Origin of the sequence: Bacillus kalamii (genome assembly GCF_047238185.1) — a bacterium.
Taxonomy (GTDB): domain Bacteria; phylum Bacillota; class Bacilli; order Bacillales; family DSM-1321; genus Bacillus_AD.
Genome location: NZ_JBDFMI010000006.1, coordinates 914738 through 972408 on the forward strand (window position 1 = coordinate 914738; position 57671 = coordinate 972408).

Sequence of the window (57671 nt, forward strand, 5' to 3'; positions counted from 1 at the left end):
TATATATCCGCGTCCAGGAACTCTCGGTTTATTGGGACAGGCAGAAGCAGAAGAGGATGTACATTCTTTTGTCCCTAATTATGTACGGCTTGCAGAAGCAGAAGCGAACTGGATAAAGGAACAAAAAAAAGAAAGTGCACAGTAAAGGATTGAGGCAGATGAATCAAACAACTAGTTTCCGTCCAATGACAGTAGGGGATTTAGATGAGATTATTCTATTGGAGCATGCCTGCTTTACTCTTCCTTGGAGTAGAGAGGCTTTTTATAATGAATTGAATCAAAATCAATTTGCCCACTATACGGTGTTGGTAGATAGCGGAAAAATAGTAGGGTATTGCGGAGCATGGCTTGTGATTGATGAAGCGCATATAACGAATATAGCCATTTTGCCGGAATACAGAGGAAGAGGTTTGGGCGAGGAATTGCTTCGTTATATGATGGATGCCTGCCGGGCGCGCCAGATAGAGCGTATGACATTGGAAGTGCGTGTCAGCAATACGCCGGCTAAGTCGTTGTACCGGAAGCTGGGATTCATTGAAGGCGCCATTCGAAAAAATTACTATAGTGATAATCAAGAGGATGCGATTGTAATGTGGGTGAATTTAGCATGAAGGATCAATATATAATGGGAATTGAAACTAGCTGTGATGAAACGGCTGTTTCAATCGTTAAGAACGGAAGAGAAATAGTATCAAATATAGTTGCCTCGCAAATAGAAAGCCATAAACGATTCGGCGGAGTGGTGCCTGAAATAGCTTCCCGCCATCATGTGGAGGCGATTACAGTGGTACTTGAGGAAGCTTTGGAACAGGCTCAATTATCTTATGAGGATATTGATGCCATCGCGGTAACAGAAGGGCCTGGGCTTGTGGGCGCATTGCTTATCGGTGTGAATGCAGCTAAAGCCGTTTCCTATGCACATGGAATACCGTTAATTGGGGTTCATCACATTGCCGGGCACATATATGCGAACAGATTACTGAAAGAAATGAAGTTTCCTTTGTTAGCATTGGTTGTTTCTGGCGGACATACTGAACTTGTATATATGAAAGAGCACGGTTCTTTTCAAGTATTGGGTGAAACGAGAGATGATGCAGCAGGAGAGGCATATGATAAGGTGGCAAGAACATTGAACCTGCCATACCCTGGAGGCCCTCATATAGACAGGCTTGCTCATGAAGGGGAACCCTCTATCAAGCTGCCGCGTGCATGGCTCGAAGAAGGCTCATATGATTTCAGCTTTAGCGGTTTAAAATCGGCTGTCATCAACACAGTGCATAATGCCGAGCAAAGAGGGGAAACAATCAAACCAGAAGATTTGGCTGCGAGCTTCCAAAGCAGTGTAATCGAAGTGTTGGTTACAAAAACGTTGAAAGCATGTGAGCAATATAAAGTGAAACAAGTGTTGCTGGCTGGCGGAGTGGCGGCCAATAAGGGATTAAGAGCTGAATTGGAAAGTGCATTTAAAGAAATCGAGGATGTAGAATTAATTATCCCTCCTTTATCGCTATGCACGGACAATGCAGCAATGATTGCCGCAGTGGGCAGTGTCATGTTTGAAAAAGGAAAGCGTTCAGGATATGATTTGAATGCAAATCCAGGTTTGGATCTTGAACAACTATAATAATCGGCGATAGGCTTTTAGGCCTATCGCCTTTTTTGTTTTTAAGAAAAAGTTATTCACGTTTCATCCACAAAAGACAAAAGTTATCACCATTATTGTCCACAAATAAAATACGTTTAAAATGACTTATTTTAGACTTTTCCACATTATTCACACTTATTCGTACATTTATCCACAATAAAATCGAGTTGTTCACAGTTAGTTGTGTATATATATTATTTATCCACAGAATTCTGAATATTTATGCCGAAAGAAATATCCAGAGCGATTTGCTCTGGATAAATAGTTCTCTGTTACTATAAAGAATTTTGTTCTTCCTCGAGTTGTCCCCATTCCTCCATCAGCTGGTCAAGTTCTTTATTGGATTGATCGAGCACTTCGTTAATAGTAAGAACTTGCTCATGGTCCTGATAAACAGCCGGATCGCATAATAACTCATTCTGTTTGGCTATCTTCAGCTCCAACTCTTCCATTTGCCCTTCGATTTCCTCGATTCTCCGGGAAATTTGCCGTTGTCTCTTTTTCACTTCTTTATCTTGCTGATAACTGCCTTTATCATCTTGGGGAACTGAAGCAGTGGTAGCTGCCTGTGCTTGATCATATAGTTCATGCGCTGCTTTTTCTGCTTTCTTTTCCACAAAGTAATCATAGTCACCAAGGAATTCTTCACTGCCATCTGTGGATAACTCAATCACCTTAGAAGCAATGCGATTAATAAAATAACGGTCATGGGATACAAATAAGATAGTGCCCGGAAATTCAACTAGCGCATTTTCCAAGACGATTTTGCTATCGAGATCCAAATGGTTGGTAGGCTCGTCCAATATTAAGAAATTTGCGCCCTGCATCATAAGCTTGGATAAGGCTAAGCGGGCTTTTTCTCCTCCGCTGAGCGTAGAAACAGGTTTTAGAACATCATCACCTGAAAATAGGAAATTTCCAAGCACTGTGCGGATGTCTTTTTCATTGGTTGTCGGATATTCATCCCACAGTTCGTTCAATACTCGTTTATTTGAAGTAAGGTTTGCTTGCTCCTGGTCATAATAGCCGATAACGACATTCGATCCGAAATCAACATGCCCTTTCAATAAAGGAAGCTTATTCAGCACGGTTTTTAATAAAGTGGTTTTACCGACGCCGTTCGGTCCGACGAGGGCGATACTGTCGCCCTTTGAAATGGCAATGTTGATATTGCGCGAGATAGGCTGTCCTTCATATCCAACGCTCGCATCAGTGATGTTTGCGACAATGTTGCCGCTTTGCTTTGTCATCCGGAAGGTAAAAGAAGCCGACTTTTCGTCTCCTAATGGACGATCCATTACCTCCATACGGTCCAGTTGCTTCCTGCGGCTTTGGGCCCGCTTCGTTGTCGTCGCACGGGCAATATTTTTTTGGATAAAATCATTCAGTTTCGCAATTTCATCCTGTTGTTTCTCATACAGCTTCATTTCTCGCTCATAATTAGCTGCTTTTTCTTCCAGATAGTAGCTGTAATTGCCATGGTATTTCTTGCTTGTAGTACGTGAAATTTCATAAATAACAGATACTACTTTATCCATGAAGTAGCGGTCATGGGAAACAATCAAAACAGCACCCTTGTAACCAAGAAGGTATTGTTCCAGCCATGTCAGCGTTTCGATATCCAGATGGTTCGTAGGTTCGTCCAGAATCAACAAATCGGGCTGCGAAAGCAGGAGCTTCCCTAACGCCAATCTTGTCCTTTGCCCGCCGCTTAAAGAAGAGACGGGTGTTTCGTAATCGAATTGCTGGAATTGAAGGCCATGCAGGACGGAGCGGATATCTGCTTCATACTGATAGCCCCCTTTTTCCTTAAAGGCAATTTGTAACTCATCGTATTCACGCATGATTTGCTGGTAGAGCACTTCATTATTATATGTTTCCGGTAGAGTCATTTTTTCCTCAAGCGAACGGAGCTTTCTTTCCAGATCAATCAGATGGGCAAAGACAGTCAGCATCTCCTCCCATATGGTCTTATCCGATTCAAGGCCTGTATTTTGAGCTAAATAACCGAACGTTAAGTCTTTTGGTTTGATTATTTCTCCTCCATCATAGGATAATTGCCCTGCGATGATTTTCAGGAGAGTTGATTTTCCGGCTCCGTTTCTTCCGACCAAGCCGATGCGGTCCCTTTGCTGGACTTCCAGTTTTATATCAGAAAGGACTTTTTCAGCCCCAAAGTATTTAGAGATTCTATTAACTTGTAGAACGATCATAATTTTTTCACCTCGGTTGTCATAGTTGTAGTGTAAACGATAAAAGGGTCAATGGGCAATTATGTAAAGCTTCTTTTGTGAAATGCAATACAAACTTTTGCACAAAGAAAGGAAAATAGTGTATGATTTAACGTAGGGGCTAATCTGCACGTTCAGATCAGTCCGGCAACTATCAATAGACATTCACATCAGTAAGAGTGCACATACAAACATTCCATCCGTGTACTGTTTGGTTATACAGCAAGTTACGTGCTATTATGTTGCTATCCTGTTATGTCCATGGATAAACCATGCACCTATTAGTTGTTGAAAAATCAAAATTTTTGATTATGTTTGACAATAACGGATAAAAAGGCGATAGGGGACAGTACGGGAATGAAAGCGTTAACAGGGATGCGCATTTGCGCAGTGAGCTTTACTTACTCCGAACGGTCAATTACTTCCTAATCAAAAGGTTAAGCCTTTTATTTAGGAAAAAAAGGAGTATCATCAGACCCTGATTATTATAGACAAAAATTAGTAAGAATGAGCAGAATATATTGGGGGGAGTTATTTATGCCGCATGATACATTAAAAATCCCGCAAGCAACGGCGAAGCGTTTACCGTTGTATTATCGGTTCTTAAAGAATTTGCATTCATCAGGAAAACAAAGAGTTTCTTCCGCAGAATTAAGTGAAGCGGTAAAAGTGGATTCAGCAACTATCCGCAGGGATTTTTCGTACTTTGGAGCGCTTGGCAAGAAAGGCTATGGCTATAATGTCAATTATTTATTATCTTTTTTCCGTAAAACACTTGACCAGGATGAGCTGACCAAAGTTGCGTTGATCGGGGTAGGGAATTTAGGGACCGCTTTTTTGCACTATAATTTCTTGAAAAATAATAATACGAAAATCGAAATGGCTTTTGATGTTTCGGAGGATAAAGTGGGTACGAAGATAGGGGAAGTAGAAATTTATCATATGGATGAAATGGAGGAACGCCTTCAGAAAGAGGGAGTTTCTGTTGCGATTTTGACAGTGCCTGCTAAAGTGGCACAGCCAATTACAGATCGTCTTGTCCATTCCAATGTGCAGGGAATCCTGAATTTTACGCCTGCGCGATTAAATGTGCCTGCTTCCATTCGTGTGCACCATATCGATCTTGCCGTTGAATTGCAGTCGCTTGTCTATTTTCTGAAGCATTATCCGATGGAGGATACTCATCATACCGATGATGAAACACCATTGTTCGAGAATTGAACATGAAAAAACCGATCATGCTAGGATCGGTTTTTTTGTATACTTTTTTATTTCTTTTTCATACGCATCAGACGGAAATGGAGCATAAGCAGCCGGATGCCTGTCCCAAAATCGATTGTGGCAAGAAAGACGATTAAAAAAGAAAATAAGTTCCAGCCATCCTGTGATACGTAGTTGATGGCCAGGAACGTGAAGACGATGCCAAGAACTATATACAGCAAGCCAGAGGCTAAAGGTGATTGACGTCTCATAATATTCCTCCAATAATGCTTTGTACGGTTTCAATAGATTGCATGATATCATCGTACTTCAATTGGACGATGACAACCAGCGTGTTCATCATGACATGGGCGAAGATGGGGACCAATATGCGATTCGTCCGTACATAGAGAAAGGCAAATGTGAACCCAATGGCTGAATAAAGCAGGATATGCGGCAGCTCCCTGTGCGCCAATCCAAAAATGACCGAGCTGACCAAAGCAGAAATGAAGAAGTTATACTTTTTGTATATGGTTCCGAAAATGATTTTCCGAAACACAATCTCTTCAAGAATTGGGCCAATTATGCTGGTTAAGATAACGAAAAGAGGGATGCTCTTAATCATTTGCATAATGAATGACGTGTTTTCCGATACGGTATTTATGCCAACCAATTGTTCAATTCGGACGGCGATATTCTGAGCGAATATCGCGATGAAAATTCCGCCGATCGCCCAGGCGATGGAAATGCCAACGGATGCTTTCGGTTTGTCGCGGAGGTTGCCTTCACCGGCAGAGCGTTCTTTCCGAAGCAGCCACAGGATGATGAACAAAGTTGCCAGGAAAGCGAAAATGGACCAATACGCATAACCATTAAGGATTGCCTTCTGTTCAGGCACCCCGGCCATCTTCCATATGAACGTAAAGAGCGGTGTCCCGAAAAATGGCGATAAAAGCATACACACATAAGTGATTAAAATCAATATATATTCTTTTTTCACTGAGTTAACTCCTTTAAAAAAGCACTTATGAGTATTGTACTTCTTTTTAGGGAAAGGTTACAAACGATTCCGGTTAATTGCTTGCTTAGGATTGTAATAGTAATGCCTTTTATGGCCCATACTGTAGAAGGTTACATCAATTTGTTGAGGCAAATGGCAAATCATGTAGAAAAAACGGGGATTTTTTTTAAAGTGAAATACTTGAAAAAAAGAGCAAATTTCATTATGATAATAATTGTGTTAGCACTCATTAGTGTTGAGTGCTAATAGATAATCTATCGTGAGTTAAAATTGAGGAGGGTGTTTTTCTTGTTAAAACCATTAGGAGATCGCGTTATTATTGAACTAGTTCAATCTGAAGAAAAAACTGCAAGCGGTATCGTACTGCCTGATACTGCAAAGGAAAAGCCTCAAGAAGGTAAAGTAATTGCTGTAGGCGCAGGAAATGTACTTGATAATGGCGAGCGGGTTGCTCCAGAGGTTGCTGTTGGCGATCGTATCATCTTCTCAAAATATGCAGGTACTGAAGTGAAATATGAAGGTACTGAATACTTAATTTTACGCGAAAGCGACATATTGGCAATTATCGGTTAATCAAAACCATACTTATACGAAACGTTTAAAAATTTAGGGAGGTAATGGAAACATGGCTAAAGATATTAAGTTCAGTGAAGAAGCACGCCGTTCAATGCTTCGTGGTGTAGATGCTCTTGCAAATGCAGTAAAAGTAACTCTTGGACCAAAAGGACGCAACGTGGTTCTTGAAAAGAAATTCGGTTCACCGCTTATCACAAATGACGGTGTAACGATCGCTAAAGAAATCGAGCTTGAAGATGCATTCGAAAACATGGGTGCTAAATTGGTTGCTGAAGTAGCAAGCAAAACAAACGATATCGCTGGTGACGGTACGACAACTGCAACAGTCCTTGCACAAGCAATGATCCGTGAAGGCTTGAAAAACGTTACTGCTGGCGCTAACCCAATGGGCATCCGCAAAGGGATCGAAAAAGCGGTTAAAGCTGCTGTTGAAGAGTTGAAAGAAATCTCACGCCCAATCGAAAGCAAAGAATCAATCGCTCAAGTAGCGGCTATCTCTGCTGCTGATGACGAAGTCGGCCAATTGATTGCGGAAGCGATGGAACGCGTTGGAAACGACGGCGTTATCACAATTGAAGAATCTAAAGGATTCGCAACTGAATTGGACGTAGTAGAAGGTATGCAATTCGACCGTGGATATGCATCTCCATACATGGTAACTGACAGCGACAAAATGGAAGCTGTTCTTGAAAACCCATATATCCTGATCACTGACAAGAAAATCGGCAGCATCCAAGAAATCCTGCCAGTGCTTGAACAAGTGGTACAACAAGGCAAGCCATTGTTGATGATCGCTGAAGACGTGGAAGGTGAAGCTCTAGCTACTCTTGTAGTGAACAAGCTTCGCGGAACATTCAACGCAGTAGCTGTCAAAGCTCCTGGCTTCGGTGACCGCCGTAAAGCAATGCTTGAAGACATCGCTGCCTTGACTGGCGGAGAAGTGATTACAGAAGAACTAGGCCGCGACCTTAAATCTGCAACAATCGATTCTTTAGGACGCGCTGCTAAAGTCGTTGTTACAAAAGAAAACACGACAGTTGTTGAAGGTGCTGGAGACAAAGCAGGCATCGATGCCCGCATCAACCAAATCCGCATGCAATTGGAAGAAACAACTTCTGAATTCGACCGTGAAAAACTGCAAGAACGCCTTGCTAAATTGGCTGGCGGCGTAGCAGTCATCAAAGTCGGCGCTGCAACAGAAACGGAGTTGAAAGAACGCAAACTTCGCATCGAAGACGCTCTAAACTCAACGCGTGCAGCTGTTGAAGAAGGTATCGTATCCGGTGGTGGTACTGCATTCCTTAACGTCTACAACAAAATCGCTGAAATCGAAGCTGAAGGCGACGAAGCTACTGGCGTAAACATCGTCCTTCGCGCAATCGAAGAGCCAGTTCGCCAAATCGCACACAATGCAGGACTTGAAGGTTCTGTCATCGTTGAACGCCTAAAACGCGAAGAAGTAGGAACTGGATTCAACGCAGCTACTGGCCAATGGGTAAACATGATCGAAGCTGGTATCGTTGACCCAACTAAGGTTTCACGTTCAGCTCTACAAAACGCGGCTTCTGTAGCGGCTATGTTCCTAACAACTGAAGCAGTTGTTGCTGACAAGCCAGAAGAAAACGCAGCACCAATGATGCCTGACATGGGCGGCATGGGTGGAATGGGCGGCATGATGTAATAACTCCCTGTAACCTTGATTTTACAAGGTTTGTAAGAGAATTATTCATCTGTTAGTCAAAAAAGTAAATTAATGAGACCTTTCATCAATTCTGATGAGAGGTCTCTTTTTTTGTTCAATGTTGGAGCAGGAACGAAATGAATATCAGGATTTTAAGATATTCCACACGAAAAATGGCCAGTTGAATATAACCAAGAGAGGTAAGAGAAACGGCAACTAGGAGTTCTCTAGTCCTAATCAGATTCCACTTTTTTTAATATCATATTCATTCATTACACTTTGCTGATAAGCAGGGTGTTTTTTGTTTGTTAGAGTCGGAAAATATTTTTACGAAATGTAAAAATATTTTCCGATAATAGAGTGTTATCGGAGAGAACAGGCAGGTTCATACGAATAATGAAAAAATTGCTAAATAAGTTAAGGATGGCAAAAACCGCTTTAAATTCCCTTTTAATCTTCCTGAATGAGATAAATATTAAAATTTTTAAACAATTTGTTCAAAAAATGTACAAAAGGCACAAAAATTGCATCTAAATCTAGAGAGGCATTTGAGTAAGGAAAAATGATGCTCATGGGGAATTTGTTTTATGTTTATTTTTCATCATAACCATTGGTTATACGTGGCTATGATTGTGTATGCGAAAGGATGATGTACATATGGGCCTTACATTAAATCCGAGAGTTTTAAATATTGAACCATCCGGGATTAGAAAAGTATATAACGAGCTTGTGAAGTATCCAGACGCTATTGATTTGACGGTCGGCCAGCCGGATTTTTTCACTCCGGAGCATATTAAAGAAGCAGCTATTGCTTCAATCACAGCCAATCAGAACGGATATTCCGTCAATAGCGGGTTGTTGCCGCTGCGCCAAGAAGTCCAATCCTTTTTTGAAGATCGCTACGGGCTATCATATCGCGCTGAAGATGAAATCATCATTACGTGCGGGGCCAGTGAAGCGCTGGACATTACACTCAGAACGATTCTTGAAGAGGGAGATGAGGTTGTCCTATTTGAGCCTGTTTATTCGGGTTATATTCCGTTGATTGAACTGAACGGAGCTGTACCGGTGTTGGTAGACACAACCATAAACGGTTTCAAGCCTTCCGTTGATCAGTTGAAAAAAGCAGTGACTGCCAAAACAAAAGCAATCTTATTCAATTACCCTTCTAATCCTACTGGAGGAATCCTTACTAGAGAAGAACTCGAACCTTTGGCGGAGTGGCTTCGCACACAGGAGCTATATGTCATTTCCGATGAGATTTATAGTGAGAATACATTTACTGGACAACACACATCGATTGCTTCTATGGAAGGCTTGCATGACAAGACGATCGTTGTCCATGGGTTGTCAAAGTCGCATTCTATGACAGGCTGGCGAATCGGATTTACCTTGGCGCCCACCTTCCTTACAGAACAAATGACGAAGGTCCATTTATTCAGCAATGTTTGCGCCCCGATCACCAGCCAGTTTGCTGCCATTGAAGCATTGAAATGTGGTCGAGAAGATTCAGCGCCTATGAATATCGAATATATTAAACGGCGTGATATGGTATATAGACGACTAATCGGAATGGGGCTTGAAGTAGAAAAGCCGGAAGGTGCCTTTTATATTTTTCCTAGAATTCCGGCAGGATTTGAGGATTCACTTGATTTCTCAACGAAGCTTCTTCGGGAAGGAAGGGTTGCTGTTGTTCCGGGAAGCGCTTTCTCTCAGGCGGGTGAAGGGTATGTACGAATTACTTATGCCTATTCAATGGAAATGCTGGAGGAAGCCATGAATAGATTGGAAGCGTTTTTAAGCAATAGTCCAATCGTTCCATGATTATTAATCAGCTGGAAAAGATTTGCCGCTTTGTTTGCTGGAAATGGTGCGAATATCATCCGGCAATCCGATCTTTAATGTTCTAATTATCAGAAGAAATAATAGCGCTTACATTAATTAGGAAAAGGATGTTGATATATGAATACAAAAGGCAAGATGTTTTATGGATGGTGGATTGTGGTGGCAACCTTCCTCATCATGACGTTTATTTATGCCCCTATTGCAAATTTGGTTTCATTGTTTACATTGCCTGTAACAGAGGATCTTGGATTCGGACGCTCCCAGTTCATGACGTACTATACGATTATGGCTGTTTCGGCTATGATTTTTGGCCCTTTGGCAGGAAAGCTCATGAAGAAAATGGACATCCGTCTATTTTTGACGATCTTTATTTTATTGGGCGCCATTTCGTATATTGGATTCTCTTTTTCTACTAAATTAATTCACTTCTATTTATTTGCCATTCCTATGGGAGCTGCCTTGACTGGCGGTGCAATGATCCCGACATCCGTTCTTATTACAAATTGGTTTAATGAAAAACGCGGCCTATGCCTCGGTATCGCTTTATCAGGAAGCGGTTTTGGAGGCGTAATCCTTAGCCCTGTTACAAACTGGCTTATTTTAAGCTATGGGTGGAGAGCCGGCTATTTGACCATTGGCATTTTAATCGCAGTCATATTAGTGCCATTAGCTTTATTCGTTATAAAACAACACCCTTCCGATAAAGGGCTTTTAGCGCTCGGAGAAGAAAAGAAGACAGCAGAAATGATCCAAAATACGGTATTGGAGGGGACAACTCAGCGAGAAGCATTCAAATCTGTCTCTTTCTGGGCCCTTTGTGCAGCTATTATAGTGGGAGGCATTGTTGTAAATAGTATGCTGATCAACCTTGCCCCTTATTTAAGCGATATTGGCGCATCCGCCAAAACAGCGGCATTGCTTCTATCATTAGGTTCAGCGATGGTGCTGCTCGGAAAATTAGTTATCGGCCGCTTGTTTGATAAGTTGGGCTTAATATCAGCTGTCTTCATTATAAGTGCTGGAAGCCTCATCAGCTTTTTCTTCTTGATGAAAGCCGATATTCTGCCTCTAGCTATCTTGTATACGATATTCTCCGGCATAGGAGCAACAGCTGTAACGGTTACACCAGCTTATGTTACAGGTGTCCTTTTCGGTGAAAAAGAATACGGTGGAATTTACGGTGTCGTTTCCATCTTCGTTTCCATGGGGGCAGCCGTCACTCCAGTCGTAGCAGGGGCCATCTATAATATCAACCACTCATACAGCCTTCTGTTGGAGATATTGATTGCTCTAGCCGTCGTGCAATTTGTACTATTCTTTATCGCTGCCAAAACAAAGCCGAAGCATACATCACAGCCTAATGCCGCGGCCGAGGAAGTGATCGATGCTATTTGAGCCGTTTTCGGCCGCACATGAATAAACAGATTGAATAGATACCTGAAAAGGTGCTTTCGGAGTTATTCTCTGGAAGTGCCTTTTATGTTAGTTAATAGATAAGGAGAAATGATATTCTAGTTGAAAGGTCTACAGGAGGGGGGAAAGAGTGAGAAACATCACTTTGTTGAATGGGAATAGGATTGAGGTTGATTCTTAAACGCTGCGTTGACGGGCGGTTGGATCATAGCGGATAGTGGAGTGGTAGTTGAAACGGACTATTTCCAATGTAGTTTACCCGATTAAAGGATAAATCATTTTAACTTTCAAACGCCATATCAAAAATCGGGGGAGCGCTGGGCATGTGAAAAAGGTGTTGTCTGCCATAAAGGCATTAAACGCTGAATCAAATGAATGAATAGCCATCTATATGAAAACGCCCCGACTCATTTGAGAAGGGGCGTCCATTCATTTTATAATAGCTTTAATTCAGTTCATCTATAGGAATTTTCACAATATCGATTGTTCCGTCAGGCAACACAAATTTTCTGAAGGCGTGTTCTTCGCAACAGCAATCTTCCCCTTCGCAAGGCTCGATCCACGTATTCAAAATTTGTTTCTTACCAGTTTTCTGTGCTAATTTCATTAGTCTCTCTTCTCGTGACTGCATGCGGAAAACAAGGACCGTTTTTTTACCATCCATAAAGTACAACTCCTTATTAATTAGCCTCATTAAAATTAAACCATGTTGAGAGATCCATTTTCTAAAAATATTTTACAATACCGTGAAATTCCGGCCCCTACATCTTTTTCATAGGACGGGAATGGGCTTTTTACTGATAGATATCGTTGGAAAATGTTGAAACGTAATATTTCCTAGGGAATGATGTTGCTAAATGGCTATAATTCTCTCTATCCAGCCACATAATCATATGATAACTTGACATATATCTGTAAAGGATAGTGTGAAAAATGACCATAGAGGGAATAGACATCTATCGGTAGAGTAGAGGAGTTGGCAGGTGTGAAGGATCAAAGAACGAAACAAGGAAAGATAATAGAAAACAGTCTTTGGGGTGTAGTGACAGTCATCATTGCCGGTTGGACTGTGATGAAGTTTATCGATGGCAATGGAACGAAAGGCTTCATGGGGATATTGACTGTATTGGCACTGTTCGGCATTGCGGCATATCAATGGAAAGCGGCTTCTGCTTTTCCATCTATTTTTGCTGGAATGACATACTTGTTTATTTTTATTTCGGTAGGTTTAGGTACATTCGGAGGGATGTACAGCATCCACCATTTTGACGATTTTCTGCATCTGACTTCAGGCATTTGGCTTGGATATGGTGCGTGGCTTGTGATGAATTATATGATTGGACATGAGAAAGCAGAATCCATGCCGAAGCCATTCATCGCTTTTTACATAATAGTCTGTGGGCTGGCCATAGCAGGCGCATGGGAGCTGATGGAATTTGCCGGGGATAAGTTATTTAGCTTCACGGCACAGGGCCGCGATCCGGATGATACAATGTTCGATATGATTGACGGACTAATTGGCGCCACCGTCATGGCCTGCTTCTTGATTAGCAAGCATGGAAAGTCGAAAAAGGCGGCATAACATACATGTAGAAGGGCATCTTTCATAGATGCTCTTTTTCTATGGATGGGCAGTGATATGATAAAATGAGGAAAGATAAGGAAAATAGATGCAGGGAAGGAGTTATACAGGATGGAAAGAACGATTTTTACAAATGGATTGATTCATACGCTGGATTCTCGGTTTCCGGTTTGTGAAGCTTTGGTTGTAGAGAATGGCAGAATCTTGGATGCGGGCTCCCATAAAGAGATGGATGTGCAGTGGGGGCGAAGCGGATGTACGTACGTCGACCTTCAGGGAAGGATGGCTTCACCAGGACTGATCGACAGTCATTTGCATATGTCAGGCGTTGCTTTGTTTTATTTGGATTTAGATTTGGCAGGGGTCACCTCGAAGGCTAAAATGCTCGATATGATCCGAGAAAAAGCGAAAACGCTTTCTAAAGGGGAATGGCTGCTAGGCATGGGCTGGGATGAGAATTTGTTCGACGATGGCGGCATCCCGTCTATTGAAGAGCTTGATGCTGTGGCACCCCATTGCCCAGTGTATTTGAAGCGCACTTGCCATCATGCTTTCCTGGTCAATTCAAAAGCCATTGACATAAGCGGCTGCGGCCAATCAGATAATCCGAATGTGGTAAAAGACCCCTATACGAATAAACCGACAGGGCTTTTGCTTGAAGGAGCCGCCAAACTTGTTACACCATTCATTCCGGAACGTACATATGAGGAATTGAAGGGAGCGCTTGACCAAGCAATGAAATTTGCTGTCAGCAAGGGGCTGACAAGCGTCCATAGCAATGATCCCCTTTATTTGGGCGGTCTTCAGCAAACGTACCGCATGTATGATGAGCTATTGAATGGGGGCAACAACGACCTTCGCTGCAATCTATTGATCAATTATCCATTTTTAAAGGACATGATTGCGAGCGGTATGACTACAGGCTACGGAAACGAGACACTTCGGATCGGCGCCATTAAAATGTTTGCGGATGGCGCGTTTGGAAGACGGACAGCCCTGCTGTCGTCGCCTTATTCCGATGCACCCGGCCAATACGGGGAAGCCATACAGGATATGGATACATTGACGGCCATGATAAAGGATGTCAGGGAAGCCGGAATGCCGATCGCTGTCCATACAATCGGCGACCAGGCATTGGATATGGTTCTGTCAGCACGGAGCCAATTTCCTGAATCATCCTACCGCGACCGGATTATCCACGCATCTTTGGTTAGGGAAGACTTGGTGAAGAAATTAACCGTACCAAGCATAGTGGCTGATATTCAGCCAAGGTTTATTGTCGGCGATTATCCATGGATACAGGAGCGGCTCGGCGAATCCCGACTAAAGGATTTATATGCGTGGAAAACACTCCTGTCAGCAGGGGTCATCTGCGCAGGCGGATCGGATTCCCCTGTAGAGCCTGTAGATCCGCTTCTAGGCATTCATGCAGCAGTTACCCGCAGGGCGCCAAATGAAAAACATGGCGGCTGGAATGAAAGTGAAAAGCTATCCGTCGAAGAAGCACTTAAGCTTTTCACAATCGGCGGCGCGTATGCGACTAATGAAGAAGATAGCAAAGGAACCCTTTCCCCAGGCAAGCTGGCCGATATGACCGTTTACTCAAAAGATATGACATCTATTGAACATCCTGATGAACTGCTCGATACCAATATTGAAATGACTGTTATCGGCGGAAGAGTTCAAAATATATAAGTAGGAAGGATGCACTTTAACCCGCCATCATGCAGTGGCGGTTTTTTTGTAGGTTAGCAAGAGAGATGGATATCCTTTAATCCATTAAATAAGTAGAAAATAATCGTTTAGTATTAAATTATTTTTTTTGGCAAAGTTAATTGATTCTAAAGTCGTTTTTTAGAAAAAGGAAAAACGAGGAAGTCAGGACTTTTTCAATAAATGAATCAATGATACTACTAAATTTCGACATAGGTTTGACGTTTTGTGCAGGAGGTGGTAAAAAGATATGTATATTAAGTGCATAAATGTAAAAAAGTATAAAAATGTTTATTTGTTTTAGGTAGGAGGTAATAAATGAAAAAAATTATTTCATAATTTTATAGTTTAGGAGGTATGACAAAGATATATATATATATCAAATGGTGATATACCAGCAGTGAAATTGGTACAAAAAATCAATTAACAACGAGGAAAGTGCCTGATAAATATGTTAATTCATCTTATGTGACTCTAAAGAAGACCTCTTGTGCTTGGTAGTAGTTGTTCTATAGAATAAAACCGACGGACGTTATAATTCAAAATATGATAAAACCATATTCAAATCTTCGTTAAAATAATCACCGGTTAGTTTCGATGTACCCTTCAGAAAAATACAATTCCATTAAGTGATCGAGGCGTTAGATAGAGTAAGCATTATTATCGAGCCTTAAACCGAAATGTTTATGAGAGATATTCCTGTTGCTTATGCCTACGTATAAACGAAATAATTTGCAGGCATAGCTAGAGAAGTCAGCATAGATAAGGTCTCTAAACTGATACACATATTCAAAATTATGGTAACAAGGTAAGAGTTTTAAAAGCAAATGTAGGAAAAGAAGACGGCAACAATCCCAGTTCGGAGATAAACATAACTAACCATCTACGAATATACCTCCCAAGACAAATCCAACCCAAAACCCAAATACGCAAAAAGGCTAAAGACCAGAAATTTCCCAAGACTCCACAACATAATGTTACTGCTCGACGTGACAATATAAATTATTGAAATGCGTTTAGTGATCTTTATAATTTAGACTTATTTCACCTATGAACTAATAGGAGAAGTTAATAAACATAATCGGGATATTGTAATTTATGTACAACCCGAAAGCGATGTGTTAGGAATTGTGTCTACCGCAGTAAGTAAACAGGAAAATAGGAATACCTGGTATCATTGATAAAATTATAAAAACTTAAAACTAACAAATAATAGAAAAGTAAGAGGTTATTATGAGGAAAACAATTGTTGTAACTTTAATGGCTCTACTCCTGTTAGTAACGGCTGGTTGCAGTCACGATCAAGACAATCAAACAAAAGGTGAACCGAAAACGAAAATAGCTCATCAGAAAAAAAACAAAAACAAAGAAATTCAAGAGGATTCTGATCATGCAGAAATGCTTACTTTGCCAACTTCCTATTCTGAATTAGAGCAAAGGCCGGTAGGCGTTTATTACGATATACCAACTAATTTTAACAAAGAAGATGAAGAACATGTTATTCAATCTTTTCGGAATTTGCCGGATATCTCCAAAAATATTTCTGATGAGAAAATAGATCAATTTTATCGTAAATTGCTAAAGATGGTCCAAAATGAATATAAAGGACCTGAGGAAATGATCCGTAAGCTGCGCTTTCAATCGATAGGCGATCCATCTATCAGCAATCCAAGGTATCAATTTAAAGAAAACTTAAACGTAGAAATTCTTTTAGATGCCTCTGGAAGCATGGCGCAGTATGCGGGTGGTTCAAACAAAATGGCTGCAGCGAAAGACGCTATTCGATCATTTGTGCAAGAACTGCCAAAGGAAGCTAGAGTAGGCATTCGTGTATACGGCAATAAAGGAAGCAATGCTGAATCCGACAAAAAAATTTCATGCGGCAGCACAGAATTGGCGTATCCGCTATCTGCTTACGATCCAACCAGTTTTGAATCAGCCTTGGGCAATATTAAACCTACGGGATGGACTCCTACAGGTTTGGCTTTAAAAGAAGCTTTAAAGGATTTGGCTTCTTTTGATGGGAAGACAAATATGAATATAGTCTATTTAATCAGCGACGGCGTTTCCACTTGTGGAGATCAACCTATAGAGGCGGCCAAAAAGTTATTTGCGTCCGATACTATTCCGATTGTCAATGTAATTGGCTTTGACGTAGACAGTAAAGGACAAAATGAATTGAAGGAGATTGCAAGAGCAACGGATGGACTTTATTCAAATGTTACCGATGCAGCACAACTGAATGAAGAGCTCTCTCAATTAAAAGAGGTTACGGAAAGCTGGAATGAATGGAGAAAACTAGGGAAACAAAATCTTGATAGTAAACACGTACAAAATAAAATAGATATTTTTGCGTATATAGCCCATGAAGAAGCAACATCTACGTTTGAAGAAACGAAAATAAGTTTGATTATGGGTGTTCTTCAACGTTACGGGAAATTAAGTAAAGAGACCCGGAATGTTTTGGAACAAAAAAACAAGGAATACCATCAATGGATTGATAATGAAATTAGTCGTTTTGAAAAAGAATTAAAAGTCCTTAATGATCAGGGATATGAAGAGGCGTTAAATGCTTTGGAACAAAAATATAAGCAAAATATTGAGTAGAAAAGGAGAGATTTTGAACTGAATGCGTCTATAGTGCTTAGACATTAAGGAGAAGGGATAGACAATCATGAATAAATCGAACAATTGGCAGAGAAACATAAGAAATTTTTGGAAAGGTATCGTTTGTTTCCCTTGGTATTTCATTATCAAGAAGACCACATCCAATTTATTTCTTACTATCGCGTTGTCAATGAGATATATTCCGGTCTATTGTTTTATCCGGTAGATTTGCCTGCAGAGACAATGAGAGAATGCTTTTATTACTTCTATAGAATGGACATGCATTTATATGACGGTATGAAAATTCACAATGATTTTGCTTCGAAGGATTATTCAGCAGGCTATTACCGTTATAGGGATTTGCTTGATCAACAACTAAAAGCTGATGGAGAGTTGGAAAGCATTCGTCCTGATCTCCAATTTTGCGTATATGCTATTAATAGAATCGAAGAATATCTTTCGGAAATACGCGATATTTACCAGCATTATAAACATTTGCTTAAGTTATTGAAAGAAAGAGGCAATTTTTCTGTTGAGGATCTAAATCAGTTGAACGATTACGGCGCAGAGATTTTATACAGGGTTTATAAACAAGGCGAAGAACAATTAAGTTTACTAGATCCTATTGAGACGATTATAGAGAAAAGCGCTAGAGTAAAATCGGTGAATGGGGATTTAAAAGATATATTTGAAATTTCTCGTCTGATGTTAGAACCAAAGTCAGTCGCAACTCTAAAAAATTCTCAATATGGTTTTACAAAAGATATAACCTCACATTTAAGTAAAGAAGAAATAAAACATCTGTTGATTGAACGTGAAATAAAGAAAATCAAAAAGGCATATAATACCGGCTGTTTAAATCGCAAAATTCGTAATTTTATTAAGGAGTAACGCAATGGATAGAAATACTCTTGAGAAGTTGGCGGAAAAAAATAAAAAGTTTCTTGAAAAATACAATATATTTCCTTTGGCATTATCTTATAAAAAAGAAAAAATACACTTCATTACGTACTATCGTTTAGCCAAAGACTTTTATTCAGGCATGTTATTTGTCCCGCTGGATTTGCCGATTAGTGATATAAAGAAGGTGTTCTTTTACTTCTATGAAATGAACATTCACATGAATGATGCTATGAAAGACCATAATACATTCGCTTCTAAAGACTATTCGAATGGTTATTATAAATATCGAGATTTGCTCATCGAACAATTAGAAAAAACAGGAGAGCTTGAAGCGGTTCGTTCTCAGATGCAATATTGTGTGGATACTATCAACCGTTTTGAGCAATACCTACAAGAAATTAGGGAAGAATATATTAAATATATGGATTGTTTAAAAAAGATAAAAATATCACCATATTTTTCTACAGAAGACCTAGATCTATTAAATGACTATGGTTCTAATATTCTTTATAGGATGTATAAGCAAGGTGAAGAGCAAGTCAGCTTATTGGAGCCAGTTGAAGCTATTCATAAAAAAAGTTCCAAACTGCAATCTATTCGTGAAGTTAAAGAAATATTTAATATATCAGGCTTTATGTTAGATCCAAAATCGGTGGCTCTTTTGAAGCACTCAACTTATGGGTCGCATAAGCGTAACATCTCAAACTTATCCATAAAGGATTTAAAAGCATATTTTATAGAAAGGGAACATCAAGATCTTCAAAAGTCCTTTGGTGATTATTTCTTTGAAAAAATACTGAGAAATAAAGGGGAAGGGCTAGAGTAATTTATTGAAAAGTATTAGAATTTCTGATTAATCGTGAACTGAAGGCAACAAGAAAAGCATTTAGTGATGATTATTTGAACTGTAAGTTACGCAATTAACCAAAGGAGGGCAGCCATCATGCTTCATTCCCTGAAAGAAGCGCTCCGTTTATATACAGGGCAGTTTGAGAGAGTGGCCATCCTTTCTTTGACTATTCTTCTTCCCCTGTTGGCAGTGGATCAATTTTTGTTTAATATTATTAGTTTTTTTGTCATAGATGAGCTGACTTCTTTTATAGCAGACTTCTATTATATGATTGTTACGCTCTTGACACTGGTACTTGCGCAAGTTCCTTTTATAGCACTGGTGAAAATGGAGGAAGGCGATCGCGACTATCGGATAGGGGCGATTTACTCTGCCTTTATTCTTTCTGCTTTTTCTATCTTTGTTTTCGGTGTGATTCTTTCGTTATTCACAGCCATTGCTTCTATGTTTTTTGTGGTTCCCGGCCTGCTGCTTCTCCTCTTTTTTTCGCGGCTCCCTATGAATCGGTGTTCGAGGAAAAATCGGTCTGGAAATGCATTCGTACATCTTTTGTTTTTGCCCGCAAGAGGTTCTTTCCTTTATTTTTTATCATCCTCAGTATCAGCTTCCTGGAAATCGTGTTTGGCTGGATTGGCATGTTTGCCATTTATTCAGTGACTTCCTCCTTGCTTGCACAGGTGATCACTCAAATGCTGCTCAATTTGCTCATTTTTCCTTTCCTTTGTATATGGGTGGCGTTCTACTTTAATTCATGGAAAGTAGGGAATCAATTTGCTAAAGAAGCTGCCTGATTTTATAACCTGCAACGAATGGAATGCCCGAATCCGAAGTGAAAAAGGCTCAGCTACCATTGAATTCCTGGGTATCCTGCCATTGGCCATTCTTGCCTTGCTGATTGTTTGGCAGCTGATTGTCGGTATTCACGGGGTTATCGTTGCCCAGTCGGCAGCCAACGAAGCGGCAAAGGTCTATTCGGTGACAGAAGAAAATGGCGAAGCCTATAATGCGGCCAATAAAATTGTCTCCTCTGCCAGCGGTTATTTGCAGATGACGAGCGGTTCGCCAATCAATGCTGATTCGTCCAGGGACTTTACCTCAAAGGTGTCTGTGGATATTCAATTGGTATTTCTGCCGAAGAAGCTGTTCAGTGGAGCGGCTCCCTCTGTTCCGTTTACGGCAGAGGTGAGCGGAAGGGTCATCAAATGAGCCGGGTAGCACAGCTTTTGAAAAGGGAAGATGGCAATATTGCTTTATTTGTATTAGGTATGCTGAGTATTATGATGGTCTTATTTGTCTTTGTATTTAACCTATCTAAGGTTTTTGCTGTCAAAGAGCAATCTTCTTCCGCTGCCCAGCAAGCTAGCTTGGCGGCGACATCTGCCTTTTATGATTCTTTATGGGACAGGGTGAAAGACTATAGTTCTCCGGCCGCACCGGAAAAGACGATTGCCGATTTGGTTGCTGAACGGGAAGGACAGCTAGAAGGGGGCTTGTTTTCGGATGACAGTGCGAATGAAAGGCATATTCAAGCAATAGATGACGTGATAGCTGATCAAATGCAGAGTGATCTTGATTTTTATGCACTGATGAATGAGAGTCTGCCGTTTATCCTGGAGGATGCCATGCAAGCGGCTGGCAGCAACCTATCTAAAAACGGCGGGAATTCCGTTGATGCACAATGGTGGATAAAGGATGGGCAAATGTATATGAAGAGCTCCATGGATGTAAAAGGGACGCCTTATAAAGGGTTCATGCAATTTAAAGAGCAGCTGTTCCAGCAGTCCGGGGGGCCGAAAATCACTTTCCTGGATCAATTGCCCCACTATTATAATACCGATCCAAGAAGCATTTCTTCTTATTAAGATTTTGGATGTAGGTTTTGTGACCAGCTATTCTGTTGGGTAAGGATTTAACATACATGCATGAATAGAAGGGAATGGGGCAGCCGATCTGCTTAATCGAGGCAAAGCATTTAAAGAAAGCAATGTGATTGATCTTATTCTTGTAAATTGAATGTTTTGTGGATTGACTAGTTTACTACCAAATCCATCTGGAATGTATTTTACCTTCGTGGCCATTATAGTGGTCATTGAAATAGGCATTTGCCGATATTGGTGTAACTGTAAAACGGATGGCGATAAGAAGTACAATGACATAATTGTGTTTTTAATGCTTTCAATGACAGAGTTGATGTCTGCCATGCCTTTGTTCCGTCTGACATTTCATTCATCCCTCTTTATCATTGGCTTTGTTATATACGCAGGTGTTTTGGTATTTTCTTTTTATAAGAGACGAACATTATTGCACTCATTCGTTAGTCATCAAGGCTCTAAGTTAATGCTTGGTCTAGTTCTTTTTATAAGTGTTCTTATTGTCATCGGTAACCTGAGTTTTAGCCATGGACAAAAACAGATTCTGGCTTTATTGATGGGTGAGGATACCGGGTTATTATGGGGATGTTTTTACTAGGTTTATTTTTTACATTCTAGGCACCGCCTTTCTTGGTGGCCGAGGGCATTTATTAAGGAAAAAAATCTGAATAGGATTTCAGTATACGGAATGAGAGTCTATTTTCTATCTGCAGGGCCAGATGGAAGTCAGACTCTCTTTTGTTGTTGTATAATACTATTAATTGTTTTATAACAATATTGTAATATGTATAAAAATGCCTTAATTTTACGGTTTTAAGCATTTAGTTGGTATTCTTGTGAAATAGAAGAATAGTAAACTGATATATAGTATAAAGAAAAATAATATATTGAAAAAGGGGTAAACGGGATGATTCAATTATTGCCTTTAATGCTTGAAAGAGTTGGGTTGTTGGTCATCGTAGCCTTTTTGCTTTCCAGGCTGAAGTCGTTTCGGCAAATCATCCACAATGAGCACGGTAAGAAAGAGAAGGCTATCTTGATTGCTATTTTCGGTGTGTTTGGTGTGATCAGTAATTATACGGGCGTTCAGATCGAGGGAGGAATTATCAACTCGGAGTCCTGGCATACCAACGTAAATCCTGCTGAAGCCATTGCAAATACGCGTATTATGGGCGTAGCAATCGGCGGTTTATTGGGCGGTCCGATCGTAGGGGCCGGTGTCGGGATGATCGCAGGCCTGCACCGTTTTGGTTTGGGAGGATTTACAGCTATTGCCTGCGGAACATCGACCATTATTGCCGGTGTGATTACAGGATGGCTAGGGAAGAAATGGGGCATTCAAAAGAGTCTTTCCTATCCCCGGGCCGTCGGTATTGGTTTTGTTATGGAAGCTTTCCAAATGGGCTTTATCCTGCTCGTTGCCCGCCCGTTTTCTGCGGCTCTCCATTTGGTGGAAACTATTGCGATCCCGATGATCTTAATGAACGGCTTAGGGACATTTATCTTTTTGCTGATTGTGAAATTAATGATCCAGGAAGAGGAACGCACCCAAGCGCTGCAGACTCATAAGGCGCTGCGTATTGCCCAGATGACGCTTCCCCATTTTCGCCAGGGGCTGAATACCCGTTCCTGCCAGGAGGTTGCGGATATCATTTGGCATGCCACACAGGCAGATGCCGTTTCGATTACGAATACACAGCTTGTGTTGGCTCATGTTGGTGCAGGGTCTGACCATCATCTCCGAAAACAGAATATTGGAACAAAATTGACGAGAAGGGTGCTTGATGAAGAAAGAGTCATTACTGCACACGACCGCCGTGAAATCGGGTGTGAACATATTTCCTGTCCCTTACAGGCAGCTGTCGTCCTGCCATTGATCGCCCATAATCAGACAGTGGGTACATTAAAAATTTATTTTACTGATCAGGCACGTTTAACAAGTGTCGATCAGGAGCTTGCGGAAGGGCTCAGCAAACTATTTTCAACCCAGCTGGAGTTGGCTGATGCGGAACTGCAGCGTAAATTATTGAAGGATGCGGAAATCAAGGCGCTCCAGGCGCAGGTGCACCCGCATTTCTTGTTTAACAGCATCAATACAATATCCAGCTTGATTCGGTCGGATGCAGACGAAGCGCGCAGGCTATTGATCCAGCTCAGCACTTTTTTCAGAAGCAATCTGCAGGGCGCCCGCCAAATACTCATTCCTTTGGAAAAAGAAATGGAGCATGTGAAAGCTTATTTAGCGATTGAACAAGCGCGGTTCCCAGATAAATATAAGGTCTATTTCAATATCGACCCTTCACTTGAAAAAGTGCTAGTACCTCCATTCACCCTTCAGCCGCTAGTGGAAAACGCAATCCATCATGCGTTTACGGGCGGCCGGAAAGGAACGGTCACCATTACAGCTAAGATGGAAGGGGACATGATGTCTCTCATGACTGAGGATGATGGGGCTGGCATTTCGGACGAGCAATTGGCGCATGTCGGCAAAAGGACAGTAGAATCGCACAGCGGCACAGGAACCGCATTATGGAATATTAAAAAGAGGATAGAAGAAATATACGGCGGCACAGTCCGTTTTGACATTAAAAGCATGGCGGGAAAAGGGACAGCTATCAAAATAGGCTTGCCAGTCAAGCAAGGAGAGTGGGGGGAAGAATATGTTGAAAGCTTTTATCGTTGATGATGAGCCTCTTGCACGGGATGAGCTGGCGTATTTATTGAAGCGCAGCAATGTGGTCGAAGTGGTAGGCGAGGCAGAGCATTTGGAAGAAGCAATCGAAAAACTGGACGATCGGGATGTGGATGTATTATTCCTCGATATACAGCTTGCGGAAAGCAGCGGGCTGGAACTCGCCCGGCGCATCCAGGAGCTTCCCGACTGTCCGGAAATTGTGTTTGCCACAGCCTATGACATGTATGCACTCCATGCATTTGAGCTTAGTGCGGCGGATTATTTGCTCAAGCCCTTCGATGAGGAGAGGATTCAAAAAACAATCGCTAAATTACTGAAAGCAAGAGAGAGTTCTGCACAACGGGAAGTAAGTGATGGCGTATCAGAGCCATTGGAAAAATTGGCGATCAATCTCGATGGGCGGATTGTCCTTGTGAACGTGAAGGATATTTTGTATCTTGTTTCCGCCGAGGGCCGTACAATGATTGTCACTAATCAGGGCAAATATGAAAGCAATGATTCGCTTGTGACGTTTGAACGCAAGCTGCAAGCCACGCCGGTTATGAGGGTGCATCGGTCATATCTTGTGCATCTGGACCATATTAAAGAAATACAGCCATGGTTCCATTCAACCTATAACCTGATCATGATGGACAAGGAATCGATTCCTGTTAGCCGGACCTATACGAAAGAGTTGAAGAAAAAAATCGGACTGTAAAAGCTATTGCATTTCAGCCTCCATTCTTTGCATTTCATTCCGGAATTCATGCGCTTTAAATTGAAATCGCGGTTTTTCGACTTTTTTCAGTTATCCTAACGGTAACGAATAGTAAAGGAGCTGAAAGAAATGAATGCGATTACAATTGTCATAGCTTCCATCTGTATTCTATTGATCGCGTACAGATTATATGGAACATTCATGATGGCCAAGGTGTTGAAAATTGATGAATCCACTCCTACTCCAGCGCACGAACTGGAAGACGGAAAAGACTATGTACCAACGAATAAATGGGTTACGTTCGGACACCATTTCGCTGCGATTGCGGCAGCTGGCCCGCTGGTAGGCCCTATCCTGGCGGCGCAATTCGGTTATCTGCCCGGATTGCTGTGGCTCTTGATCGGTGCGGTTATCGGCGGTGCGGTCCACGATGCAGTCGTCCTGTTCGCTTCGATGAAGAAGAAAGGGAAGTCGCTTTCAGAAGTGGCTAAGGATGAGTTAGGCCCTGTGGCCGGTTTTTGTACAGGACTTGCGATGCTGTTCATCATTACGATCACGATGGCCGGTTTATCTATGGTTGTGTTGAATGCGTTGACGAACAATCCTTGGGGAACCTTCTCTGTCGGCATTACCATTCCGATCGCTATGGGTGTCGGGATTGCCTATAAAAAGACAGGAAACTTGAAGCTTACGACTACAATCGGATTCATTCTTTTGATGCTGGGCGTCTTCTTCGGCCCGTATATAAAAGATACTGTGTTAGGGGATTGGTTGACTCTCGATTACCAGACACTTGCCATTATTTTGCCTATATATGCTTTCTTTGCTGCAGCGCTGCCAGTTTGGCTATTGTTGGCACCGCGTGATTATTTGAGCAGCTTTATGAAAATCGGCGTTTTCGCCGCATTGATTGTCGGTGTGTTCATCATTAATCCTAAGATGCATATGCCGGCACTTACTGAGTTCATACATGGCGGAGGCCCTACCATCGCCGGTCCTGTCTGGCCGTTTATTTCGATTACGATTGCCTGTGGGGCCATATCCGGTTTCCATGCATTCGTTGGATCGGGGACGACTCCGAAAATGCTTGACCGCTGGAGTGATATCAAGCCTGTAGCATTTGGAGCCATGCTGGTCGAATGCCTAGTCGGAATTATGGCGCTGATTGCCGCTTCTGCTCTGCAGCCGGCCGATTATTTCGCCATCAACTCTGCACCGGAAGTCTTTAAGACGTTAGGAATGAATGTTGTCCATTTGCCTGACCTGGCCAGGGAGATTGGAATGGATCTGGAAGGAAGAACAGGAGGGGCCGTTACTTTGGCGGTCGGCATGACCTATATTTTCACCAAGATTCCTTGGTTTGACCAATTGGCCTCTTATTTCTATCAATTTGTTATCATGTTCGAAGCCGTGTTTATTTTAACGGCGATTGATTCAGGTACTCGTGTGTCACGTTATTTAATCCAAGACTTCCTTGGCGATATTTATAAGCCTTTGAAAAAAACAGATTGGCTGCCGGGATCGATCTTTGCCAGTGCGGTTGCCTGCTTCCTATGGGGGTACCTGCTCTTCTCCGGAGATATCGGATCTGTATGGGCACTGTTCGGCGTATCGAATCAACTGATGGCATCCATCGGATTGATTATAGGGGCAACAGTGATTTTAAAAATTGCCGATAAGCGAAGATATATGCTGACGGCGCTCATCCCGCTTGCTTATCTGTATGTAACCGTCAACTATGCCGGTTATTGGATGATCAAAAATGTATACTTGAATTCAGAGGCGACAGGCTACAGCGTATTGAATGGCGTATTATCCATCATCATGCTTGTACTAGGATTCATCATCATCGTTGCCGCATTCAAGAAATGGCTGCAGCTATGGAACTCGCCGGAATTACGGGTTGAAAAGCCGGCTGCCTAAAGGAATGAGGATGAATGCCTGCAAGGTTGATACGAAAATAATTGGGTGCAAAGACCGAAAAGAAGCTGATTTCAGCTTCTTTTTTTTCGCTAAAAATGCTAACTAGAAGAACGGAAGGAAATGAAATGTATTTTTCACTATAATAACATAATATTTTAAAATATTAGAAAATTCTCTTTATTAATTAGCTGTTTTATATTACTATAATAAAATCACATCTATAAAAAGGGGAGGGGATCAAATGTCACAAATGCTCGCACTCGTGATTGTCGTAGGCATTCTCTATATAGGCGACATCATATCCACAAAAACCAAGGCATGGGTACCTTCTGTTTTTGTCAGCGCTGTTCTATTTTTGGCCGGCTATTGGACGTTCTTCCCGCAAAATATTATTGAAACTGCGGGGGTAGGTCCGGTTATCGCTACGATGTTTATGTATTTATTAATTACAAACATGGGGACTTTATTATCCTTGAAGGAATTGAAAAATCAATGGAAGACCATCGTGATTGCTCTAACTGGCATATTGGGTATCATCGTTATTCTTTTTACTATCGGAGCCGCGATTTTTGATATGGAAACGATGATTGTCGCTATTCCGCCATTGGTTGGCGGCCTTGTTTCTTCCCTTATTATGTCCGAAGGGGCTGCGAATGCTGGATTTCAGGACTTAGCTGTTTTTGCCATTGTCATCTATGTGATGCAGGGCTTCGCCGGATATCCACTGACGTCCATTATGTTGAAGAGAGAGGGAAAAAGACTCCTTGGTTTATACCGTAAAGGAGAGATTAGCTATATTCCGCCCAACGATGAACAAAGTGAAATGCAGGAAAAGCCGAAGTTATTCAAGGGACTTTCGGATAAATACAATACGGATTATTTTAAGTTTTTCCGATTGGCGATTGTTGGTTTTGTAGCCTATAGCGTATCTACGTTATTGGCGCCCATTGTGACAGTGAATGCTATGGTGCTTTGTCTGTTATTTGGGGTCATCGCTTCTTCAATTGGTTTTTTGGAGCGCCAGCCGCTCCAAAAAGCAAATGGATTCGGAATATCGATTATGGTGTTGATGCTATTTGTGTTTGATGGATTAAAAAATGCCACACCCCAAATGATGATGAGAATTATAGTCCCTCTCATTGTGTCGATTATATTAGCTGTAATCGGGATGTACATCTTCTCATTCATCGCCGGAAAAATATTGAAGGTGAGCCCTAATCTAGCATTTGCTGTATCGCTTACGGCTCTTTATGGATTTCCAGCCGATTACATCATTACAAATGAAGTGGTCAAATCGATTGCGAAAGATGAAAAGGAGAAAGAAATACTTCTTAGCCACATGCTGCCTCCGATGCTTGTTGGGGGATTTATTACAGTTACTATTGTTTCAGTTGTCCTCGCCGGCGTATTTGTTGCATGGCTATAATCACTAAAGGAGATGTCGGAAATGAACAAAGTAAAAGAAATGATCGCTGAATTAAATGAAGAATTGATAGCTATCCGCCAGAAGCTGCATAGTGAGCCTGAACTATCTTGGGAAGAGTACGAAACAACAAACTATGTCTGCCAATTTCTTGATGGATTGAATATCCCTTATCGCCGAACAGAACCGACGGGTGTCATCGCTGAGATCCAAGGTGAAAAACCAGGGAAAACAGTAGCGCTTCGTGCTGATATGGATGCCCTTTCTGTCCAGGAAATCAATCAGGAGCTTCCTTATTGCTCTAAGGAAGAGGGGAAAATGCATGCTTGCGGACATGATACGCATACGGCAATGCTTCTGATAGCTGCAAAAGCATTGCAGCAAATGAAGGAGGAGATAGCGGGGACTGTCCGCCTCATTTTCCAACCGGCAGAAGAGGTTGCCAATGGTGCAAAAGAAATGGTAAAGCAAGGCGCAGTAGAAGGGGTAGACAATGTATTTGGAATCCATATCTGGACGCCAGTCGATACGAATAAAATTCAATGTGCGAAAGGGCCGCAATTTGCTTCAGCGGACATTTTCCAAGTGACATTCACTGGCCGCGGCGGGCATGCTGCACTTCCCCATAACGCTGTGGATGCAGTCATGATCGCATCCACATTTGCCTTAAATGCACAAACCGTTGTGTCAAGGATGGTAGATCCTTTGAAGCCTGCTGTCTTAACTATCGGAAGAATGGATGTCGGCACCCGTTTTAATGTCATTGCGGAAAATGCTGTTTTGGATGGGACTGTCCGTTGCTTCGATAAGGATGTCCGTCAGTTAATTGAAAAACAAATCCGCCATTATGCCGACCAGGTGGCAGCCCTTTATGGCGGGAAAGCGGAAGTATCCTATTCGTATGGCACACAAGCAGTCATCAATGATGAATATAGCGCTGCACTGGCCGAAAAAACGATTAAGGAATGCTTCGGCGAGGATGCTTACCATATGGATGACCCGACAATGGGCGGCGAGGATTTCAGCTTCTATTTGGATGAAGTTCCAGGCTGCTTTGCCCTTGTAGGCTGCGGAAATACCGAGAAGGATACACGCTGGGCGCACCATAATGGCCATTTCAATATCGACGAGGATGCATTAAAGGTAGGAGCGGAACTCTATGTTCAATATGCTCTTGCTTATTTGAATGACCAGCAATAATCAAAGGTTTCTATTATTAAACTGCCATTAGAAGAGGGCTAGATTGGCTGCCCCCAAAAAGTAAGAGAAATGACAAACTTTTAGGGGGCGTTGCCATTCAGCCCTTTTTTGCTTTCATGATGATAGGCAACACTTCCAGCATCCAAGCTTTCCATTCTACTGCGAACGAAAGAAAGTGTCTATCAAAGTGAAGTGCTAATTTGAAGAAACATGCATTTTAAAAGGGAAACCAGCAGAAATAGGAAGAAAGTGTAATTTGTCCTCCTGTTATCGGCGGAAATGTGAGATAATTGTGGCAAATAGCGAGATTTTCAGGAGGTACGAATGAACAAAGAATTGAAACACCCATTAATTGAAAAAATTTTACGTAATATAGATCAAGTTATGATAGGCAAACGGGAAGTGGCGGAATTAAGCTTAATCGCTCTTCTTGCGGAAGGGCATGTACTGCTTGAGGATGTGCCGGGCGTCGGGAAGACTATGATGGTCCGTGCGCTGGCAACCAGCATAGGCGCCAGCTTCAAACGGATTCAATTCACGCCTGATTTGCTTCCGTCAGATGTCACAGGGACGTCTATTTTCAGCCAAAAGGATCAGGAGTTTGTTTTTTTGCCGGGACCGATCATGGGCAATATCATTCTTGCCGATGAAATCAATAGGACATCGCCGAAAACGCAGTCTTCTTTGCTGGAGGGCATGGAGGAGGCGAGCGTAACGGTCGATGGCGTCACACGCAGGCTGGAGCAGCCGTTTTTCGTCATGGCCACACAGAATCCGATCGAGTATGAAGGGACTTATCCGCTGCCGGAAGCGCAATTGGACCGTTTCCTGCTGAAAATGAAGATGGGATATCCGGATCCGGAAGAGGAGATTGATGTATTGAGCAGTACGCAATTCAATCAGCCGATCGACCAGCTGCAATCAGTCGTTTCACTCGAAGAAATAAAGAGCCTGCAGGAACAAGCGAAGCAGGTTCATGTCGATTACATTATGAAACGTTACATCGTGGAGCTGTCCAACCGGACAAGGATGCATCCTTCTATCTATCTAGGCGTCAGCCCAAGGGGGTCTATCGCGCTGATGAAGGGAGCTCAAGCCTATGCCTTAATGAATGGAAGGGATTATGTCATCCCGGATGATATTCATTATTTGGCCCCGTATATTTTTGCACATCGCCTTATACTGAATCCGGAGGCGAAATATAGCGGAACAAATCCCGAAGATCTTGTGAGTTCAATTGTTGCCCAAGTACCGGTACCGATCCAAAGGCATGTGGCAGAATGATGCGTGATTTGTTTTCCCGTATGAGACGGACGGCCAACATGATGGCACTCGCCATATTAATCATAGCAACCTTTACATATGCCATGTTTCAAGGGGGATTTGTCAGTTGGTTTTTGTTTTATGCCTTCATCCCTTTTTGGGCATATCCTATTTTATTGTCTTTCTATCCGATCAAATCGATAGAGGTTGCCCGGCGATTTAACCGCCATGAATACAGCGGGGGCGATCTGATTGAGGTAGAAATAAAAATCAAAAGAAAGAGATTCAAACCTATCCCATTCTTGATTGCCAGGGATTGCCTATCCGGCGCCTTCGAAAACCAAACTGGCGGAACTCATCAAAGGATGATCTCTCTTTTCTGGAAAAAAGAAATTGTCTTTCAATACACCATTCCGATGGCCGTCCGGGGGGAGCATGTATTCAGCGGCATACAGATTGAAATGGTCGACCTGCTTGGTTTTTATGAAAAGAAACAGATCATCTCCTGCAAGGATACATTGCTTGTGTATCCAGACTATAAGGAAGTGGACATCAATAAGCTGGATGCATTCTATGAGCAAGGCGAAGCAGCTGCCTCCGTCCGGACAAAAGGGGACCATTCGGTTGTATCAGGTGTCCGGAGCTATACGCCCGGCGACCGGATGTCATGGATCCATTGGAAAGCGACAGCACGCCGGAATGAAGTCATGACGAAAGAGTTCGAGGAAAGGAAGAGCCAGGATGTGCTAGTGATTCTGGATGCTACCTTGACGGAGGGATTTGAAAGGACAGTCAGCTATGCGGCCTCCTTTGTCCACAGCATGCTGCTGAAAGGCGTGGGAGTCGCTTTCATGACGCTGGATCGCCAGTCGTTTATGCCTTATCCGGCGAGAGGGGAACAGCAAAGGAGAAAGATTATGTATGAACTTGCCAAGATAGTGCCGGCAGAGGACGATGTCCGGAATGCAGACGGATTTGCAGCTACTATACATATGCCAGGCATGGCTGTCACCGGCCGATTGTCTGCATCTTTGATTCAGCATATGGGCAATATGAGAGGCACCGCTACGGCTGTCATATACGTTGTGGCTGAAGCGTCCGAAGACCAGAGGAAATTAGCCGGGCAAGCCCAGGCAAAAGGCATTGTCTGCTATTTTGTCGGCAGCGGTTGGACCGCGGAAGGCAAGGTGATCCATGTATAACAACAATATGGGCAAAACGCTCCAAGTCTATTTTTATCTGCTCGGCTATCTGATGCTGCTGGAATGGTTAAGGCCATTAAAAGTCATAGCGGATGTCGGCTATTTATCAGCCTTTCTGCTATTTTCTGCTCTCCCTTTTATTATGTACTTGTTTTCGGTGAAATGGATGTGGAAAACAATCATTCTTTTGGGATATATGCTGTTGGCTGTCTATTATATCTACTTTTCGTCCATCCCGTTTCTCAATCCGGAATGGTTTATTCGATGTATAAGCGAAATGATTGTTAGCTGCACAGCTATTTTTACAGGAGATTTTGAAGCGATTGCCGATAGTTTTAAGTCGATATTGTTTTTTGTGCTGCTATGGATCATGACATACTTGATCCATTATTGGATAGTGATGCAACGAAGCATATTCCTCTTCTTTTTTATATCGGTTTTATTCATAACGATACTGGATACGTTCACTCCCTACGATGGCAATGGGCCGATTATCCGTTTGTTCCTGTTCGGTATGCTCATGATCGGCAGCTTGACTTTATATCGCAAAGTGGAAAATGGACAATGGCATGTAAGCAAAGCCGTTCTCCGCAGCTGGTTTGTGCCGTTCGTCTCTATCCTAGCAATAGCCATCGCTATTGGATTTGCGGGGCCAAAGCCAGGCGCACTCTGGCCTGATCCGGTCCCTTTCATAAAATCCTATTCCGATAAGTTCAGCGGCAATTCCTCGCAGGTCAGCAAAGTGGGCTATGGAACAGATGACCGCAGGCTTGGAGGAGGCTTTGAAAAGGACGATACAGTCGTTTTTACGGCTGATGTGGGGACAAAGCATTATTGGCGTATAGAATCGAAGGATTATTATACAGGGCAGGGTTGGACAGAGCCGCCGGATGCTCTGAAGGATGAACAATCCTTCAGAAAATTAGTCCCTCAAGACAGTGATAACAGTCATCCCTTTTTTAGTGGAAAAATTGAAAAAACACAAATGTTCAACGATCGAGTGCATGTGAAATTACTGTATAATCACGTGCCATACCCGAATCCGGGCAGCTTAATATCATTAAAAGCGGAGGAAAAAAACAGCGAAGGCATCGAATATTCCTATAATCCGCTGAGCAAAAAAGTAAAAGCCTACAATGATAATAAAAAGACAATGCTCAAACAGTATTCATTGGACTATAGACAGCCTATATTCAATGTCGATGAACTGAAGGAAGCAGATGAATTATATAGGAAAGATATTAAGGATAAGGGTTTTACAAGTGGTGCGGATTTGGATTCAATCGATCCCGACAGTGAATTCGGCAAGTTAATCAGAGGAGTTTCAGACTCCCAAGCGGACGAGCTCCAGTTGCCGGATACAGTGCCTTATCGGGTGAAGGAATTGGCCAAGGAGATCACCAAAGACCGAAAGAACCGCTATGACAAAGTGAAAGCGATCGAGCAATACTTCGACCGGCCGGAGTTCAAGTATGACCGCAAGAATATCCCGTATCCAAAGGCAGGTCAGGATTTTGTGGACCAATTCCTTTTCGATACAAAAAAAGGCTATTGCGACCATTTTTCTACGTCTATGGCAGTCATGCTTCGGTCAATCGGCATAGAAGCACGTTGGGTAAAAGGCTATACACCGGGTGAAATGGTTAAAAATGAAGGCGGCAGAAGTACATATCAAGTGACCAATAACAATGCCCATTCATGGGTGGAAGTGTATTTCCCTTACTATGGCTGGGTGCCGTTCGAGCCGACAAAAGGATTTTCCGATACTACACGCTTTGTCTATAATAATTCCAGGATAGATGGATCCAATACGGATGCGCCGAAGGCAAATACGCCGGCAAGTGGGACAACAACTGTAAAACAGGAACCGAAAAAGCCTGTAAAGAAAGATCCGATGGAGGAACAAGCCTCTTCAAGCAAGGCGAAGGCAGCGGAAAAGAAAGCGGATTTTCCTGTTTGGCAAACCATCCTTTCCGGGATTGTCATCATCGCTCTTGCATTTGGCGTTTATGCATTACGGGGCAAATGGCTGCCAAGGCTGTGGATTGCCTATTACCGCAGACAATCATCGTTCGATTCATTCGGACCTGCCTATAAGGTATTGTTGAAGCAGCTGAAACGCTACGGTATCGCCAGGGAACCGGATCAGACATTAAGATCGTTTGCACAGTATGTGGACCAGTACTTCAGCATAGATGAGATGGCCAGTCTGACCGCTATCTATGAACAGTACATTTACAGCGGTAAGCCTGTCCAGGAAGAGTGGCCGGAAGTGTATAAACTCTGGAAGAAAGTTATGAAAAAAACAATAACTTGACCTCTTTTTTAAACGGCTGTTACAATAGGACATGGTTTTATATTTAATTTCATATATTTCCTTCGTATATCCTCGATAATATGGTTCGAAAGTTTCTACCAGGGCTCCGTAAATGACCTGACTATGAAGTGAGCAAGTTCTTTATACGCCTTTTCATAAGGTTTATTAGGTGCTTGTTTTCTGAGGAACGATTGGAAATAAACTAGACTAATGCGCGCCGGCCCTGCCAGCTGCAGTAGATTCTAGTTTTTTCTTTATTCTTTATTAAAAATGGAGACACTGTTATTACTTGTTATTGCGAACCGGCAAGTGATAAGATAGGGTCATTCAAATTCAGTGCCTTCACTGATATCAGCATCAGTGCGTTTCATAAAATACAATCAGAGGTGACGTTTGTGCCAGGGAAAACAGAATTACAAAATCAAGAAATGATCGTCGTTCTAGATTTTGGCAGTCAATACAATCAACTTATCACAAGACGTATCAGGGAGTTCGGCGTTTATTCAGAATTGCATCCGCATACGTTGACGGTGGAAGAAATTAAAGCAATGAACCCAAAAGGAATCATCCTTTCAGGCGGTCCGAACAGTGTGTATGATGAAGCTTCATTCCGCTGCGATGAGCGTATTTTCGACATGGGCATCCCTGTATTCGGGATTTGCTATGGCATGCAATTAATGACAACCCACTTCGGCGGCAAGGTTGAAAAAGCGAACCACCGCGAATACGGAAAAGCTACATTGAAAATCGAGCATGAATCAAGCATGTACAAAGGCCTGCCATCCGAGCAAACGGTATGGATGAGTCATGGCGACTTGGTAACGGCAACGCCTGAAGGCTTTGTTACAGATGCAACAAGCGTGTCTTGCCCGATTGCCGGGATGAGCGATGAATCAAGAAACCTGTATGCTGTACAATTCCATCCGGAAGTGCGCCACTCAGAGTACGGAAATGACATGCTGAAGAACTTTGCGTTCAACATCTGTGGATGCCACGGCGAATGGTCAATGGAAAACTTCATTGAGATTGAAGTGGAAAAAATCCGCCAAACAGTAGGCGATAAAAAAGTTCTGTGCGCACTGAGCGGCGGTGTCGATTCTTCCGTTGTGGCAGTATTGATCCACAAAGCGATCGGCGACCAATTGACATGTATCTTCGTTGACCACGGCCTTCTTCGAAAAGGGGAAGCGGAAGGCGTCATGAAGACATTTACGGAAGATTTCCATATGAATGTCATCAAAGTAGATGCTCAAGAACGCTTCATGAACAAGCTGGCCGGTGTATCCGATCCAGAACAAAAACGTAAAATCATCGGTAACGAATTCATTTATGTATTCGATGACGAAGCAGCGAAATTGGAAGGCATCGATTACTTGGCGCAAGGAACGCTGTATACGGATATTATCGAAAGCGGAACAGCAACTGCCCAAACAATCAAGTCCCACCACAACGTGGGCGGACTGCCTGAAGATATGCAATTCCAATTGATCGAGCCATTGAACACATTGTTCAAGGATGAGGTGCGTGCACTTGGTACAGAGCTTGGCATGAAAGACGAAGTCGTTTGGCGCCAGCCATTCCCAGGCCCAGGCCTTGGTATCCGTGTACTTGGCGAAATCACAGAAGAAAAATTGGAAATCGTCCGCGAATCTGATTACATCCTTCGTGAAGAAATCAAGAAAGCCGGACTTGACCGCGACATCTGGCAATACTTCACAGTACTTCCTGGCATGCGCAGTGTCGGTGTAATGGGCGATGCCCGTACGTACGATTACACAATCGGCATCCGTGCCGTCACATCAATCGACGGAATGACTTCTGATTGGGCACGTATCCCTTGGGACGTCCTAGAGAAAATCTCTGTCCGCATGGTGAACGAAGTGCCTCACATCAACCGCGTAGTGTATGATATTACTTCTAAGCCACCTGCTACTATTGAGTGGGAATAATAGCTTGTTACCTGCATAGGCTGTTTTTACAGCTATTGCAGGTATTTTTTTATGCATTGTAATTGTTTCTCCGATAAGGTACATCCTTTTAAACTGGAGCAATAATGAAACTAGGCTGTCGATTAGGCAGCTTTTTTTTATGCATCAAACGCATTGGCTAGTATAAGGTATTACAATACTTATATAATTCAATAATTAAGGGAATATTTGTAACCTTTTTTTGTTTGGTGCGTGTTATTAATGAGAGGAGGATCAGATGAGGGATTCGTTGGATAGTCTTTATATTGCTTATTTTTCTGATATTTACCGCTTTCTGTTCTCTCTCTGTCATAACCATCATACAGCGGAGGACCTTGTTCAAGAGACTTTTTTCCGTGCTCATTTACATATTGAAGATTATCAAAAGGAAAGCGTGAAGGCATGGCTGTTTAAGGTAGCCTATCATTCATATATCGATCATTATCGAAAACAAAAAAGAGTAACCATTAAGGATCGAGGTTATTTTTCCGGATTTTTAGATAACAGAAAAGCGATCGATGAGGCAGTTGTTGCCAAAGAAGAAATTGAAGAACTGTTACGTAAGGTGAATGCTTTGCCTGAGAAATATAAAATGGCTGTGCTGCTTTGTGATTTCAACGATTTGTCGTATCAAGAAGCAGCTGATGTAATGAAGGTGAGCAATGCTTATATAAAGGTTCTTTTATATCGGGGCAGACAGGCAATAAGGCAAGGAAGGGGCAATGAGAATGGATGATGAATTTAAAAGGCGTTTAGAATCATATGAAAAAGGAGAGCTTACTCCGGGGCAAGTGAAAGAGATAGAGGAAGAGTTGGAGAAGCTTGAGAAGTATCTAGAAATAATAGAGGAAGAGAAACAGGGTAAGTTCACAAACACAAAAGTTAATATGAAAAAGCAGCAACGAATTATGAAACGTGGGAAATGGAAGGCGAGATTCCAGACGGCACTTATGGTGATAGGCTTATTTATCATATTTACCATCGTTTCTGCCATTTTAACAATGGTTTATTACACAACGGGAAAGCCGGACAGAGGTGAGGCGTTACGGAATGTGGTTGATTACAGTTTAACCGTAATGAATCCATATGGATACTTGGATGGTTCGAGCTCTAATTCTTCAGCCTACTTTGGAATGAAGGCCACTAGAGACTTAAAAAAAGTTGTGGGAGATGAAACGATTAAAGTGGGGGAGATGGAAACAAAGTTTTTCTTCTCGATGATGGCTGTTCCAAAAATTACGTATCTTGGTGCTACTTCAACGAACAACCCTGCATTCATTTATCCGGGATCAAGTTCTCGGGGTTTTTCGGGGTGGGACCGTTTAAAGAAATTTCCTGAAGGAACGGTTGTATCTGCTTACGTTTCATTTTCAAAGTTAATGAGCACAGAGCACGTTTTTTCATTATTTAAAGATAAGGATATTAGATTAGTATGGCTTGCTGTAGATACTGGTTTTGAAAAGAAAGAGGAGAGTGTGATCGAACCTATTGGCTTTCCGAGCTCTCCTATTTGGCATGATGACGACATGATTCTGGATTCACGCAAAGAGGAAAAAGGACTGTTTGGAACAAAAACAGTCTCTGAAAGCAGCTCCTCACCAGAGTATGAAGAGGGAGAAGGAGAGCCTCTTCATAAACAGTTCTTAAAGACACTGCGCTTTTTAAGTAAACATGAACGAATAGCTAACAATTTCTATTGGGGCAAACTGAATCTTTCTGAACGCATTCAATATCTTGAAGACAATGGTTTTAAACATTATGGAGCTGTCATTACAGGCCCGACAAAGGAAGTATTAAAGCTAAAGGATGAAAAAAAAATTAGCGATGTAGAAGTCGATGAAGTACGTTTTTGGAATTGGGATAATGAGGTTGATGGGGCTAGTGAGTAAGGTTTTAGTAAATGAGATGAATTTCTTAAAAGACATTTAGTAGGATTACTGTACTAAAGCAGATATGGTGGAACTAATAATAGCCCGATTTTTTCTTCTGCGATCAAGAAGATAGTATGCGGTTTAGCTAAAAAAGGAAGTAGATTAGAAGTAGGCTGTCATTTTGACAGCCTTTTTTATGGTTAAAATCCATGCCACTTACTAAAAAATCATAAAATACCAATCCGAATGGTATATAAATAGCGATTCCTTCATGTGGGATAAAAATTGTCTGAAATATTAACGAAATGTGAAAAAATATAAAACTCTTATATTTTTTCTGGTATATAACAATATATTTAAAAAATTCCTGTGATATAATAACTCCATGTTCAGGACTGAACAAATGGATTTTAATTAGAGTTTCTCAAAGGGGGGAATATATTGATAACAATCCGTTCAGGAGACGTATATAGAGAAATGGTTTGATGATTTATATGTAGGCGGTTGTTCCTTGGGTGAGTGTACAAAATGATTTTGTAAGCTGTGCTAGTATATCGTAGCTAGTTTGACAGTTAAATCGAAATGATTGATGCACGTGTAAACCTCACTAGGATCGGAAAATGGCATTGATTCTTTTCTTGCCTTAAAACGATTTTCTTTAAAGGAAACCGTACTTCAAGAAGCACTGCAGGCTGATTTGTGATAGTTTTCTCAAAGTGGATTTTAAGAATATCTTATTTCATAGGGAGGAGTTAACGTGGATCAGTCTAAAATTGAAAAAAGGGCGATTAATAAAATGACTTGGCGGTTGATGCCCTTTTGTATCTTTCTCTATATAGTCAATATCATTGATAGAGGAAATCTTGGATTTACTGCCCTTGATATGAATGCGGCCTTGGGAATTGAAGCGGCGGCCTTCGGTTTATTAACGTCCATATTCTTTATAGGATATTTTTTCTTAGAAGTCCCGAGTAATATGGCGATGCATCGATTCGGAGCGAAGTTATGGATTGGGCGCATTATGATTACATGGGGGTTAGTAACTTGTGGCGTATTCTTTGCTCAAAGTTTCACACACGTTGCTATTCTCCGCTTTTTGCTGGGCGTTTGTGAGGCAGGGTTCTTTCCTGGGATGATCTATTATTTTACCTTTTGGTTTCCAATGAGATACCGCGCGCGGATCACATCCATTTTCTTTATTGCAGGCCCAATTGCAGCTGCTATCGGTGCTCCTATTTCTACATTAATAATGGATCATGTTTCATGGCTGGGCCAAGATGGCTGGAGATGGGTTTATATGCTTGAAGGTATAGCAGCAGTTGTAGGCGGGATTTTTTGTTTCATTTATCTCACAGATAAGCCACAGGATGCTAAATGGTTGACTCAAGAGGAAAAAGATTGGGTGGTTAACGAAATAGCAGCAGAAGATGCAATGAAAACGGAAACAGCTCATTTCACATTGGGCAAGGTCTTTAAATACGGTAAAGTGTGGAGGCTTGCTTTCATATACATGTTCATCCAAATCACAACACAAGCGCTAAGTTTCTGGAGTCCGACTTTAGTTAAGGAGTTTTCTGCAGCATTTAGCAATACCACGGTCGGCTTTATCATGATGCTTCCTCCTATTGTAGGTTTGATCGCCATGTTGTATTGGGGAAAACATTCTGATCAGAAAGGTGAGCGGGTTAAACATACGGCACTGCCTATGATTGTTTTTGTTCTTGCTTTAGGGCTGATGATGGCACCGGGCATACCTATGAAGCTAATCGGACTTACATTGACAGGTGTAGCTTCATATTCATTCTACGGGCCGTATTGGGCAATACCGACGATTTATTTGAGTGGAGAGGCAGCAGCTATTGGCGTAGCTATTATCAACTCCATGTCAAGCTTTGGCGGTTTTGCTGGCAATCTTGCTGTCGGGTTTATAAAGGAATCCATTTTGGGTACTACTGGCGTCTTTGTATTCCTTCTTCTTTGCGCATTAATTGCATTTTTCATGACTATCACATTAAAAATGCAAAAACAAGAAAAGCTGAAAGAAATCAAATCGGATACCGAACAGCCCGCAGAAAGTATAGTATAAGTTCATTTTAATCAAACTCAAAAACCATGTCAAAACAATCACATTAGTATGGAAAGTTGATGATTATTCCTGATTAGCAACCAGTAAAGGGGTAGCTGAAGCCCTTTTCTCAAAAGATGAATTTGATTTATGGAATCTCGTTCTCTTAGTTGATGTAGATCATCATTATTTAGAATAGTTAGTTTGTTCAACTAAACAGAAACGACATCTCTCCGGCGATTAGAAAATTCTAAAGAAAGAAGTGTTCATTTTATGAAAATCACAAGTGTTGACGTCATGAAACTTACTCAAGGAGCACCAACTGTGAAAGGAACACCTTGGAATCCAACAGTTGTTCGAATCAATACAGATGAAGGAATCAGCGGTTTTGGGGAAATTGGCCTTGCCTATGGAAATGCGGAAAAGGCACAGTTTGGAATGGCGCAAGATTTCGCAGAATTAATCATCGGCATGAATCCGATGAATAATGAAGAAATTTGGGAGAAACTGCTCAGAATGACTTTCTGGGGCATGGGGGGCGGAGGTGTCATCTTTGCTGCAATGAGTGCTATTGATATCGCGCTTTGGGATATTAGAGGAAAAAAACTCGGAGTGCCTGTTTATCAGCTTTTAGGCGGCAAGACCAACAATAAACTTAGAGCCTATGCTAGCCAGATCCAGTTCGACTGGGGGAAAGATTCACACGCCTTGGTTCAACCGGAAGAATACGCCGAAGCAACTAGAAAAGCCATGGCAGAAGGTTATACCTGCATAAAAGTGGACCCGGTCGGCTTTGACCTGGATGGCAATTGGATGGGATGGAGCAACTACGGAATTTTAGAATATAATCAGCTTAAAATTGCGGTCGATCGAGTTGCTGCAATAAGGGAAGCGGGAGGTCCTGGATTAGATATCATAATTGAATTGCATTCGCTGACAGATACTAATTCTGCTATTCAACTAGGAAGGGAATTAGAGCAATTCAGATGTTTCTATTATGAAGAACCGACTATGCCTTTAAATACAGAATCAATGAAACAAATCGCACAAAACATTCACATACCTGTAGCGAGCGGGGAGAGAATTTATAGCAGATGGGGGTATCGCCCTTTCCTTGAAAACCGCTCTTTGCAAGTTATACAACCAGACCTTGGGAACTGCGGCGGGCTTACAGAGGGTAAAAAAATCTGTGATATGGCCCATATTTATGATGCATCTGTTCAAATGCATATTTGTGGAGGGCCGCTTGCCACTGCGGCGGCTTTGCAGCTTGAAGCAGTTATTCCGAATTTCCAGATTCACGAACACCATGCAGCCGCTTTGCTGGATGAAAATATCGAACTTTGCAAATATGATTATCAACCGCAAAATGGATATTTTGAGGTTCCTGATCTCCCGGGCATTGGCCAGGAATTGAGTGAGAAAGCGATTAATACAGCTTATATTGAAACGGTTAAATGATTGGCTAGGATTATACAAAAACCAGAACAGCCCGATTGGCATGTTCTGGTTTTTCTCTTTAAGCCGCTTTTGCCGATTGCTTATATTTGCCTTTCGGAAGCAGCCAAAGAAAGGCCGCTAACAGGATTGCCATGATGATGTAGTCAACGAAGGATTGGGTTCGTTCAGTCTGACCTGTGAATTGAAAAAAATCATGGAGCGCATGAAAAATGATCATGAGTGGAAGGGCATGATGTTTTACGACCAGAGAAGCTAAAACCAGACCGATCAAAAAAGCATAGCCGATTTGCATGACAGTGTCCGCTGCAGACTGTCCGCCGACCGCATTTAAGGCGTGGGTGAAAGCAAACAGCAGGCTGGAGACAATAATCGCTTTCATTTTTCCTTTCGGCACCAGCAGTCGAAGGATAATGCCGCGAAAAAGAGTTTCCTCCACAAACCCAATCAGCAGGCTGTAAAGCAGCATATAGCCTACATAGGATATGGAAGAAAAATCGATGCCTTTAACACTGAAAAGAATGATTGCCAGAATCGCCACCAGCGGAAGATAGTCGAGTGAATCGCGGGCTGTTAGCTTGTTGAGTCTGCCATAGAAATAGGTTCCCCATTGTTTTTTAGCTAGTAAATAGATCAATAGAATAAGTGTGATGGGGATGAAGGCGAGAAAAGGCGGTTGCCAATCAGTATGCCCGCTGATCGTAATATAGGTGCCGGCGCCCACTAGTGCAATAATGAGAGCAAGTTCAATAAAAGTAATTACTAAGTAAGGTCTTTTGCTGAGCGGGGGATAAGCATGCTTTTGCAAAAATAGCCACTCCTTTTACTATAATATGGAAGTAATATTCTTCTAGTATTTCGCTTTTTTTAGAAAAGTTCCTTCACCTATTGCGATATAGGAATGTGTTCTTTTTTTATTTTATGAGTGATATAAAACAAACAGTACAGCCAATGTCAAAAGAAAACGAATAGCATGATGCCTGAGGTTTATTTTCTGATAAATAATCCGGCCATTGTACAGTGCAACAAAAATCATACCGATAAAACCAACCATAAATCCGTAATCCACATGCTGAAATCAAATGTATCGGATAGTGGAGAAGATTAAAATGGTTCCGCAGCACCCAGTCAAAAACAACGAGATAAACGGGATTTTGCTTTTTAAGGAGGCGAGTAGTAATAAACATCCATACATGCCTGCCAAAAGAGCGGCGATTAATGAAAGTACATGCATAGGGAATCAATCCTTTCCGTTGGGTTACAAACAGTAAACAATATTGGGTTTACTCCATGTCAAGGAGTGGTCACTGTGCTAATTGGAGAATTTGTAAAGGCAATGGAAACGACGCATGATACAATTCGGCACTATATTCAGCTTGAATTGCTGCAGCCAAGCTTCCAGGGCAAAAGATACCGGTTTGCTGATAAGGAAAAAAGGATTTTGAGGCGGTAGTCATGTTTAAGCGTTTGGGGCTGACGCTGCTGCAAATAAAAAGCTTGTTCCTTCTAAAAAGGGAAAAAGGCTGCGGCCACCAGGAGTTATTGATGATTGCCTATCGGATGCTTGCTGACGAGCAGAGAAAAGTAGAGAAGGAGCAAAGCCAGCTGGCTGAAAGACTGGAGGAAATAGTAGCGGGACTGGAGCAATTAAAACTGTATTTACCGAAATAAAAGATCTGTTTGAATAATGGGATTTAATAGAAAACGAACTATATGAATTTTTTCGGTGCTATCGTTCGGATTTTTTGTTGACAACTTCCTCTGGCGTTGGTACTATGGGTATAGAAATTATATAAACATTATATTTTGCTAGTCGTATATCTTTGGGAATATGGCCCAAAAGTTTCTACCAAGCTGCCGTGAACGGCTTGACTACGATGAATGAATGTCCTATCTCTATCATTAGTGTAGCTATAGGTCTGTTTATCATTGAATGTCAAGCTCCGTTCTTTTGTCAGAACGGGGCTTTTTATATGGTAAAACTCGTAAGGTATCACAACTACGAATGGTGGAGGGAAATCAAGAATGAAGAAGTATTTTCAGTTTGAACAGCTTGGAACGACCTATGGTCGGGAAGTAGTCGGCGGATTCACTACGTTCCTTGCAATGGCTTATATTTTGGTTGTTAACCCATTAACGCTGACATTGCAAAGTATCCCGGATCTTCCAGACCACTTGCGTATGGACAGTGGTGCCGTGTTCGTTGCCACAGCTCTAGCTGCTGCAGCAGGCAGTATTTTGATGGGGATTATAGCCCGATATCCGATTGCGCTCGCACCGGGTATGGGATTGAATGCGTTCTTTGCTTATACAGTTGTATTGACATACGGTATTCCTTGGCAAACAGCGTTGACAGGTGTTTTGATTTCAGGGGTTATCTTCGTTATTTTATCTTTATCCGGTATCCGTGAAAAAATTATCAACGCTATTCCGCTGGAGCTTAAGCATGCGGTCGGAGCAGGTATCGGTATTTTCATCGCCTTCATCGGCTTCCAGAATGCCGGAATTATTGTGAACGACGATGCGGTATTAGTCGGTCTTGGCGACCTGACAAAAGGCAGCACATTACTTGCGATTTTCGGATTGATCATTTCAGTCATTTTGATGACAAGAGGGTTCAAAGCAGCTATCTTTATCGGTATGATCGTTACTTCAATTGCAGGTATGATTTTTGGATTGATTGAAGTGCCTAAACAAATCGTAGGGGCTGTACCAAGCCTTGAACCTACATTCGGTGCTGCTTTTGAAGCATTCAAGCAGCCTGGCGATTTATTCTCGGGCCAGATTTTGATTGTTATTCTAACATTCTTATTCGTAGCATTCTTTGACACTGCTGGAACGTTGGTGGCGGTGGCGCAGCAAGCCGGATTGATGAAGGGCAATGAACTTCCTCGAGTAGGAAAAGGGTTATTGGCTGACTCACTTGCTATCGTAATCGGAGCAATCTTCGGTACATCTACTACTACATCATTCGTTGAATCTACAGCCGGTGTAGCAGCGGGAGCGCGCTCAGGTTTTGCGGCAATCGTAACAGGTTTATTGTTTATCCTATCGATCTTCTTCTTCCCGGTCCTGTCTGTCGTAACGTCAGCAGTTACCGCGCCGGCATTGATCATCGTCGGTGTATTGATGCTATCATCAATCAAGCATATTGAATGGGATAAATTTGAAATAGCAGTTCCTGCCTTCCTGACTGTGTCGACTATGGCATTGACTTACAGTATCGCAACAGGGATCGCAATGGGATTTGTCTTCTATCCGATCACAATGATCGTTGCAGGCAAAGGGAAAAAAGTACATCCGATCATGTATGGTTTGTTTGTAATCTTCTTGTGCTACTTCATTTTCCTAAAATAATGATATAACATGTGAACCCCGTCCATAACCAGGATGGGGTTCTTTTGCGTTCCTGAATTATCTCTTAAACTTGTAAAATTTGAAAAAATTTCATATTTCCCTGAATAGAATAGGAGTAAACTATAGAAGGAATAATTGTGAAAAAAATCACATAAATCCAGAGTTCATCTATAAAGAGGCGAATGTAAGTGGCACACTTATCGGTAGGCGGCCTTCTGCTGCGATTTATTTTTGGAGGGCTTGCTGTTGTATTATGTACAGTTGTCGGCACAAAACTTGGAGATAGAATGGGAGGCATATTTGCTGCGTTTCCTGCAGTCTTTTTGGCGGCTTTGTTGACGGCTAAGCTTGATTATGCAGGAAAAGAATTAGTAAGGCATTCCATCACTCTTTCACAAGGGGCCGTTATAGGCATGGTCATCAACATATGCATGGCCATTCTGGCGGGATTTCTGTTGAAACGGCAAGGATGGAAAAAAGGGCTGGCCAGTGCTTTACTATGCTGGTGCGCGTTATCTGTCATATCAGTTCTCTTTATTTAATAAGAGCGAGGAGAGATTTAATGATGAATAGGGACTTAGTGATCCGATTTCTGTTGGGGGGAAGCGCAGTCAGTCTCAGTTATTTAATTACAGTCTTTTCGCCATGGAAGGTGCTTGCAGGTATAATGGCGGCATTTCCTGCTGTGATGATCACTGCTGTCATTATGGTGGGCATCAAATCAGGTTCGAAAAAGGCGGCGTGTATGGCGAAAGGCTCTGTATATGGAATGATTGGCTGTTTGGTTTTCGTCATGATTGTTCTTTGGAGCCTGGAGCGCCATATTCCGTGGAGTGGGAGCATTCTGCTCGGCTTAGTTGGATGGCTGTCCAGCTCGGTTGCCATTTCATTCATTCGAGTAAAGCCGAATCGGGCATGATTTCTAGGGAGGCCCTAAAAGGATTTCCCTTTTTTCTGCTCATAAATGGGCTGTGCAATTGAATAAGAGACATTTCCATCCTTTATCATTACATACAAGTTTGGTGACGGAAGTATTAAGCATCGGGGCCTCCCAGTCTGCTGAAGGCAGCCATTCCTTAAGCAGATACGTAATGATGGCACCGTGGCTAATTACTAGAATGTTCTTGCCGGCGTGCAAACGGAGTATGTCTTGGGTTGCTGACAGTCCCCGTTCAGTTGCTTTTTCTGTTTCTTCCAAGCCGAGGTCTAATGAACGCCAGTCGGGGCCCCATTTAGCGATACGTTCAGCTTCAGTCGTACCTTCTATTAATCCTCCATTTACTTCTCTCAGCCTGGGATCGTAAAGGATGTCGATCGAGTCCAGCCGTTCTGAAATAAGTTCGGCTGTTTGCTTTGCCCGCAAAAGATCAGAGCTGTAAATCGTATGCCACTTATCGGAGCTCAGCCGTTCAGCCAGCTTTTTCCCTTGAAGGATACCTGTTTCATCCAATGGTATATCAGCGCAGCCCTGTGCCCTTCTCTCTGTATTCCATGCCGTATTTCCGTGCCGGATCAATGTGAGTGTGGTCAATATAATGTTCCTCCTTTCCATGAAATGTGTAATCTTTTTTTCAGAAATCATGGATTGTAAGCTTTGTGTGTATCATGTAAAATAGTGTAAATAAAATAATTAGATAATTCAAATAATAAAATGTAAACGCTTGCTTATTAACTAGAGGTGGAGGGATTTATAGATGAAGCATCCCTACTTAAAAGAAGAACATGAAATGTTTCGCTCATCGTTCAAAAAATTTCTTAATAAAGAGGCATATCCCTTCTATGACAAGTGGGAGAAAGAACGGATGATTCCCCGCCGGTTTTGGGAGAAGATGGGCGAGCAAGGTTTCCTCTGTCCGGATCTTCCGGAAGAATATGGCGGGAGCGAAGTGGATTGGGGTTTTTCTGTCATCATAAATGAAGAATTAGAGAAAGTCGGTTCTGGCACGGTTGGAATTGGGCTACATAATGATATAGTTGTTCCTTATATTCAATCATATGGGACAACAGCACAAAAGGAAAAATGGCTACCGTCATGTGCATCGGGTAAAACAATTACTGCTATTGCGATGACGGAGCCGGGAGCAGGCTCCGACTTGGCTGGCATTCGGACGACAGCGGCCCTTCAGGATGGGCATTATGTAGTCAATGGCCAAAAGACATTCATTACGAATGGGATTCAATCGGATTTGCTTTTGGTTGCCTGCAAGACAGATCCGAAGGCGGTGCCAGCCCATAAAGGAATCAGTTTATTGTTGGTTGAGCGTGGAGCGCCTGGTTTCAGCAGAGGAAGACAATTGGATAAAGTGGGGCTGCATTGCCAGGATACAGCTGAGCTGATATTTGAAGATTGCCTGATCCCGAAAGAAAATCTTTTGGGGGAGGAAGGGAAGGGTTTTCTATATATGATGGAAAAATTGCAGCAGGAGCGGCTGCTTGTTGCGATCGCAGCCCAAGTGTCGGCAGAGGACATGCTGTCAATGACGCTTGAATATACTAAAATGAGACAAGCATTCGGCCGTCCCATCAGTTCCTTTCAGCATTCTCAGTTTAAGCTGGCGGAGATGGCAACTGAAGTTGAGATGGGCAGAACATTCCTTGATGTGCTGATTGCAGATCATATAGCTGGGGAAGATATAGTCACAAAGGTATCGATGGCCAAATGGAAATTGACGGAAATGGCCAAACATATTGCGATGGAATGCATGCAGCTTCACGGCGGTTATGGCTATATGGAAGAATACAAGATTGCGAGAAGATTTAGGGATATTCCGGTGGCCAGTATCTATGCGGGGACAAATGAAATCATGAAAAAAATCATTGCCAAAAATATGGGCTTATAAATAGGGGGATAAAGGAGGGTTTTCATGAGAGAAGCTGTAATAGTGGAAGGTGTAAGAACTCCGGTCGGGAAGAGGAATGGGTTTCTGAAGGAGATTCGGTCTGAGGATCTGGCCGCAGCTGCCATTAAAGAATTATTGAAGCGCGCCCAATTAGAGGGGAAATACGTTGAGGATGTTATTTTGGGCTGTGTGTCCCAAGTCGGTGAGCAGGCAGGAGACATCGCGAGAACAGCAGCATTGATTGCTGGGCTGCCTATAGAAGTTCCGGGCGCGACAGTCGATCGCCAATGCGGGTCCAGCCAGCAAGCGATCCATTTTGCTGCGCAGGCTATTCTAGCGGGTGATATGGACATAGTCATAGCTGGAGGAGTTGAAAATATGTCCCGTGTTCCGATGGGGTCTAATTATCAGGGAGCCACCCCGAGTGAGTCGTTGAAAAAGCGATATGAAATCATCAACCAAGGCCTTTCTGCGGAAAGGATCGCTGAAACGTATGGATTCACAAGGGTAGAACTGGATGAGTACGCGCTGAAGAGCCATAAAAAGGCTATCCTTGCCCAAGAGCAAGGGAAATTCAAAGATGAAATAATGCCGATGCAAGTAGCTGATGCGGAAGGCAATGCCATAACAATAGATGAAGATGCAGGACCGAGAAGAGAATCTACTATGGAAGCGTTAAGCCAGTTGAAGCCGGCTTTCACGGAAAATGGCATGATCCATGCGGGCAATGCAAGCCAAATAAGCGATGGAGCGGCTGCTTTACTGATCATGGAACGAAGCAAAGCAGAAAAAATGGGCTTGAAACCAAGATTCATCATTAAGACAAGAGTGGTTGTAGGATCGGATCCAACCCTAATGCTTACCGGCCCCATTCCGGCTACTGAAAAAGCATTGAAGAAATCTGGGCTTTCATTACATGACATAGATGTGTTTGAAGTCAATGAAGCATTTGCTTCTGTGCCGCTTGCCTGGTTGAAGGCCATAGGAGCTGATCCGGAAAAGCTGAACCCATGCGGGGGGGCGATTGCGCTCGGCCATCCGCTCGGTGCAAGCGGCGCTAGATTGATGGTCACCATGATGAATGAGCTGGAGCGAACAGGAGGGAGGTATGGATTGCAAACGATGTGCGAAGGCAATGGGATGGCCAATGCGACTATTATAGAACGCATCTGATGGGAAGGCGCATCGGCTGTAATGAAGGGCCAATTCAATTGGGGAGCTGAGAGATATGGGTGTAACAATAGGCGATGTTTTTGATATGACTGTAAGAAAATATCCGGAAAAACAGGCATTAATAGATGTAAGGAGCGGGAGTTCCTATACGTACGCGGAGTGGAACAGCCATGTGTCAGCCCTTGCTGCTGCGCTTTTGAAGGAAGGGGTGAGTAAAGGCGACCGTGTCACAACCTTCTTGTATAATCGCGAAGAACTGGCAAGCGCCTATTTTGCCTGCGCAAAAATCGGAGCGGTATTCAATCCAGTCAATTTCCGGCTGATGGCGGAGGAATTGGCGTATATTCTTGAAGACGCATCCCCTAAAGTGGTGATTTTTGAAGAGGCGTTGGAATCCATTATCGCTTCAATCGAACATCGGTTTGGACAGACTTCCTTCTGGATGTGCGATGGGGAAACACCTGCTTATGCCCAGTCTTATTGGCGTAATGTGTCTGCGGCAAGCGATCCCCTGATTGGGGAGCCGGTAGATGAAAATGATGATTACGCAATTATGTATACAAGCGGAACAACGGGAAGACCGAAAGGGGTTGTCCATAGCCACCGGGAAATGATTGAACAAAGTATGCTGGTTATCCAGGCGACTGAATTGCATGAGGATGACAGGGGGCTGACATTTGCGCCGATGTTTCATTGTGCCGAATTGCATTGTGCTTTTTTGCCGCGCGTCCATGTCGGTGCGACGAATATCATCATGCATCAATTCCAGCCTGCCCAGGCACTTGAGCAGATTGAAAAAGAGAAGGTCACCAAATTTTTTGCTGCCCCGACGATGTGGAATATGCTACTGCAACAGGAATTCAAAAACTATGATTTGAGCTCGCTGCAATTGGGTTTATATGGGGCAGCCCCCATGGCCCCTGTGCTTGTCCATGCTTGCCGTGAGCATTTTAAGGTGAAACTGGTCCAAGCATATGGCATGACAGAGATGGGGCCGGCCATCGCATTTTTGCCGGAAGCAGACCAATTGAGGAAGTCCGGGTCGGCCGGCAAAGCCATCCTCAACCATGAAATTCGGATTGTGCATCCGAGTGAGGATGGCCCTTCCGATCCCGATGATGCGGTCCGGCCAGGAATGACCGGAGAGATTATCGTAAAGGGCCCTTGCATGATGAAGAGATATTTCAATAAAGAAGAAGCGACTGATAAAGCGTTGTATCAGGGATGGTACCATACAGGCGATATCGGTTACCTCGATGAGGAAGGGTATCTGTGGGTGAAGGACCGTGTAGACGATATGATCATCAGCGGCGGAGAAAATGTGTATCCAAGGGAGGTAGAGGATCTATTGCATGAACACCCTGATGTGCTGGATGCGGCCGTACTTGGACAGCCGGATGAAACATGGGGAGAACGTGTCATTGCATTTGTGGTGCCTAAAAAAGAAGGGTTGGCCCCTTCTGATTTAGAGGAGTTCTGCCTGAACAGCGATAAGCTTGCTAAGTTTAAGCGCCCAAGGATGTATATCATAACGGATAGTCTGCCGAGGAATGCCAGCGGAAAAATCCAAAAGTTCCTATTGAGAAACCAATTGGAACAGTTTGCCGATGGCAGCGCAGCAATAGAATAGTCCGACCCATATTATCTATAATAGTTCCTTTAGTAAACGTTCCGCCAATATGAAAGGGGTAATGAAAGTATGATGAATATGCCTTTGACAGTCGGTTCACTTTTAGAAAGAGCAGAAAGGTTCTATAGCAAGAAACAGGTTATTTCCAGGACGCATGCAGGCATTCAACGATTTACCTATAAAGAAACGGGGGAGCGGACAAGAAAGCTGGCGCATGCTTTAGAAAAGCTCGGCGTTGCAAAAGGAGACCGTGTCGGGACGCTTGCTTGGAATCACCATCGCCATTTGGAGGCCTATTTTGCTGCTCCGGGTATTGGCGCTGTCCTCCATACCATCAATATCAGGCTCGCGCCAGAGCAAATTTCTTTTATCATCAACCATGCTGAAGATCGTATCCTCTTAATAGATATTGATTTAGTGCCTCTAGTCGAAAAACTTCAATCTGGCCTGCCAAAGGTCAAAGCGTTTATCATTATGAATGATGGTACATCCCTGCCAGAAACAACGTTATCGCCTGCTTATTCATATGAAGCATTATTGGAGGAAAGTAATCCTGCACATCCCTTCAGAAAGGATTTGGATGAAAATGACCCGGCCGGTTTGTGCTATACGTCGGCCACAACTGGAAATCCTAAGGGTGTAGTCTACTCCCATAGGGGAATAGTCCTCCATTCGTTTGCCCTTGGGCTTGCTGATACAACGGCTATTTCTGAGAAAGATGTTGCTATGCCGGTTGTACCGATGTTTCATGTGAATGCATGGGGAATGCCGTTTGCCTCGGCGTGGTTTGGCACTACACAAGTACTACCTGGACCGCAATTCACCCCAAAAGTGCTTGCCGAGTTAATTGAAAGTGAAAAAGTGACCATTACGGCAGGGGTTCCGACCATTTGGCTAGGGCTTCTGAATGAGTTGGAAAAAGGATCGTATGATCTATCTTCGTTAAGGAGCATCCTATGTGGAGGGTCAGCAGCGCCGAAAGGGATGATCGCAGCTTTTGAAAAGAAGTACAATATCCCTTTTGCTCATGCTTATGGCATGACGGAAACAACGCCGCTCGCCATGATTTCTACTATTAAAAGCTATCAGGAAGAGTCGGTTGATGAGGCGGAAAGGCTGGAGCTTAAAAGTAAGCAGGGTTTATTGGTCCCGGGGCTTGAAATGAAAGTGATTGGTGCAGAGGGGGAAGTCGAATGGAACGGCAAGGAAATGGGAGAATTGCTGATAAGGGGTCCATGGATAGCGGATGAGTATTATAAAGATGAGCGAACGGCAGATTCTTTTAAAGATGGCTGGTTATGTACAGGTGACGTAGTAACAGTAGATCAAGAAGGAAACGTTAAAATTGTCGACCGTACCAAAGATTTGATCAAGAGTGGCGGAGAATGGATTTCATCTGTTGATCTAGAAAATGCCATTATGTCGCATGAAGCCGTGTTTGAAGCATGTGTAGTAGCGGTGCCAGATCCAAGATGGCAAGAACGGCCGATTGCTTGTGTTGTGGTAAAGGATGCATATAAAGACAAGGTGGCGAAGGAGGATATTATAGAGCATCTGTCTTCTTTGGTGGCGAAATGGACGCTGCCTGATGAAGTGTTGTTTATGGAAGAGATCCCTAAAACATCTGTAGGGAAATTTCTGAAGGCAAAACTAAGGGATCAGGTGAAAGGGCTTGTGGCAGATAAAGCTTAATTTAATTTCTGAATACTCTTTTATTATTATATATGGTTGACCTGCCGGGGTGTATGGTGGTATTATCAATCTTGCACCTCGGAAAAACACATTTTGAAGATAAACGTCTGAAAAGAAAACTTTAAAAAAGTGTTGACATAAAAGGTTGCTAGATGATATATTAATAGAGTTGCTGCTAAGCGACGAAAAAACTTTTTAAAAAAGTTGTTGACATAAACTTCACATCATGTTATGATATAAAAGTTGTGTCAAACAACAACATGTTCTTTGAAAACTAAACAAGACAACACGTCAACGTTAATTCTAAACGAAGTTCCAACAGAGTTGGAACAAACAAGTTTTATTTTATGAGCAAGTCAAACACTTATTGGAGAGTTTGATCCTGGCTCAGGACGAACGCTGGCGGCGTGCCTAATACATGCAAGTCGAGCGGACAGAAGGGAGCTTGCTCCCGGAAGTCAGCGGCGGACGGGTGAGTAACACGTGGGCAACCTGCCTATAAGACTGGGATAACTCCGGGAAACCGGGGCTAATACCGGATAGTTTCTTCCTCCACATGGAGGAAGAGGGAAAGATGGTTTCGGCTATCACTTATAGATGGGCCCGCGGTGCATTAGCTAGTTGGTAAGGTAACGGCTTACCAAGGCAACGATGCATAGCCGACCTGAGAGGGTGATCGGCCACACTGGGACTGAGACACGGCCCAGACTCCTACGGGAGGCAGCAGTAGGGAATCTTCCGCAATGGACGAAAGTCTGACGGAGCAACGCCGCGTGAACGAAGAAGGCCTTCGGGTCGTAAAGTTCTGTTGTTAGGGAAGAACAAGTACCAGAGTAACTGCTGGTACCTTGACGGTACCTAACCAGAAAGCCACGGCTAACTACGTGCCAGCAGCCGCGGTAATACGTAGGTGGCAAGCGTTGTCCGGAATTATTGGGCGTAAAGCGCGCGCAGGCGGTCCTTTAAGTCTGATGTGAAAGCCCACGGCTCAACCGTGGAGGGTCATTGGAAACTGGGGGACTTGAGTACAGAAGAGGAAAGCGGAATTCCAAGTGTAGCGGTGAAATGCGTAGATATTTGGAGGAACACCAGTGGCGAAGGCGGCTTTCTGGTCTGTAACTGACGCTGAGGCGCGAAAGCGTGGGGAGCAAACAGGATTAGATACCCTGGTAGTCCACGCCGTAAACGATGAGTGCTAAGTGTTAGAGGGTTTCCGCCCTTTAGTGCTGCAGCAAACGCATTAAGCACTCCGCCTGGGGAGTACGGTCGCAAGACTGAAACTCAAAGGAATTGACGGGGGCCCGCACAAGCGGTGGAGCATGTGGTTTAATTCGAAGCAACGCGAAGAACCTTACCAGGTCTTGACATCCTCTGACACTCCTAGAGATAGGACGTTCCCCTTCGGGGGACAGAGTGACAGGTGGTGCATGGTTGTCGTCAGCTCGTGTCGTGAGATGTTGGGTTAAGTCCCGCAACGAGCGCAACCCTTGATCTTAGTTGCCAGCATTCAGTTGGGCACTCTAAGGTGACTGCCGGTGACAAACCGGAGGAAGGTGGGGATGACGTCAAATCATCATGCCCCTTATGACCTGGGCTACACACGTGCTACAATGGATGGTACAAAGGGCAGCGAAACCGCGAGGTTTAGCCAATCCCATAAAGCCATTCTCAGTTCGGATTGCAGGCTGCAACTCGCCTGCATGAAGCCGGAATCGCTAGTAATCGCGGATCAGCATGCCGCGGTGAATACGTTCCCGGGCCTTGTACACACCGCCCGTCACACCACGAGAGTTTGTAACACCCGAAGTCGGTGGGGTAACCTTTATGGAGCCAGCCGCCTAAGGTGGGACAGATGATTGGGGTGAAGTCGTAACAAGGTAGCCGTATCGGAAGGTGCGGCTGGATCACCTCCTTTCTAAGGAAATTAGAAGAATGTTACGTGACTGTCTTGTTTAGTTTTGAGAGAGCATCATCTTTCTCAAAACTCAGTTGGATCAGCTTAGGCTGGCCGACAACATTGTTCCTTGAAAACTAGATAACAGTAAAGTAAACAAACACACCAAGTAACACCATCATTTCTTGCGAAATGATTTGAAGTACGCTTTGTACAACAAAGCGCCACTGACCATAATGGTTAAGTTAGAAAGGGCGCACGGTGGATGCCTTGGCACTAGGAGCCGATGAAGGACGGGACTAACACCGATATGCTTTGGGGAGCTGTAAGTAAGCTTTGATCCAGAGATTTCCGAATGGGGAAACCCACTGTTCGTAATGGAACAGTATCCTTACCTGAATACATAGGGTATGGAAGGCAGACCCGGGGAACTGAAACATCTAAGTACCCGGAGGAAGAGAAAGCAAACGCGATTTCCTGAGTAGCGGCGAGCGAAACGGAAGATAGCCCAAACCGAAAGGCTTGCCTTTCGGGGTTGTAGGACACTCTATATGGAGTTACAAAGGAACGGGGTAGATGAAGAGGCATGGAAAGGCCTGTCAAAGAAGGTAACAACCCTGTAGTCGAAACTTCGTTCCCTCTTGAGTGGATCCTGAGTACGGCGGGACACGAGGAATCCCGTCGGAAGCAGGGAGGACCATCTCCCAAGGCTAAATACTACCTAGTGACCGATAGTGAACCAGTACCGTGAGGGAAAGGTGAAAAGCACCCCGGGAGGGGAGTGAAATAGACCCTGAAACCGTGTGCCTACAAGTAGTCAGAGCTCATTCATGAGTGATGGCGTGCCTTTTGTAGAATGAACCGGCGAGTTACGATTACATGCAAGGTTAAGTTGAAGAGACGGAGCCGCAGCGAAAGCGAGTCTGAATAGGGCGAATGAGTATGTGGTCGTAGACCCGAAACCAGGTGATCTACCCATGTCCAGGGTGAAGTTCAGGTAACACTGAATGGAGGCCCGAACCCACGCACGTTGAAAAGTGCGGGGATGAGGTGTGGGTAGCGGAGAAATTCCAATCGAACCTGGAGATAGCTGGTTCTCTCCGAAATAGCTTTAGGGCTAGCCTCGATTGTTAGAGTCTTGGAGGTAGAGCACTGATTGGACTAGGGGCCCTCATCGGGTTACCGAATTCAGTCAAACTCCGAATGCCAAAGACTTATCATCGGGAGTCAGACTGCGAGTGATAAGATCCGTAGTCAAGAGGGAAACAGCCCAGACCACCAGCTAAGGTCCCAAAGTATACGTTAAGTGGAAAAGGATGTGGAGTTGCTTAGACAACCAGGATGTTGGCTTAGAAGCAGCCACCATTTAAAGAGTGCGTAATAGCTCACTGGTCGAGTGACTCTGCGCCGAAAATGTACCGGGGCTAAACGTATCACCGAAGCTGTGGATGCATACCGTATGGTATGCGTGGTAGGAGAGCGTTCTAAGTGCTGTGAAGTCAGACCGGAAGGACTGGTGGAGCGCTTAGAAGTGAGAATGCCGGTATGAGTAGCGAAAGAAGGGTGAGAATCCCTTCCACCGAATGCCTAAGGTTTCCTGAGGAAGGCTCGTCCGCTCAGGGTTAGTCGGGACCTAAGCCGAGGCCGAAAGGCGTAGGCGATGGACAACAGGTTGATATTCCTGTACCACCTCTTTATCGTTTGAGCAATGGAGGGACGCAGTAAGATAGAGTAAGCGCACTGTTGGATATGTGCGTCTAAGCAGTTAGGCTGGCAATGAGGCAAATCCCATTGCCGTGAAGGCGGAGCTGTGATAGCGAGGGAAATTTAGTACCGAAGTTCTTGATTCTACACTGCCAAGAAAAGCTTCTAGCGAGATAAAAGGTGCCCGTACCGCAAACCGACACAGGTAGGCGAGGAGAGAATCCTAAGGTGTGCGAGAGAACTCTCGTTAAGGAACTCGGCAAAATGACCCCGTAACTTCGGGAGAAGGGGTGCTCTGGTAGGGTGCAAGCCCGAGAGAGCCGCAGTGAATAGGCCCAGGCGACTGTTTAGCAAAAACACAGGTCTCTGCGAAGCCGCAAGGCGAAGTATAGGGGCTGACGCCTGCCCGGTGCTGGAAGGTTAAGAGGAGAGGTTAGCGCAAGCGAAGCTTTGAATCGAAGCCCCAGTAAACGGCGGCCGTAACTATAACGGTCCTAAGGTAGCGAAATTCCTTGTCGGGTAAGTTCCGACCCGCACGAAAGGCGTAACGATCTGGGCACTGTCTCAACGAGAGACTCGGTGAAATTATAGTACCTGTGAAGATGCAGGTTACCCGCGACAGGACGGAAAGACCCCGTGGAGCTTTACTGCAGCCTGATATTGAATTTTGGTACAGCTTGTACAGGATAGGTAGGAGCCTTTGAAGCCGGAGCGCTAGCTTCGGTGGAGGCGTCGGTGGGATACTACCCTGGTTGTATTGAAATTCTAACCCGCACCCCTTATCGGGGTGGGAGACAGTGTCAGGCGGGCAGTTTGACTGGGGCGGTCGCCTCCTAAAATGTAACGGAGGCGCCCAAAGGTTCCCTCAGAATGGTTGGAAATCATTCGTAGAGTGCAAAGGCATAAGGGAGCTTGACTGCGAGACCTACAAGTCGAGCAGGGACGAAAGTCGGGCTTAGTGATCCGGTGGTTCCGCATGGAAGGGCCATCGCTCAACGGATAAAAGCTACCCCGGGGATAACAGGCTTATCTCCCCCAAGAGTCCACATCGACGGGGAGGTTTGGCACCTCGATGTCGGCTCATCGCATCCTGGGGCTGTAGTCGGTCCCAAGGGTTGGGCTGTTCGCCCATTAAAGCGGTACGCGAGCTGGGTTCAGAACGTCGTGAGACAGTTCGGTCCCTATCCGTCGCGGGCGTAGGAAATTTGAGAGGAGCTGTCCTTAGTACGAGAGGACCGGGATGGACGCACCTCTGGTGTACCAGTTGTCTTGCCAAAGGCATCGCTGGGTAGCTATGTGCGGACGGGATAAGTGCTGAAAGCATCTAAGCATGAAGCCCCCCTCAAGATGAGATTTCCCATAGCGTCAAGCTAGTAAGACCCCTGAGAGATGATCAGGTTGATAGGTTCGAGATGGAAGTGTGGCGACACATGGAGTTGACGGATACTAATCGGTCGAGGACTTAACCAAATTGTTGTTTGATTTACTTTTGACTCTGTTATCTAGTTTTGAAGGAATAACATTCCTTTATATGTCTGGTAATGATGGCGAAGAGGCCACACCCGTTCCCATTCCGAACACGGAAGTTAAGCTCTTCAGCGCCGATGGTAGTTGGGGGGTTCCCCCTGTGAGAGTAGGACGTTGCCAGGCAACACAAAGATCAGCGATTGCGCTGGTCTTTTTTGTTATTTAAAAACTAATAGAAGGAAAGTCTTGATTGTATACTTAGAATAAAAAGATGGGTTGATGGTCAATTTTTATAATAAGAATGTTAACATAGTAGCCTTAAGCCAGTAGAAATCGCAGGATAATAATTATTGAAGAGCAATTATTGTTAAAGAATAGGTTAGCTACATAATATCAGGATAAGAAGTTAGTAATAAAGGAACAGTAGAAAAAAACATTCCGATTAAATTAAGTAGATGTTTACTGCACTACAAAAATCAACAAATTTCTTTATTAATCGACCAGAAGAATATAATTTTCTTTTTTGAACAAAAATAGATTGAATTTAAGGATTTTATAAGAAATATGATGTAAGCTTGGTAGTGAAAAAGGTTTTTATACATATTAGGTATTTAATACAGGACTTAAATTCCTATATAAAGAAAATATGTACAAAAATATCTGACCTTTGAATGGTTTTTTCTGATTTACAAAGA

The 57671-nt window shown here is 43.2% G+C and carries 45 protein-coding genes, 3 rRNA genes and 2 riboswitches (1 of these 50 cut by a window edge); of the genes, 42 read left to right on the top strand and 6 right to left on the bottom strand.

The window, feature by feature from the left end; translation table 11 throughout:
- The 3 genes in view from tsaB to tsaD are tightly spaced (at most 13 nt apart) and all read left to right on the top strand, a layout consistent with a single transcriptional unit that may run on beyond the window.
- Nucleotides 1–145, top strand: partial view of a tRNA (adenosine(37)-N6)-threonylcarbamoyltransferase complex dimerization subunit type 1 TsaB gene (gene tsaB, locus ABC357_RS22425; protein ID WP_412889728.1) — the 3' portion only. 560 nt of this gene lie to the left of the window's left edge; only the last 145 of its 705 coding nucleotides appear in the window; its start codon lies beyond the left edge, outside the window; the stop codon is at nucleotides 143–145.
- Between the two features lie 13 nt (nucleotides 146–158).
- A complete protein-coding gene (rimI, locus tag ABC357_RS22430; RefSeq protein WP_412889729.1) occupies nucleotides 159–611 on the top strand; it encodes a ribosomal protein S18-alanine N-acetyltransferase in 453 nt (150 codons plus the stop codon).
- Nucleotides 608–1624, top strand: a complete 1017-nt coding sequence (gene tsaD / locus ABC357_RS22435; protein ID WP_412889730.1) for a tRNA (adenosine(37)-N6)-threonylcarbamoyltransferase complex transferase subunit TsaD — start codon at nucleotides 608–610, stop codon at nucleotides 1622–1624. Before rimI ends, tsaD begins: the two co-directional genes overlap by 4 nt.
- A 296-nt stretch (nucleotides 1625–1920) precedes the next feature.
- Here tsaD and ABC357_RS22440 read toward each other — a convergent pair whose 3' ends face one another.
- Nucleotides 1921–3858 carry an ABC-F family ATP-binding cassette domain-containing protein gene (locus tag ABC357_RS22440; protein WP_412889731.1) on the bottom strand — a complete coding sequence of 646 codons (1938 nt, stop codon included), beginning with the start codon at nucleotides 3856–3858 and terminating at the stop codon, nucleotides 1921–1923.
- 555 nt (nucleotides 3859–4413) lie between these two features.
- On the opposite strand from ABC357_RS22440, the gene ABC357_RS22445 reads away from it, so the two are divergent.
- On the top strand, nucleotides 4414–5097 hold the full coding sequence (locus ABC357_RS22445) for a redox-sensing transcriptional repressor Rex (RefSeq protein WP_412889732.1): 684 nt from the start codon (nucleotides 4414–4416) through the stop codon (nucleotides 5095–5097).
- A 47-nt stretch (nucleotides 5098–5144) separates the two neighbouring features.
- On the opposite strand, the gene ABC357_RS22450 is transcribed toward ABC357_RS22445, so the two are convergent.
- Together ABC357_RS22450 and ABC357_RS22455 are read right to left on the bottom strand one after the other, a co-directional pair.
- Nucleotides 5145–5348: a YdiK family protein gene (locus ABC357_RS22450; RefSeq protein ID WP_412889733.1), complete on the bottom strand. Its 204-nt coding sequence runs from the start codon at nucleotides 5346–5348 to the stop codon at nucleotides 5145–5147.
- Nucleotides 5345–6076: a CPBP family intramembrane glutamic endopeptidase gene (locus ABC357_RS22455; RefSeq protein ID WP_412889734.1), complete on the bottom strand. Its 732-nt coding sequence runs from the start codon at nucleotides 6074–6076 to the stop codon at nucleotides 5345–5347. Before ABC357_RS22455 ends, ABC357_RS22450 begins: the two co-directional genes overlap by 4 nt.
- Before the next feature lie 309 nt (nucleotides 6077–6385).
- Here ABC357_RS22455 and groES point away from each other — a divergent pair, with 309 nt between their 5' ends.
- The 4 genes from groES (at nucleotide 6386) to ABC357_RS22475 (ending at nucleotide 11594) form a co-directional block, all read left to right on the top strand.
- Nucleotides 6386–6670 (top strand): co-chaperone GroES, encoded by a 285-nt coding sequence (groES, locus tag ABC357_RS22460; RefSeq protein ID WP_412889735.1) that lies wholly within the window; start codon nucleotides 6386–6388, stop codon nucleotides 6668–6670.
- A 52-nt stretch (nucleotides 6671–6722) separates the two neighbouring features.
- Nucleotides 6723–8354 (top strand): chaperonin GroEL, encoded by a 1632-nt coding sequence (gene groL, locus ABC357_RS22465; protein WP_412889736.1) that lies wholly within the window; start codon nucleotides 6723–6725, stop codon nucleotides 8352–8354.
- A gap of 657 nt (nucleotides 8355–9011) precedes the next feature.
- Nucleotides 9012–10178, top strand: coding sequence for an aminotransferase class I/II-fold pyridoxal phosphate-dependent enzyme (locus ABC357_RS22470; RefSeq protein WP_412889737.1), 1167 nt, complete (start codon nucleotides 9012–9014; stop codon nucleotides 10176–10178).
- 138 nt (nucleotides 10179–10316) lie between these two features.
- Complete coding sequence (locus tag ABC357_RS22475) at nucleotides 10317–11594, top strand: MFS transporter (RefSeq protein ID WP_412889738.1); 1278 nt, start codon at nucleotides 10317–10319, stop codon at nucleotides 11592–11594.
- Nucleotides 11595–12057: 463 nt separating this feature from the next.
- On the opposite strand, the gene ABC357_RS22480 is transcribed toward ABC357_RS22475, so the two are convergent.
- The gene (locus ABC357_RS22480) at nucleotides 12058–12276 is read right to left on the bottom strand and encodes a hypothetical protein (RefSeq protein WP_412889739.1); all 219 of its coding nucleotides are present in this window, start codon (nucleotides 12274–12276) and stop codon (nucleotides 12058–12060) included.
- A gap of 321 nt (nucleotides 12277–12597) precedes the next feature.
- Here ABC357_RS22480 and ABC357_RS22485 point away from each other — a divergent pair, with 321 nt between their 5' ends.
- The 22 genes from ABC357_RS22485 (at nucleotide 12598) to ABC357_RS22590 (ending at nucleotide 41222) form a co-directional block, all read left to right on the top strand.
- On the top strand, nucleotides 12598–13194 hold the full coding sequence (locus ABC357_RS22485; protein ID WP_412889740.1) for a DUF2238 domain-containing protein: 597 nt from the start codon (nucleotides 12598–12600) through the stop codon (nucleotides 13192–13194).
- A 111-nt stretch (nucleotides 13195–13305) separates the two neighbouring features.
- Nucleotides 13306–14889, top strand: a complete 1584-nt coding sequence (locus tag ABC357_RS22490) for an amidohydrolase (RefSeq protein WP_412889741.1) — start codon at nucleotides 13306–13308, stop codon at nucleotides 14887–14889.
- Between the two features lie 1251 nt (nucleotides 14890–16140).
- Entirely contained in the window at nucleotides 16141–17514 is a 1374-nt protein-coding gene (locus ABC357_RS22495; RefSeq protein ID WP_412889742.1) for a vWA domain-containing protein, read from the top strand.
- 84 nt (nucleotides 17515–17598) lie between these two features.
- Nucleotides 17599–18405 carry a hypothetical protein gene (locus tag ABC357_RS22500; protein WP_412889743.1) on the top strand — a complete coding sequence of 269 codons (807 nt, stop codon included), beginning with the start codon at nucleotides 17599–17601 and terminating at the stop codon, nucleotides 18403–18405.
- 4 nt (nucleotides 18406–18409) lie between these two features.
- Nucleotides 18410–19243, top strand: a complete 834-nt coding sequence (locus ABC357_RS22505; protein ID WP_412889744.1) for a hypothetical protein — start codon at nucleotides 18410–18412, stop codon at nucleotides 19241–19243.
- Between the two features lie 117 nt (nucleotides 19244–19360).
- Complete coding sequence (locus ABC357_RS22510) at nucleotides 19361–19924, top strand: hypothetical protein (protein ID WP_412889745.1); 564 nt, start codon at nucleotides 19361–19363, stop codon at nucleotides 19922–19924.
- A gap of 114 nt (nucleotides 19925–20038) precedes the next feature.
- A complete protein-coding gene (locus tag ABC357_RS22515) occupies nucleotides 20039–20473 on the top strand; it encodes a TadE/TadG family type IV pilus assembly protein (RefSeq protein WP_412889746.1) in 435 nt (144 codons plus the stop codon).
- On the top strand, nucleotides 20470–21129 hold the full coding sequence (locus ABC357_RS22520; protein ID WP_412889747.1) for a pilus assembly protein TadG-related protein: 660 nt from the start codon (nucleotides 20470–20472) through the stop codon (nucleotides 21127–21129). The genes ABC357_RS22515 and ABC357_RS22520 overlap by 4 nt, the downstream gene beginning before the upstream one ends.
- A 163-nt stretch (nucleotides 21130–21292) precedes the next feature.
- Nucleotides 21293–21736: a hypothetical protein gene (locus ABC357_RS22525; protein WP_412889748.1), complete on the top strand. Its 444-nt coding sequence runs from the start codon at nucleotides 21293–21295 to the stop codon at nucleotides 21734–21736.
- 309 nt (nucleotides 21737–22045) lie between these two features.
- Complete coding sequence (locus ABC357_RS22530) at nucleotides 22046–23821, top strand: LytS/YhcK type 5TM receptor domain-containing protein (protein WP_412889749.1); 1776 nt, start codon at nucleotides 22046–22048, stop codon at nucleotides 23819–23821.
- Nucleotides 23799–24530, top strand: a complete 732-nt coding sequence (locus ABC357_RS22535) for a LytR/AlgR family response regulator transcription factor (protein WP_412889750.1) — start codon at nucleotides 23799–23801, stop codon at nucleotides 24528–24530. Before ABC357_RS22530 ends, ABC357_RS22535 begins: the two co-directional genes overlap by 23 nt.
- 129 nt (nucleotides 24531–24659) lie before the next feature.
- Complete coding sequence (gene cstA, locus ABC357_RS22540; RefSeq protein WP_412889751.1) at nucleotides 24660–26453, top strand: carbon starvation protein CstA; 1794 nt, start codon at nucleotides 24660–24662, stop codon at nucleotides 26451–26453.
- A gap of 241 nt (nucleotides 26454–26694) precedes the next feature.
- Nucleotides 26695–27879 (top strand): hypothetical protein, encoded by a 1185-nt coding sequence (locus tag ABC357_RS22545; protein ID WP_412889752.1) that lies wholly within the window; start codon nucleotides 26695–26697, stop codon nucleotides 27877–27879.
- A gap of 21 nt (nucleotides 27880–27900) precedes the next feature.
- Nucleotides 27901–29076 (top strand): amidohydrolase, encoded by a 1176-nt coding sequence (locus ABC357_RS22550; RefSeq protein WP_412889753.1) that lies wholly within the window; start codon nucleotides 27901–27903, stop codon nucleotides 29074–29076.
- Between the two features lie 324 nt (nucleotides 29077–29400).
- Complete coding sequence (locus tag ABC357_RS22555; protein WP_412889754.1) at nucleotides 29401–30360, top strand: AAA family ATPase; 960 nt, start codon at nucleotides 29401–29403, stop codon at nucleotides 30358–30360.
- Nucleotides 30357–31541 carry a DUF58 domain-containing protein gene (locus ABC357_RS22560; RefSeq protein WP_412889755.1) on the top strand — a complete coding sequence of 395 codons (1185 nt, stop codon included), beginning with the start codon at nucleotides 30357–30359 and terminating at the stop codon, nucleotides 31539–31541. Before ABC357_RS22555 ends, ABC357_RS22560 begins: the two co-directional genes overlap by 4 nt.
- Nucleotides 31534–33858, top strand: a complete 2325-nt coding sequence (locus ABC357_RS22565; RefSeq protein ID WP_412889756.1) for a transglutaminase domain-containing protein — start codon at nucleotides 31534–31536, stop codon at nucleotides 33856–33858. The genes ABC357_RS22560 and ABC357_RS22565 overlap by 8 nt, the downstream gene beginning before the upstream one ends.
- Nucleotides 33859–33900: 42 nt before the next feature.
- Nucleotides 33901–34002, top strand: a riboswitch (purine riboswitch).
- A gap of 284 nt (nucleotides 34003–34286) precedes the next feature.
- Nucleotides 34287–35807: a glutamine-hydrolyzing GMP synthase gene (gene guaA / locus ABC357_RS22570; protein ID WP_412890103.1), complete on the top strand. Its 1521-nt coding sequence runs from the start codon at nucleotides 34287–34289 to the stop codon at nucleotides 35805–35807.
- A 256-nt stretch (nucleotides 35808–36063) separates the two neighbouring features.
- Nucleotides 36064–36561: a sigma-70 family RNA polymerase sigma factor gene (locus ABC357_RS22575; protein ID WP_412889757.1), complete on the top strand. Its 498-nt coding sequence runs from the start codon at nucleotides 36064–36066 to the stop codon at nucleotides 36559–36561.
- Complete coding sequence (locus tag ABC357_RS22580; protein ID WP_412889758.1) at nucleotides 36554–37714, top strand: anti-sigma factor; 1161 nt, start codon at nucleotides 36554–36556, stop codon at nucleotides 37712–37714. Before ABC357_RS22575 ends, ABC357_RS22580 begins: the two co-directional genes overlap by 8 nt.
- 739 nt (nucleotides 37715–38453) lie before the next feature.
- The gene (locus ABC357_RS22585) at nucleotides 38454–39782 is read left to right on the top strand and encodes an MFS transporter (protein WP_412889759.1); all 1329 of its coding nucleotides are present in this window, start codon (nucleotides 38454–38456) and stop codon (nucleotides 39780–39782) included.
- Between the two features lie 252 nt (nucleotides 39783–40034).
- On the top strand, nucleotides 40035–41222 hold the full coding sequence (locus ABC357_RS22590) for a mandelate racemase/muconate lactonizing enzyme family protein (RefSeq protein ID WP_412889760.1): 1188 nt from the start codon (nucleotides 40035–40037) through the stop codon (nucleotides 41220–41222).
- A gap of 58 nt (nucleotides 41223–41280) precedes the next feature.
- Here ABC357_RS22590 and ABC357_RS22595 read toward each other — a convergent pair whose 3' ends face one another.
- Nucleotides 41281–42027 (bottom strand): CPBP family intramembrane glutamic endopeptidase, encoded by a 747-nt coding sequence (locus tag ABC357_RS22595; protein WP_412889761.1) that lies wholly within the window; start codon nucleotides 42025–42027, stop codon nucleotides 41281–41283.
- Nucleotides 42028–42528: 501 nt separating this feature from the next.
- Between ABC357_RS22595 and ABC357_RS22600 the strand changes: the two genes are divergently transcribed.
- The 5 genes from ABC357_RS22600 to ABC357_RS22620 all read left to right on the top strand — a co-directional run bounded on the left by ABC357_RS22600 (nucleotide 42529) and on the right by ABC357_RS22620 (nucleotide 45495).
- Complete coding sequence (locus ABC357_RS22600; RefSeq protein WP_412889762.1) at nucleotides 42529–42672, top strand: MerR family transcriptional regulator; 144 nt, start codon at nucleotides 42529–42531, stop codon at nucleotides 42670–42672.
- 2 nt (nucleotides 42673–42674) lie between these two features.
- Nucleotides 42675–42890: a hypothetical protein gene (locus ABC357_RS22605; protein ID WP_412889763.1), complete on the top strand. Its 216-nt coding sequence runs from the start codon at nucleotides 42675–42677 to the stop codon at nucleotides 42888–42890.
- 122 nt (nucleotides 42891–43012) lie between these two features.
- Nucleotides 43013–43114, top strand: a riboswitch (purine riboswitch).
- 130 nt (nucleotides 43115–43244) lie between these two features.
- Nucleotides 43245–44576, top strand: a complete 1332-nt coding sequence (locus ABC357_RS22610) for an NCS2 family permease (protein WP_412889764.1) — start codon at nucleotides 43245–43247, stop codon at nucleotides 44574–44576.
- A 188-nt stretch (nucleotides 44577–44764) separates the two neighbouring features.
- Nucleotides 44765–45118 (top strand): DUF3147 family protein, encoded by a 354-nt coding sequence (locus ABC357_RS22615; RefSeq protein ID WP_412889765.1) that lies wholly within the window; start codon nucleotides 44765–44767, stop codon nucleotides 45116–45118.
- A gap of 20 nt (nucleotides 45119–45138) precedes the next feature.
- Nucleotides 45139–45495, top strand: a complete 357-nt coding sequence (locus ABC357_RS22620; protein WP_412889766.1) for a DUF3147 family protein — start codon at nucleotides 45139–45141, stop codon at nucleotides 45493–45495.
- A gap of 39 nt (nucleotides 45496–45534) precedes the next feature.
- On the opposite strand, the gene ABC357_RS22625 is transcribed toward ABC357_RS22620, so the two are convergent.
- Nucleotides 45535–46107: a histidine phosphatase family protein gene (locus ABC357_RS22625; protein ID WP_412889767.1), complete on the bottom strand. Its 573-nt coding sequence runs from the start codon at nucleotides 46105–46107 to the stop codon at nucleotides 45535–45537.
- A gap of 163 nt (nucleotides 46108–46270) precedes the next feature.
- On the opposite strand from ABC357_RS22625, the gene ABC357_RS22630 reads away from it, so the two are divergent.
- The 7 genes from ABC357_RS22630 (at nucleotide 46271) to rrf (ending at nucleotide 57159) form a co-directional block, all read left to right on the top strand.
- Complete coding sequence (locus ABC357_RS22630; RefSeq protein WP_412889768.1) at nucleotides 46271–47416, top strand: acyl-CoA dehydrogenase family protein; 1146 nt, start codon at nucleotides 46271–46273, stop codon at nucleotides 47414–47416.
- A gap of 24 nt (nucleotides 47417–47440) precedes the next feature.
- Entirely contained in the window at nucleotides 47441–48589 is a 1149-nt protein-coding gene (locus ABC357_RS22635; protein WP_412889769.1) for a thiolase family protein, read from the top strand.
- A 55-nt stretch (nucleotides 48590–48644) separates the two neighbouring features.
- Nucleotides 48645–50219 (top strand): fatty acid--CoA ligase, encoded by a 1575-nt coding sequence (locus tag ABC357_RS22640; RefSeq protein ID WP_412889770.1) that lies wholly within the window; start codon nucleotides 48645–48647, stop codon nucleotides 50217–50219.
- Nucleotides 50220–50288: 69 nt separating this feature from the next.
- On the top strand, nucleotides 50289–51911 hold the full coding sequence (locus tag ABC357_RS22645; RefSeq protein ID WP_412889771.1) for a long-chain fatty acid--CoA ligase: 1623 nt from the start codon (nucleotides 50289–50291) through the stop codon (nucleotides 51909–51911).
- Nucleotides 51912–52275: 364 nt separating this feature from the next.
- A 16S ribosomal RNA gene (locus ABC357_RS22650) occupies nucleotides 52276–53826 on the top strand.
- A 217-nt stretch (nucleotides 53827–54043) separates the two neighbouring features.
- Nucleotides 54044–56979 (top strand): 23S ribosomal RNA (locus ABC357_RS22655).
- 64 nt (nucleotides 56980–57043) lie between these two features.
- Nucleotides 57044–57159, top strand: a 5S ribosomal RNA gene (gene rrf, locus ABC357_RS22660).
- Together the 16S, 23S and 5S rRNA genes form the textbook arrangement of a ribosomal RNA operon.
- The last annotated feature ends 512 nt before the right edge of the window (nucleotides 57160–57671 follow it).

Bases quoted from the DNA above. Each gene is read 5' to 3' on its own strand.
- ABC357_RS22635 (WP_412889769.1), top strand. From the start codon at position 47,441: ATGAGAGAAGCTGTAATAGTGGAAGGTGTAAGAACTCCGGTCGGGAAG.
- ABC357_RS22475 (WP_412889738.1), top strand. From the start codon at position 10,317: ATGAATACAAAAGGCAAGATGTTTTATGGATGGTGGATTGTGGTGGCA.
- ABC357_RS22535 (WP_412889750.1), top strand. From the start codon at position 23,799: ATGTTGAAAGCTTTTATCGTTGATGATGAGCCTCTTGCACGGGATGAG.
- ABC357_RS22530 (WP_412889749.1), top strand. From the start codon at position 22,046: ATGATTCAATTATTGCCTTTAATGCTTGAAAGAGTTGGGTTGTTGGTC.
- cstA (WP_412889751.1), top strand. From the start codon at position 24,660: ATGAATGCGATTACAATTGTCATAGCTTCCATCTGTATTCTATTGATC.
- ABC357_RS22575 (WP_412889757.1), top strand. From the start codon at position 36,064: ATGAGGGATTCGTTGGATAGTCTTTATATTGCTTATTTTTCTGATATT.
- ABC357_RS22590 (WP_412889760.1), top strand. From the start codon at position 40,035: ATGAAAATCACAAGTGTTGACGTCATGAAACTTACTCAAGGAGCACCA.
- ABC357_RS22565 (WP_412889756.1), top strand. From the start codon at position 31,534: ATGTATAACAACAATATGGGCAAAACGCTCCAAGTCTATTTTTATCTG.
- ABC357_RS22510 (WP_412889745.1), top strand. From the start codon at position 19,361: ATGCTTCATTCCCTGAAAGAAGCGCTCCGTTTATATACAGGGCAGTTT.
- ABC357_RS22620 (WP_412889766.1), top strand. From the start codon at position 45,139: ATGATGAATAGGGACTTAGTGATCCGATTTCTGTTGGGGGGAAGCGCA.
- ABC357_RS22480 (WP_412889739.1), bottom strand. From the start codon at position 12,276: ATGGATGGTAAAAAAACGGTCCTTGTTTTCCGCATGCAGTCACGAGAA.
- tsaD (WP_412889730.1), top strand. From the start codon at position 608: ATGAAGGATCAATATATAATGGGAATTGAAACTAGCTGTGATGAAACG.
- ABC357_RS22470 (WP_412889737.1), top strand. From the start codon at position 9,012: ATGGGCCTTACATTAAATCCGAGAGTTTTAAATATTGAACCATCCGGG.
- guaA (WP_412890103.1), top strand. From the start codon at position 34,287: ATGATCGTCGTTCTAGATTTTGGCAGTCAATACAATCAACTTATCACA.
- ABC357_RS22490 (WP_412889741.1), top strand. From the start codon at position 13,306: ATGGAAAGAACGATTTTTACAAATGGATTGATTCATACGCTGGATTCT.
- groL (WP_412889736.1), top strand. From the start codon at position 6,723: ATGGCTAAAGATATTAAGTTCAGTGAAGAAGCACGCCGTTCAATGCTT.
- ABC357_RS22550 (WP_412889753.1), top strand. From the start codon at position 27,901: ATGAACAAAGTAAAAGAAATGATCGCTGAATTAAATGAAGAATTGATA.
- ABC357_RS22545 (WP_412889752.1), top strand. From the start codon at position 26,695: ATGTCACAAATGCTCGCACTCGTGATTGTCGTAGGCATTCTCTATATA.
- ABC357_RS22450 (WP_412889733.1), bottom strand. From the start codon at position 5,348: ATGAGACGTCAATCACCTTTAGCCTCTGGCTTGCTGTATATAGTTCTT.
- ABC357_RS22645 (WP_412889771.1), top strand. From the start codon at position 50,289: ATGATGAATATGCCTTTGACAGTCGGTTCACTTTTAGAAAGAGCAGAA.
- ABC357_RS22505 (WP_412889744.1), top strand. From the start codon at position 18,410: ATGGATAGAAATACTCTTGAGAAGTTGGCGGAAAAAAATAAAAAGTTT.
- ABC357_RS22580 (WP_412889758.1), top strand. From the start codon at position 36,554: ATGGATGATGAATTTAAAAGGCGTTTAGAATCATATGAAAAAGGAGAG.
- ABC357_RS22555 (WP_412889754.1), top strand. From the start codon at position 29,401: ATGAACAAAGAATTGAAACACCCATTAATTGAAAAAATTTTACGTAAT.
- ABC357_RS22610 (WP_412889764.1), top strand. From the start codon at position 43,245: ATGAAGAAGTATTTTCAGTTTGAACAGCTTGGAACGACCTATGGTCGG.
- ABC357_RS22520 (WP_412889747.1), top strand. From the start codon at position 20,470: ATGAGCCGGGTAGCACAGCTTTTGAAAAGGGAAGATGGCAATATTGCT.
- ABC357_RS22630 (WP_412889768.1), top strand. From the start codon at position 46,271: ATGAAGCATCCCTACTTAAAAGAAGAACATGAAATGTTTCGCTCATCG.
- ABC357_RS22495 (WP_412889742.1), top strand. From the start codon at position 16,141: ATGAGGAAAACAATTGTTGTAACTTTAATGGCTCTACTCCTGTTAGTA.
- ABC357_RS22640 (WP_412889770.1), top strand. From the start codon at position 48,645: ATGGGTGTAACAATAGGCGATGTTTTTGATATGACTGTAAGAAAATAT.
- ABC357_RS22440 (WP_412889731.1), bottom strand. From the start codon at position 3,858: ATGATCGTTCTACAAGTTAATAGAATCTCTAAATACTTTGGGGCTGAA.
- ABC357_RS22605 (WP_412889763.1), top strand. From the start codon at position 42,675: ATGTTTAAGCGTTTGGGGCTGACGCTGCTGCAAATAAAAAGCTTGTTC.
- rimI (WP_412889729.1), top strand. From the start codon at position 159: ATGAATCAAACAACTAGTTTCCGTCCAATGACAGTAGGGGATTTAGAT.
- ABC357_RS22560 (WP_412889755.1), top strand. From the start codon at position 30,357: ATGATGCGTGATTTGTTTTCCCGTATGAGACGGACGGCCAACATGATG.
- ABC357_RS22445 (WP_412889732.1), top strand. From the start codon at position 4,414: ATGCCGCATGATACATTAAAAATCCCGCAAGCAACGGCGAAGCGTTTA.